59 protein-coding genes and 2 pseudogenes (2 of these 61 cut by a window edge) are annotated in these 56717 nt (G+C 50.8%); 37 read left to right on the top strand and 24 right to left on the bottom strand.

Translation table 11 applies throughout. The annotated features are described in order from the left end of the window. The 8 genes from ACJY2G_RS17740 to ACJY2G_RS17705 form a co-directional block, all read left to right on the top strand. Positions 1-544, top strand: the 3' portion of a protein-coding gene (locus ACJY2G_RS17740) for an SDR family oxidoreductase (protein ID WP_430319344.1). The gene continues 197 nt to the left of window position 1, outside the view; 544 of the gene's 741 nt are visible here — the last part of the coding sequence; its start codon lies off the left edge, out of view; its stop codon occupies positions 542-544. Between the two features lie 38 nt (positions 545-582). Next, positions 583-1425 (top strand): ureidoglycolate lyase, encoded by an 843-nt coding sequence (locus ACJY2G_RS17735; RefSeq protein WP_112290369.1) that lies wholly within the window; start codon positions 583-585, stop codon positions 1423-1425. 27 nt (positions 1426-1452) lie between these two features. Next, positions 1453-2730 carry an L-fuconate dehydratase gene (locus ACJY2G_RS17730; protein WP_439291968.1) on the top strand — a complete coding sequence of 426 codons (1278 nt, stop codon included), beginning with the start codon at positions 1453-1455 and terminating at the stop codon, positions 2728-2730. Between the two features lie 34 nt (positions 2731-2764). After that, positions 2765-3616, top strand: a complete 852-nt coding sequence (locus tag ACJY2G_RS17725) for an amidohydrolase family protein (RefSeq protein WP_430319645.1) — start codon at positions 2765-2767, stop codon at positions 3614-3616. Beyond that, the gene (locus tag ACJY2G_RS17720; RefSeq protein ID WP_430319346.1) at positions 3616-4392 is read left to right on the top strand and encodes an SDR family oxidoreductase; all 777 of its coding nucleotides are present in this window, start codon (positions 3616-3618) and stop codon (positions 4390-4392) included. The genes ACJY2G_RS17725 and ACJY2G_RS17720 overlap by 1 nt, the downstream gene beginning before the upstream one ends. After that, positions 4389-4757: an L-rhamnose mutarotase gene (locus tag ACJY2G_RS17715; RefSeq protein WP_430319347.1), complete on the top strand. Its 369-nt coding sequence runs from the start codon at positions 4389-4391 to the stop codon at positions 4755-4757. The genes ACJY2G_RS17720 and ACJY2G_RS17715 overlap by 4 nt, the downstream gene beginning before the upstream one ends. Before the next feature lie 355 nt (positions 4758-5112). Next, a complete protein-coding gene (gene fucP, locus ACJY2G_RS17710) occupies positions 5113-6351 on the top strand; it encodes an L-fucose:H+ symporter permease (RefSeq protein ID WP_430319348.1) in 1239 nt (412 codons plus the stop codon). 193 nt (positions 6352-6544) lie between these two features. Beyond that, a complete protein-coding gene (locus ACJY2G_RS17705) occupies positions 6545-7750 on the top strand; it encodes an MFS transporter (RefSeq protein ID WP_430319349.1) in 1206 nt (401 codons plus the stop codon). Between the two features lie 47 nt (positions 7751-7797). Here ACJY2G_RS17705 and ACJY2G_RS17700 read toward each other — a convergent pair whose 3' ends face one another. From ACJY2G_RS17700 to ACJY2G_RS17690, 3 genes are read right to left on the bottom strand one after another with little or no spacing between them, the layout of a single operon-like run. Continuing rightward, complete coding sequence (locus ACJY2G_RS17700; protein ID WP_430319646.1) at positions 7798-8505, bottom strand: ArsR/SmtB family transcription factor; 708 nt, start codon at positions 8503-8505, stop codon at positions 7798-7800. Continuing rightward, on the bottom strand, positions 8502-8894 hold the full coding sequence (locus ACJY2G_RS17695) for an amino acid-binding protein (protein ID WP_112289725.1): 393 nt from the start codon (positions 8892-8894) through the stop codon (positions 8502-8504). The genes ACJY2G_RS17700 and ACJY2G_RS17695 overlap by 4 nt, the downstream gene beginning before the upstream one ends. Continuing rightward, positions 8887-9234, bottom strand: coding sequence for an antibiotic biosynthesis monooxygenase family protein (locus tag ACJY2G_RS17690; protein ID WP_430319350.1), 348 nt, complete (start codon positions 9232-9234; stop codon positions 8887-8889). The genes ACJY2G_RS17695 and ACJY2G_RS17690 overlap by 8 nt, the downstream gene beginning before the upstream one ends. 242 nt (positions 9235-9476) lie before the next feature. Here ACJY2G_RS17690 and ACJY2G_RS17685 point away from each other — a divergent pair, with 242 nt between their 5' ends. The 6 genes from ACJY2G_RS17685 to ACJY2G_RS17660 all read left to right on the top strand — a co-directional run bounded on the left by ACJY2G_RS17685 (position 9477) and on the right by ACJY2G_RS17660 (position 16540). After that, positions 9477-10460: a DUF1852 domain-containing protein gene (locus ACJY2G_RS17685; protein ID WP_159281752.1), complete on the top strand. Its 984-nt coding sequence runs from the start codon at positions 9477-9479 to the stop codon at positions 10458-10460. Positions 10461-10489: 29 nt separating this feature from the next. Beyond that, positions 10490-11521, top strand: coding sequence for a methionine synthase (locus tag ACJY2G_RS17680; protein WP_113876461.1), 1032 nt, complete (start codon positions 10490-10492; stop codon positions 11519-11521). A 248-nt stretch (positions 11522-11769) separates the two neighbouring features. Beyond that, positions 11770-12465, top strand: coding sequence for a fimbrial biogenesis chaperone (locus ACJY2G_RS17675; protein ID WP_120163382.1), 696 nt, complete (start codon positions 11770-11772; stop codon positions 12463-12465). Positions 12466-12565: 100 nt separating this feature from the next. After that, on the top strand, positions 12566-13138 hold the full coding sequence (locus ACJY2G_RS17670; protein ID WP_157961000.1) for a fimbrial protein: 573 nt from the start codon (positions 12566-12568) through the stop codon (positions 13136-13138). A gap of 103 nt (positions 13139-13241) precedes the next feature. Then, entirely contained in the window at positions 13242-15674 is a 2433-nt protein-coding gene (locus ACJY2G_RS17665; RefSeq protein WP_439291967.1) for a fimbria/pilus outer membrane usher protein, read from the top strand. Beyond that, positions 15665-16540 carry a hypothetical protein gene (locus ACJY2G_RS17660; RefSeq protein ID WP_430319352.1) on the top strand — a complete coding sequence of 292 codons (876 nt, stop codon included), beginning with the start codon at positions 15665-15667 and terminating at the stop codon, positions 16538-16540. Before ACJY2G_RS17665 ends, ACJY2G_RS17660 begins: the two co-directional genes overlap by 10 nt. Here the strand turns inward: ACJY2G_RS17660 and ACJY2G_RS17655 are convergent. Beyond that, positions 16515-17645 carry an HD-GYP domain-containing protein gene (locus ACJY2G_RS17655; protein ID WP_430319353.1) on the bottom strand — a complete coding sequence of 377 codons (1131 nt, stop codon included), beginning with the start codon at positions 17643-17645 and terminating at the stop codon, positions 16515-16517. The genes ACJY2G_RS17660 and ACJY2G_RS17655 overlap by 26 nt on opposite strands. A 274-nt stretch (positions 17646-17919) precedes the next feature. On the opposite strand from ACJY2G_RS17655, the gene ACJY2G_RS17650 reads away from it, so the two are divergent. The 4 genes from ACJY2G_RS17650 (at position 17920) to ACJY2G_RS17635 (ending at position 20199) form a co-directional block, all read left to right on the top strand. Continuing rightward, complete coding sequence (locus ACJY2G_RS17650) at positions 17920-18702, top strand: winged helix-turn-helix domain-containing protein (protein ID WP_430319354.1); 783 nt, start codon at positions 17920-17922, stop codon at positions 18700-18702. Further along, entirely contained in the window at positions 18699-19190 is a 492-nt protein-coding gene (locus ACJY2G_RS17645) for a FidL-like protein (RefSeq protein WP_112289708.1), read from the top strand. The genes ACJY2G_RS17650 and ACJY2G_RS17645 overlap by 4 nt, the downstream gene beginning before the upstream one ends. 199 nt (positions 19191-19389) lie before the next feature. After that, complete coding sequence (locus tag ACJY2G_RS17640) at positions 19390-19956, top strand: YfaZ family outer membrane protein (RefSeq protein WP_430319355.1); 567 nt, start codon at positions 19390-19392, stop codon at positions 19954-19956. Between the two features lie 81 nt (positions 19957-20037). Next, entirely contained in the window at positions 20038-20199 is a 162-nt protein-coding gene (locus ACJY2G_RS17635; RefSeq protein WP_430319356.1) for a hypothetical protein, read from the top strand. Positions 20200-20219: 20 nt separating this feature from the next. On the opposite strand, the gene msrA is transcribed toward ACJY2G_RS17635, so the two are convergent. From msrA to ACJY2G_RS17595, 8 genes and pseudogenes are all read right to left on the bottom strand, one after another. Beyond that, entirely contained in the window at positions 20220-20948 is a 729-nt protein-coding gene (gene msrA / locus ACJY2G_RS17630; protein ID WP_430319357.1) for a peptide-methionine (S)-S-oxide reductase MsrA, read from the bottom strand. 18 nt (positions 20949-20966) lie between these two features. Beyond that, positions 20967-21473 (bottom strand): peptide-methionine (R)-S-oxide reductase MsrB, encoded by a 507-nt coding sequence (gene msrB / locus ACJY2G_RS17625; protein ID WP_113876469.1) that lies wholly within the window; start codon positions 21471-21473, stop codon positions 20967-20969. Between the two features lie 242 nt (positions 21474-21715). Next, on the bottom strand, positions 21716-23755 hold the full coding sequence (locus tag ACJY2G_RS17620) for a glycoside hydrolase family 31 protein (RefSeq protein ID WP_430319358.1): 2040 nt from the start codon (positions 23753-23755) through the stop codon (positions 21716-21718). Next, positions 23752-25130, bottom strand: a pseudogene (locus tag ACJY2G_RS17615) (glycoside-pentoside-hexuronide (GPH):cation symporter). Before ACJY2G_RS17615 ends, ACJY2G_RS17620 begins: the two are co-directional and overlap by 4 nt. 242 nt (positions 25131-25372) lie before the next feature. Then, the gene (locus ACJY2G_RS17610; RefSeq protein ID WP_430319359.1) at positions 25373-26926 is read right to left on the bottom strand and encodes a peptide MFS transporter; all 1554 of its coding nucleotides are present in this window, start codon (positions 26924-26926) and stop codon (positions 25373-25375) included. Positions 26927-27303: 377 nt separating this feature from the next. Further along, positions 27304-27531: a non-oxidative hydroxyarylic acid decarboxylases subunit D gene (locus tag ACJY2G_RS17605; protein WP_112289696.1), complete on the bottom strand. Its 228-nt coding sequence runs from the start codon at positions 27529-27531 to the stop codon at positions 27304-27306. A gap of 29 nt (positions 27532-27560) precedes the next feature. Next, positions 27561-28991: a non-oxidative hydroxyarylic acid decarboxylases subunit C gene (locus ACJY2G_RS17600; RefSeq protein WP_120163392.1), complete on the bottom strand. Its 1431-nt coding sequence runs from the start codon at positions 28989-28991 to the stop codon at positions 27561-27563. 49 nt (positions 28992-29040) lie between these two features. Then, a complete protein-coding gene (locus tag ACJY2G_RS17595; RefSeq protein WP_120163393.1) occupies positions 29041-29628 on the bottom strand; it encodes a non-oxidative hydroxyarylic acid decarboxylases subunit B in 588 nt (195 codons plus the stop codon). Between the two features lie 156 nt (positions 29629-29784). Between ACJY2G_RS17595 and ACJY2G_RS17590 the strand changes: the two genes are divergently transcribed. Together ACJY2G_RS17590 and idi are read left to right on the top strand one after the other, a co-directional pair. Beyond that, complete coding sequence (locus ACJY2G_RS17590; protein WP_112289692.1) at positions 29785-30204, top strand: MarR family winged helix-turn-helix transcriptional regulator; 420 nt, start codon at positions 29785-29787, stop codon at positions 30202-30204. Between the two features lie 25 nt (positions 30205-30229). Further along, positions 30230-30763: an isopentenyl-diphosphate Delta-isomerase gene (idi, locus tag ACJY2G_RS17585; protein ID WP_120163394.1), complete on the top strand. Its 534-nt coding sequence runs from the start codon at positions 30230-30232 to the stop codon at positions 30761-30763. On the opposite strand, the gene ACJY2G_RS17580 is transcribed toward idi, so the two are convergent. Both ACJY2G_RS17580 and ACJY2G_RS17575 read right to left on the bottom strand, forming a co-directional pair. Then, positions 30716-31252 carry an AAA family ATPase gene (locus ACJY2G_RS17580; protein ID WP_120163395.1) on the bottom strand — a complete coding sequence of 179 codons (537 nt, stop codon included), beginning with the start codon at positions 31250-31252 and terminating at the stop codon, positions 30716-30718. The two genes, idi and ACJY2G_RS17580, sit on opposite strands and share 48 nt — an antisense overlap. 216 nt (positions 31253-31468) lie before the next feature. Then, positions 31469-31717 carry a hypothetical protein gene (locus ACJY2G_RS17575; RefSeq protein WP_112289687.1) on the bottom strand — a complete coding sequence of 83 codons (249 nt, stop codon included), beginning with the start codon at positions 31715-31717 and terminating at the stop codon, positions 31469-31471. 51 nt (positions 31718-31768) lie between these two features. Between ACJY2G_RS17575 and ACJY2G_RS17570 the strand changes: the two genes are divergently transcribed. After that, positions 31769-32026 carry a biofilm/acid-resistance regulator YmgB/AriR gene (locus ACJY2G_RS17570; RefSeq protein ID WP_112289685.1) on the top strand — a complete coding sequence of 86 codons (258 nt, stop codon included), beginning with the start codon at positions 31769-31771 and terminating at the stop codon, positions 32024-32026. Between the two features lie 70 nt (positions 32027-32096). On the opposite strand, the gene ACJY2G_RS17565 is transcribed toward ACJY2G_RS17570, so the two are convergent. Then, positions 32097-32954, bottom strand: coding sequence for an SDR family oxidoreductase (locus ACJY2G_RS17565; protein WP_430319360.1), 858 nt, complete (start codon positions 32952-32954; stop codon positions 32097-32099). A 132-nt stretch (positions 32955-33086) separates the two neighbouring features. On the opposite strand from ACJY2G_RS17565, the gene ACJY2G_RS17560 reads away from it, so the two are divergent. The 5 genes from ACJY2G_RS17560 to ACJY2G_RS17540 all read left to right on the top strand — a co-directional run bounded on the left by ACJY2G_RS17560 (position 33087) and on the right by ACJY2G_RS17540 (position 39419). Beyond that, the gene (locus ACJY2G_RS17560; protein WP_120163397.1) at positions 33087-33503 is read left to right on the top strand and encodes a winged helix-turn-helix transcriptional regulator; all 417 of its coding nucleotides are present in this window, start codon (positions 33087-33089) and stop codon (positions 33501-33503) included. A 118-nt stretch (positions 33504-33621) separates the two neighbouring features. Then, positions 33622-34182, top strand: coding sequence for an antibiotic biosynthesis monooxygenase (locus ACJY2G_RS17555; protein ID WP_112289680.1), 561 nt, complete (start codon positions 33622-33624; stop codon positions 34180-34182). Positions 34183-34196: 14 nt separating this feature from the next. Beyond that, positions 34197-36068, top strand: coding sequence for an amidohydrolase (locus ACJY2G_RS17550; RefSeq protein WP_439291966.1), 1872 nt, complete (start codon positions 34197-34199; stop codon positions 36066-36068). A gap of 805 nt (positions 36069-36873) precedes the next feature. Then, positions 36874-38592, top strand: a complete 1719-nt coding sequence (locus ACJY2G_RS17545; RefSeq protein ID WP_430319362.1) for an ABC transporter permease — start codon at positions 36874-36876, stop codon at positions 38590-38592. Positions 38593-38627: 35 nt separating this feature from the next. Then, positions 38628-39419 (top strand): ABC transporter ATP-binding protein, encoded by a 792-nt coding sequence (locus tag ACJY2G_RS17540; RefSeq protein ID WP_113876484.1) that lies wholly within the window; start codon positions 38628-38630, stop codon positions 39417-39419. Positions 39420-39541: 122 nt separating this feature from the next. On the opposite strand, the gene ACJY2G_RS17535 is transcribed toward ACJY2G_RS17540, so the two are convergent. After that, complete coding sequence (locus tag ACJY2G_RS17535) at positions 39542-40555, bottom strand: zinc-dependent alcohol dehydrogenase family protein (protein WP_430319363.1); 1014 nt, start codon at positions 40553-40555, stop codon at positions 39542-39544. Positions 40556-40729: 174 nt separating this feature from the next. On the opposite strand from ACJY2G_RS17535, the gene ACJY2G_RS17530 reads away from it, so the two are divergent. Beyond that, entirely contained in the window at positions 40730-41635 is a 906-nt protein-coding gene (locus tag ACJY2G_RS17530) for a LysR family transcriptional regulator (RefSeq protein WP_430319364.1), read from the top strand. An 89-nt stretch (positions 41636-41724) separates the two neighbouring features. On the opposite strand, the gene ACJY2G_RS17525 is transcribed toward ACJY2G_RS17530, so the two are convergent. Further along, positions 41725-42618, bottom strand: coding sequence for a LysR substrate-binding domain-containing protein (locus ACJY2G_RS17525; protein ID WP_430319365.1), 894 nt, complete (start codon positions 42616-42618; stop codon positions 41725-41727). 143 nt (positions 42619-42761) lie between these two features. On the opposite strand from ACJY2G_RS17525, the gene ACJY2G_RS17520 reads away from it, so the two are divergent. From ACJY2G_RS17520 to ACJY2G_RS17500, 5 genes are all read left to right on the top strand, one after another. Beyond that, positions 42762-43628, top strand: a complete 867-nt coding sequence (locus ACJY2G_RS17520) for an SDR family NAD(P)-dependent oxidoreductase (protein WP_430319366.1) — start codon at positions 42762-42764, stop codon at positions 43626-43628. After that, positions 43625-44500: an SMP-30/gluconolactonase/LRE family protein gene (locus ACJY2G_RS17515; RefSeq protein ID WP_439291965.1), complete on the top strand. Its 876-nt coding sequence runs from the start codon at positions 43625-43627 to the stop codon at positions 44498-44500. Before ACJY2G_RS17520 ends, ACJY2G_RS17515 begins: the two co-directional genes overlap by 4 nt. Positions 44501-44617: 117 nt before the next feature. Next, positions 44618-45103 (top strand): Hcp family type VI secretion system effector, encoded by a 486-nt coding sequence (locus ACJY2G_RS17510; RefSeq protein ID WP_430319368.1) that lies wholly within the window; start codon positions 44618-44620, stop codon positions 45101-45103. A 6-nt stretch (positions 45104-45109) separates the two neighbouring features. Continuing rightward, positions 45110-45550 (top strand): STM2901 family protein, encoded by a 441-nt coding sequence (locus ACJY2G_RS17505; RefSeq protein WP_113876487.1) that lies wholly within the window; start codon positions 45110-45112, stop codon positions 45548-45550. Then, positions 45544-45870 (top strand): DUF1493 family protein, encoded by a 327-nt coding sequence (locus tag ACJY2G_RS17500; RefSeq protein WP_120163407.1) that lies wholly within the window; start codon positions 45544-45546, stop codon positions 45868-45870. Before ACJY2G_RS17505 ends, ACJY2G_RS17500 begins: the two co-directional genes overlap by 7 nt. Before the next feature lie 128 nt (positions 45871-45998). Here the strand turns inward: ACJY2G_RS17500 and ACJY2G_RS17495 are convergent, their stop codons facing one another. The 4 genes from ACJY2G_RS17495 to ACJY2G_RS17480 all read right to left on the bottom strand — a co-directional run bounded on the left by ACJY2G_RS17495 (position 45999) and on the right by ACJY2G_RS17480 (position 48468). Next, positions 45999-46634 carry a DUF421 domain-containing protein gene (locus tag ACJY2G_RS17495; protein WP_112289659.1) on the bottom strand — a complete coding sequence of 212 codons (636 nt, stop codon included), beginning with the start codon at positions 46632-46634 and terminating at the stop codon, positions 45999-46001. An 11-nt stretch (positions 46635-46645) separates the two neighbouring features. Beyond that, entirely contained in the window at positions 46646-47089 is a 444-nt protein-coding gene (locus ACJY2G_RS17490) for a DUF3290 domain-containing protein (RefSeq protein ID WP_430319369.1), read from the bottom strand. Positions 47090-47320: 231 nt separating this feature from the next. Then, positions 47321-47686 (bottom strand): GNAT family N-acetyltransferase, encoded by a 366-nt coding sequence (locus tag ACJY2G_RS17485; RefSeq protein ID WP_430319370.1) that lies wholly within the window; start codon positions 47684-47686, stop codon positions 47321-47323. 236 nt (positions 47687-47922) lie between these two features. After that, positions 47923-48468 carry a cysteine hydrolase family protein gene (locus ACJY2G_RS17480; protein ID WP_430319371.1) on the bottom strand — a complete coding sequence of 182 codons (546 nt, stop codon included), beginning with the start codon at positions 48466-48468 and terminating at the stop codon, positions 47923-47925. A 484-nt stretch (positions 48469-48952) separates the two neighbouring features. Here ACJY2G_RS17480 and ACJY2G_RS17475 point away from each other — a divergent pair, with 484 nt between their 5' ends. The 3 genes and pseudogenes from ACJY2G_RS17475 to ACJY2G_RS17465 all read left to right on the top strand — a co-directional run bounded on the left by ACJY2G_RS17475 (position 48953) and on the right by ACJY2G_RS17465 (position 52201). Continuing rightward, entirely contained in the window at positions 48953-49390 is a 438-nt protein-coding gene (locus ACJY2G_RS17475; RefSeq protein ID WP_430319372.1) for a GNAT family N-acetyltransferase, read from the top strand. 179 nt (positions 49391-49569) lie between these two features. Then, complete coding sequence (locus ACJY2G_RS17470) at positions 49570-50838, top strand: MASE1 domain-containing protein (RefSeq protein ID WP_430319373.1); 1269 nt, start codon at positions 49570-49572, stop codon at positions 50836-50838. Positions 50839-50875: 37 nt separating this feature from the next. Next, positions 50876-52201 (top strand): annotated as a pseudogene (locus tag ACJY2G_RS17465) (MFS transporter). A gap of 28 nt (positions 52202-52229) precedes the next feature. Here the strand turns inward: ACJY2G_RS17465 and ACJY2G_RS17460 are convergent. Both ACJY2G_RS17460 and ACJY2G_RS17455 read right to left on the bottom strand, forming a co-directional pair. Beyond that, the gene (locus tag ACJY2G_RS17460) at positions 52230-52565 is read right to left on the bottom strand and encodes a DMT family transporter (RefSeq protein WP_113876495.1); all 336 of its coding nucleotides are present in this window, start codon (positions 52563-52565) and stop codon (positions 52230-52232) included. Between the two features lie 427 nt (positions 52566-52992). Next, complete coding sequence (locus tag ACJY2G_RS17455; RefSeq protein WP_120163414.1) at positions 52993-53928, bottom strand: LysR family transcriptional regulator; 936 nt, start codon at positions 53926-53928, stop codon at positions 52993-52995. Between the two features lie 452 nt (positions 53929-54380). Between ACJY2G_RS17455 and ACJY2G_RS17450 the strand changes: the two genes are divergently transcribed. Both ACJY2G_RS17450 and ACJY2G_RS17445 read left to right on the top strand, forming a co-directional pair. Beyond that, positions 54381-55280: a hypothetical protein gene (locus ACJY2G_RS17450; protein ID WP_430319375.1), complete on the top strand. Its 900-nt coding sequence runs from the start codon at positions 54381-54383 to the stop codon at positions 55278-55280. Between the two features lie 376 nt (positions 55281-55656). Next, positions 55657-56277, top strand: a complete 621-nt coding sequence (locus ACJY2G_RS17445) for an acyl-homoserine-lactone synthase (protein ID WP_430319377.1) — start codon at positions 55657-55659, stop codon at positions 56275-56277. Here ACJY2G_RS17445 and ACJY2G_RS17440 read toward each other — a convergent pair. After that, on the bottom strand, positions 56249-56717 hold the 3' portion of the coding sequence (locus ACJY2G_RS17440) for a LuxR family transcriptional regulator (protein ID WP_430319378.1). It continues 281 nt past the right edge of the window; 469 of the gene's 750 nt are visible here — the last part of the coding sequence; the start codon falls outside the window, past its right edge; its stop codon occupies positions 56249-56251. The two genes, ACJY2G_RS17445 and ACJY2G_RS17440, sit on opposite strands and share 29 nt — an antisense overlap.

Here is a 56717-nt window from a genome sequence, read left to right as displayed (position 1 = left end):
AGAAACCGGTGCGCTCGACGTGCTGTTCAACTGCGCGGGTGTGGTACACAGCGGCGATATTCTGACCTGCACACAACGCGAATGGCAGTTTGCGTTAGATCTCAACGTGACGGCGATGTTCCACATGATCCGCGCGTTTCTGCCCGCCATGCTCGAACGCAACAGCGGCTCGGTGATCAACATGTCGTCGGTCGCTTCCAGCATCAAAGGCGTGCCGAACCGCTTTGCTTACAGTGCCTCGAAAGCGGCGGTGATTGGCCTGACCCGCTCAGTTGCGGCGGATTACGTCACCCGCGGGATCCGCTGTAACGCTATTTGCCCGGGCACGGTGGAATCACCTTCCCTGCGCCAGCGCATTGCTGCTCAGGCACAGGCTGAAGGCCGCAGCGAAGAAGAAGTGTATGCGGCGTTTGTTTCGCGTCAGCCAATCGGGCGCATCGGTAAAACAGAAGAAATCGCCCAGCTTGCGCTTTATCTGGCCTCAGATGCCAGTTCATATACCACCGGCACGGTTCAGATTATTGACGGCGGCTGGAGCAACTGATTTTCACAGATCTGACTTTCACAGAAGGACACTGACTCATGAAATTATTACGTTACGGCAATGCAGGTTCTGAACGCCCAGGTCTGCTCGACAGCAACGGCAAATTGCGCGACCTCAGCGCCCATGTCGCTGACATCAGCGGCGAATTTTTACAGCCGGAAACGCTGGATAAACTGCGCCAGCTTGATCCGCAAAGTCTGCCGCTGGTCAGCGGCGAACCGCGTCTCGGCGCCTGTGTTGGCAAGGTGGGGAAATTTATCTGCATCGGCCTGAATTACGCCGATCATGCCGCTGAAACCGGCGCGGAGATCCCGAAAGAACCGGTCGTTTTCAGTAAATGGACCAGCGCGATTGTCGGGCCAAACGACGATGTGGAGATTCCGCGTGACTCGGTTAAAACCGACTGGGAAGTCGAGCTTGGTGTGGTGATCGGCACCGGCGGGCGCTATATCAGCGAGGCAGATGCGCTGTCGCACGTTGCCGGTTACTGCGTGATCAACGATGTGTCCGAGCGCGAATTCCAGATTGAACGCGGCGGCACCTGGGACAAAGGCAAAGGCTGCGACACCTTTGGTCCGACCGGCCCGTGGCTGGTTACGGCCGACGAAATCCCTGATCCGCACCAGCTGAATCTGTGGCTGGAAGTGGACGGCAAACGCTGGCAGAACGGCAACACGCGCACCATGATTTTCCAGATCCCCGAAATTATCAGTTATCTCAGCCGTTTTATGAGCCTGCAACCGGGCGACATTATTTCCACCGGAACCCCACCGGGCGTCGGGCTGGGGCAGAAACCGCCGGTATATCTGAAAGCCGGTCAGGTGATGCGTCTTGGGATTGAAGGTTTGGGTGAGCAACGTCAGAAGACGGTGCAGGCATAACCTCTTGCAGCTGAAGGATTTTTTGCGATGACAACCATTACCGCTTTACGTGTTGAAGATGTGCGTTTCCCGACCTCGCTGGCGCTGGACGGATCGGATGCAATGAACCCGGATCCGGATTATTCCGCCGCATACGTGATCCTCGAAACTGACAATCCTGCGCTCAAAGGCCACGGCCTGACGTTCACTATTGGCCGCGGCAATGAAATCTGTTGTGCGGCCATTAAAGCGCTGGAACATCTGATCGTCGGACGGGATCTGACGGCCATCACCGCCGATATGGGTCAGTTTTGGCGCGATTTTACCAGTGACAGCCAGCTGCGCTGGATTGGTCCTGACAAAGGCGCAATCCACCTAGCGACCGGTGCAGTAGTCAATGGCGTGTGGGATTTATGGAGCAAAGCCGCCGGTAAACCCTTGTGGAAACTGGTGGCGGATATGTCGCCGGAAGAGCTGGTGCGTTGCATCGATTTCCGCTACATCACCGACTGCATCACGCCGCTGGAAGCGCTGACATTATTACAGCGCCGCGCTGACAACAAGGAGCAACGCACAGAGAAACTGATGGCGGAAGGTTATCCGTGTTACACGACGTCTGCGGGCTGGCTGGGTTATCCCGACGATAAATTGCGCCGCTTGTGTCAGGAAGCCGTCGATGCCGGTTTCGATTATCTGAAACTGAAAGTCGGGCGCGACCTGGAAGATGACATCCGCCGTGTGCGCATTGCGCGTGAAGTTATCGGCCCGGATCGCAAACTGATGATTGACGCCAATCAGGTCTGGGAAACCAACGACGCCATCCCGTGGGTGAACGCCCTCGCCTTCGCCAGTCCGTGGTTTATCGAAGAACCCACCAGCCCGGACGATATCGAAGGCCACCGCAAAATCCGTCAGGCTGTAGCGCCGGTCAAAGTTGCCACCGGCGAAATGTGCCAGAACCGCATCATGTTTAAACAGTTCATCATGCGCGAAGCCATTGACGTGGTGCAGATTGATGCCTGCCGCATGGGCGGCGTGAATGAAGTGCTGGCCGTCATGCTGATGGCCGCCAAATACAATCTGCCGGTGTGTCCGCACGCAGGCGGCGTCGGGTTATGTGAGTACGTTCAGCATCTTTCGATGATTGATTATCTGTGTATCGCGGGAACGCACGAAGGTCGCGTTATCGAATACGTTGACCATCTTCACGAGCATTTTGTGCATCCGTGCGACATCCGTGGCGCGGCGTATATGCCGCCGGAAGCGCCGGGATTCTCCATCGAAATGCATCAGGCGTCGATTGAAAAATATCGCCATCACGCCTGAAACCCATGCTAAAGAAAGCTCGAGGAGAACGCCGATGCGCATCGACAGCCACCAGCATTTCTGGCGCTACACACCGCAGGATTACCGCTGGATAAGCGATGACATGGCGGTGCTGAAGCAGGACTTATTGCCGGAAACGTTACGAGATACGTTACAACGTCACGATGTTCAGGGCTCGATTCTGGTTCAGGCCTGTTCCTCAGTGCAGGAAACGCGCTGGCTGCTGGAGCTTGCAGAGAAAACCGACTTCGTGCGCGCCGTAACAGGCTGGGTGGATTTGTCATCACCCGCACTGAAACAGGAACTGGAGGCAATTTCGCATCCGCTGTTACGCGCTGTCCGCCATCAGGTTCAGGACGAGTCTTCGCCTGCGCAGTGGCTGGAAAATCCGGCGATCAATGCCGGACTCCGTGAGTTGCAGCAGCAGAAAACTGTCTACGAAATTCTGGTGACGCACCGCCATCTGACAGAAGCCGTGAAATTTGCCGAACGTCATGACGACTATTTTCTGGTGCTCGACCATTTCGGCAAGCCCGATCTGAGCAAGGGTGCGGCGCACTGGAAGCAGCAGGTTGCGCCGCTGGCGGGGTTAAAACACGTCAGCTGCAAACTTTCCGGGCTGCTGACCGAACCGCGTCCGGCAGGTATGTCAGCCCGCGATCTGTTGCCATATTTTGAGGCCGCGCTGGAGATTTTTGGCGCTGAGCGGCTGATGTTTGGCTCCGACTGGCCGGTGTGCCTGCTGGCTGATGCGGATGAAAATCCGTGGGATTTATGCGAACAAGCCACCGCGACATTAAGCAGTGACGAGCAGGCAGCCATTTATGGCGGCAACGCCTGCGCGATTTACCAATTACAGCCTTTACCGATTACAGGAAATAACTGATGAATCTGCATCTGCAAAATAAAGTGGTGATGGTCACCGGCGGCGGATCTGGTATCGGCGCGGCGATTTCGCTGACGCTGGCGGAAGAAGGCGCGATCCCGGTGATCATCAGCAATACCGAACCGGCCAATGACCTGATGCATAAACTGCAACAGCTTTCGCCACAGGCCAGTTTTGTGCTGACTGAACTGCGTGACGAGGCCAGTTGCAAAGCCGCCGTGGACGACGTTCTCAGCCGTTACGACAGCATCGACGGGCTGGTGAATAACGCCGGTGCCAACGACAGCGTGGGACTGGATGCCGGTCGCGAAGCCTTTGTGAAATCACTCGAACAGAATCTCATCCACTATTACCTGATGGCGCATCTGAGCCTTGACGCCCTTCGCGCCAGCCGGGGAGCCATCGTCAATATCAGTTCGAAAACCGCAATAACAGGACAGGGCAATACCAGCGGTTATGCCTCAGCAAAAGGCGGCATTCTTGCGCTGACCCGCGAATGGGCGGCGGCGCTGCTCGGCGACGGTATCCGCGTGAATGCGGTGATCCCGGCAGAAGTGATGACGCCGCTGTACGAAAGCTGGATCAAAAGCTTCGATCATCCTGAAGAAAAGCTGCAACAAATTACCTCGCATATTCCGCTGGGACAGCGCATGACCACGCCGCAGGAAATCGCCAATACCGTGGTGTTTTTGCTTTCTTCCCGCGCCTCGCACACCACCGGCCAGTGGCTGACCGTGGACGGCGGCTATATGCATCTCGACCGGGCGCTGACATGACGCGCCGCTATTGTCAGGCGCTGGATCTGGCGGATGATCCGGCACTTATCGAAGAATATCAGCGTTATCACCGCGAAATCTGGCCGGAAATTACCGCACATCTGCGCCGTTATGGCATCGCAGACATGGAAATTTACCAGCTTGGCAACCGGCTGATGATGGTGATGGAAACCACGGAAGATTTTGACAGCGGGCTGTTCGAACGCCGCAGTCTGGAGGATCCCAAAGTCTGCGAATGGGAAGCCCTGATGTGGAAATATCAGCGCCCCACGCCGTGGACGCCCGCAGGTGCAAAGTGGGTGGAAATGGAGAGGATTTTTTCTCTGGCCGGTCAGGCTCCCTCGCATACGGAAGGCGTTGAGTAAAACCCGGTCGGCTCCCTCCCCTGCGGAAGGACCTGAGTAAAACTCGACCGGCTCCCTCCCCTGCGAAGGGGAGGGTTGGGGTGGGGTATTAATGGCAACTCCGGATCTGGCGTTGCCTGCTAAACCCCCTCCCAGCCCCCCCCTTCGCAGGGGGAGGTGCAAAGCGAAATCCGCTCAACCCTGTGAATGTGGGGGGAGCAAAGCGAAACCTGCCTCACCCCTGAGAATGGGAATGAGCAAAAGTAAAACTCCCTGCTATGAGGGAGTTAATCACGTTTTTCACGATATCTGACATAAAAAATCAGCCACCTGAGCTGAACCCCTACATGCGTTACCAGATACTGAGGAATACACTATGCTCGCCGATAAAACTGCCGCGCCTGCTTATGCGCAGCGCAAAACGACGTCCGGTTTCAGACTGGCGTTCATTCTGGTCACCACGCTGTTTTTCCTGTGGGGTTTATCCTACGGGCTGCTGGATGTCCTGAATAAACATTTCCAGGAAGTGTTGCACGTCAATAAAGCCCAGTCCGGCCTGTTACAGGCCGCGTATTTCGGGGCGTATTTCATCATCGCCCTGCCCGCCGGTTTCTTCATGGACAGGTTCGGCTATAAAGCCGGGATCCTCGTCGGGTTATGCCTGTATGCACTGGGCGCGCTGTTGTTTGTCCCCGCCGCCTCTGCAGGCAGTTTTGGCATGTTCCTGTTTGCGCTGTTCGTAATTGCCCTGGGTCTGGGTTGTCTGGAAACCGCCGCTAACCCGTTTGCTACCGTACTGGGCGACCCTGCCGGAGCAGAGCGCCGCCTGAATCTTTCTCAGTCGTTTAACGGGTTAGGTCAGTTTATCGGCCCGATTATCGGCGGTTCCCTGTTCTTCTCCGCCACGCAAGGCACCACGGCGGATGGCCTGTCCTCGGTCAAAACCACTTACGTCGCTATCGCGGTGTTAGTGCTGCTGATCGCTTTCCTGTTCGGGCGCACCAAATTGCCGGACATCCGCGAGCAAAGTACGTCGGAAGATCACGGCATCGCGAAAGGATTGTGGCAGCACGGTCATTTTACCGGCGGCGTAATCGCACAATTTTTCTATGTGGCGGCGCAGGTTGGCGTCGGCGCGTTCTTCATCAACTACACCACCGAACACTGGCACACGCTGTCGAACCAGAATGCGTCGTACCTGCTTTCGGTCGGCATGATCAGCTTCATGGTCGGGCGTTTCTTCAGCACCTGGCTGATGGGCTTCGTCCGCCCTGCCACATTGCTGGTGATCTACGCCATCATCAATATTGTGCTGTGCGGCGTGGTGGTGGCGGGGATTGATAACGTCTCGGTGATTGCGCTGGTGGCGATTTTCTTCTTTATGTCGATCATGTTCCCGACCATTTTCGCCATGGGTGTCAAAAACATGGGCAAACAAACCAAACGCGCCAGTTCGGTGATGATCATGGCGATTGTCGGCGGCGCGGTGATGCCGTATCTGATGGGCGCGATTGCTGACCATTACAACACCGCCGTTTCGTACGCCCTGCCGATGGTGTGTTTCGGCGTGGTACTGATTTATGCCGTGAAACAACGAGCGAAAGTGACAGTCTGAGGAGAGTGGTAATACAAACACTCTGAATGCCATACCTCACCAAATTCCCTCCTTAATGCCTTTCGGCGTTAAGGAGGGACTGCAACGCTGAAATCCACGCACTGAGCTTTAACATTTCTGTCATCCCGGAGTGGAAAATCCTGCTTATACTTCATCGCGTATGAAACTGGTTAATAACGCTGAAGGGTAAAATATGTCGATTCGTTCATTGCAGGCACTGTGTTTAACCAGTTTTTTTATTGCGGATGTCCGTGACGGGCTGGGGCCTTTTTTGGGAATATTTCTGACGCAACGTCACTGGCAGCCCGATGATATCGGATTGCTGATGACTGCCGGCGGTGTGGCAGGTTTGCTGGCGACGCTGCCTGCGGGGTTCATTACTGACGCATCGAAAAACAAGCGTCTGATTCTGGCACTGCTGTGCGTGCTGATCACCGGCACGACACTCCTGCTGTGGCTCAGTCAGGCAAATGCCGTGGTGGCGTTTTCGCAGATCGTGAGCGGAATATGTGCTGCTTTTGTCGGTCCGCTGATAACCGGCATCACGCTGGGCCTGACCGGGCAAAAAGGCTTTAGCGCGCAGATGGGCAAAAATGAGGCGTTTAACCATGGCGGGAATTTTATCACCGCGCTGATTGCCGGAGGGATCGCCTGGTACTGGGGCATCGGTGGTATTTTCATCCTGATGACCTGCACCATGCTGTTAACGCTCATCGCGCTGACGGGCATTCGCAGCAGCGATATAGATGATAATGCGGCGCGTGGTCTGGAGTCCAGCGCATCTGCGCAAGTTCCCGACTTCTCGGTGCTGGTTAAAAATAAACCGCTTCTGATAACGGGTCTGACACTGCTGCTGTTTCATCTGGCGAATGCGGCACTGTTGCCAATGCTCAGCATGAGAGTGGCTGCGGCACCCGGCGCTGTCAATCCCGGACTTTATGCCGCCGCAACTGTGATTATTTCTCAGCTGGTGATGATCCCGGTGGCAATCTGGACCGCAGGGCGCATCGACAGAGTCGGCTACTGGCGGCTTATTATGTTGGCTTTATTGGTCATGCCCGTCAGGGCTGCGCTGGCGGCGAGTTCTGCCGCGCCCTTAATGATGGTGCCGGTGCAAATACTTGATGGCGTCGCCGCTGGCGTACTGGGAGTGGTAGTGCCCAGCTTTATCGTGGTGCTGCTGCGCGGAAATGGTCACGTGAATGCGGGACAAAGCGTGGTGATGCTGATGCAAGGCGTCGGTGCGGCCATGAGCCCGGCCCTGACCGGTATGATTGCGGGTCATTACTCTTTTGCTACGGCGTTTAGCGTTTTGAGCGTGATCGCACTGACGGCGCTGCTGATCTGGTGGCGGTACGCCCCGTTACTTTCACCACCATCTTGTATGGAGACCCGCTGAATCTTCCGTCCTGCCGGGCAAATAAAACGGAATCATAACCGGCGGGATCAGGTCAGATTCACACCAAACAGGCGGCTCAGAGCCACTCTGCCGCCTGTCACAGTCACTTCGCGATAGCCCGGCGTGCGTGTTATCCACTCTTTTTGCAGTAACAGCGTCATCAATGCCTGCCCTGCATCCCCGCCCAGATGAAAACGTCTTTCACTCCAGTCCAGACAAGGACAGCAAGCCTTACGACGCGGACGCGGATCAAGCACTGCGCCAATCCGTTGAAAATGCGCTTTTCCCTCGGATGTCAGCGCATTGCCGTCAGGCTCAAGCCATCGCTCACGCAGCATAAAATCATAGATTTTTACCGCCAGTTCTCCTGCCAGATGGTCATAACAGGTGCGTGCATAACGCAAAACGACCGGCGTGCTCGGCGTAAAAGAGCGTTGACTGCGCATAGAAACGCCCATCAGGTTTTCCAGCAGTCCGGCGATATGATGTCCCGCCAGACTGTAATACCGGTGGCGTCCCTGCGTCAGGCAAATCACCAGCCCGTTACTGAGCAGCCGGGTAAGATGCCCGCTGGTCGTGGAGGCAGCGATCCCCGCTACCGCACTGAGTTCGGTCGCAGTCCATGCACGCCCGTCCATCAGCGCGCACAAAATACTGACCCTGGAAGGGTCAGATATTGCAGAAGCGACCAGCGACATGGACTTTTCAAGAGAATCATCCGGCTCACTGTCGTATTCGGTATGAAGAAAATTCATGCAGAGTGTATTGCCCATTGTTGGGTGACTTCTGCCGCCCGGATATCGTCATCCGTCAGCAAGATAAGCCGGTTGTCGTGATCGCTATACTGTACCAGAATGTTAATGCCAGCCTGGGCCAGAGTCTGGGCGATTTCGCCCAGTTCGCCCGGCTGTTTCTGGGGTAATTTCCTGATCAGCGGACGTGACAGGTTTCTCACGTTAAAACCTGCGTCAGTCAGCACCTGACGGGCTTTCTCGCCATCTTCTATCAGGAAATGCGCGTGCGTGGCTTCCGGCGTGGTAAATACTCCGCCGCCTTCCAGACCCACGCCGTTGAGACCGAGAACGCGTCCGAATGAAGCCAGCGAACCTGAAGTATTATCGAGAATAACGTGAATGTCATACATGCTGATGCGCTCCTTTACCAGACGGCTGATGGGAAGATTTGTCGGAAGAATAGTCACGAAAGACACGGGCAACGCGAATTCTGTAGTATGAAAAAATCGACTGTTTGCCCTCTTTCTGGGCGGCCAGATGCATCAGATTTTGTTTCCATCCGGCGACCGACTCTTCATCTTCCCACCACGACAAAGAAAGAATTTTCCCGGACGTGCTCAGGCTCTGGAAGCGTTCAATTGAGATAAATCCCGGCGTGTCCGACAACAACGGCTTCAGCTCTGCCGCCAGCTCAAGGTAGCGCTCACGCGCTTCGGGTACTGTGTCTGCCTCAAAAAGTACTGCGATCATCTTTCTGCTCCCTCATGAATTTCACTCAGCTTATTACCGGCAAAAAGGGGATGCTTCGGTCAGCGCCGAAGTATGTCGGTGACGCGCAGGCAGGATCATGAACTTTGCTCATGTTCAGTGAATTTAAATCACTTTTTTTCACTCAATGACTCAGGCATAAAAGAGTCATCGCGATTCACCCTTAAAATATGAAGACTACTGAAATAATGTAGGTTTTTCAGCAGCCGGGACACCTGATAAAAATGAAAAAAGAAATTACATTCACTATTAAGAGCATTCGTTTCGACGAAGATTATAACCCCTCGGAAAATACGCGTATTACGACTAACTTTGCCAATCTGGCGAGGGGCGAAAAACGTCAGGAAAACCTGCGCAACACTTTAGTGATGATCAATAATCGCTTTAATTCTCTGGCGCACTGGGACAACCCAACCAGTGACCGCTACGCCGTTGAACTGGACATCATCACCGCTCAGTTGAATATCAGCAGTGAAGGAAAATCCGACGCCTTCCCGGTGATTGAAATATTAAAAACCAATATCGTCGATAAAAAAACCAACGAACGTTATGCAGGCATTCTGGGAAATAACTTTTCTTCTTATGTCCGTGATTATGATTTCAGTGTTGTACTGCCTGAGCATAATAAGGACAAAGCCGGATTCAGCCTGCCGGAGAATTTTGGCGTATTACACGGTGATATCTTTAAGCGCTTCATTACTTCAGATACCTACAAACAGTATTTTAATAAGACACCGGTTATCTGCCTGAGCGTTTCAAGTAAAAACACCTATTACCGTACCGGCAATCAACATCCTGTATTAGGCATCGAATATCAGCAGGATGAGCCTTCCCTGACGGATGAATATTTCGCCAAAATGGGACTGCGCGCCCGCTACTTCATGCCTGAAAACAGCGTTGCGCCGCTGGCGTTCTACTTCAGTGGCGATTTGCTAAGTGATTACACCAATCTTGAGCTGATCAGCACCATCAGCACGATGGAGACTTTCCAGAAGATTTATCGCCCTGAGATCTACAACGCGAATTCCCCGGCGGGTAAACAGTATCAGCCGAGTTTGAATTTCCAGGATTATTCATTAACCCGGATTGTTTATGACCGGGAAGAACGTAGCCAGCTGGCTGTTGAACAGGGGAAGTTTACTGAAGAGCAATTTATTAAACCTTACCAAACTGTTCTTAAACAATGGTCTGCTGAACCCGTTCTCTGATTTACCAAAAAAATATAAGGTCACCTGTGATGAAAAAATTATTACCGACATCGACTGCGGGCAGTTTACCGAAGCCCTCCTGGATTGCGCAGCCAGAAACACTCTGGTCGCCATGGAAACTGGAAGGTCAGGAATTAGTTGACGGCAAACTCGATGCGCTGCGTTTATGTCTGGAAGATCAACAACAGGCCGGTATTGATATCGTCAGCGATGGCGAGCAAACGCGTCAGCATTTTGTCACCACGTTTATCGAGCATCTTGAGGGCGTGGATTTCGAGAAGCGTGAAATCGTTAAGATCCGCAACCGCTATGAAGCGAGTGTGCCGACCGTCGTGGGGCCGGTGAGTCGTAAGAAGTCTGTGTTTGTTGAAGATGCGAAGTTCTTGCGCAAGCAGACCACGCAGCCGATCAAATGGGCCCTGCCGGGACCGATGACCATGATCGACACGCTCTATGACAATCACTATAAAAGCCGCGAAAAACTCGCCTGGGAATTCGCTAAAATTCTCAATGAAGAAGCCAAAGAATTAGAGGCTGCGGGCGTCGATATCATCCAGTTCGATGAACCAGCCTTTAACGTGTTCTTCGATGAAGTCAATGACTGGGGTATCGCCACGCTGGAACGAGCCATCGAAGGACTGAAGTGCGAAACGGCTGTCCATATCTGCTACGGCTACGGCATCAAAGCCAACACCGACTGGAAAAAAACGCTGGGCACAGAGTGGAGACAGTACGAAGAGATCTTCCCGAAACTGCAAAAATCTAATATCGATATTATCTCGCTGGAATGCCATCACTCGCATGTTCCGATGGAGCTGATGGAGCTGATCCGCGGTAAAAAAGTGATGGTTGGTGCCATTGACGTGGCCACCAATACTATCGAAACCCCGGAAGAAGTTGCCGCGACGCTGCGTAAAGCGCTGCAATTTGTCGATGCCGACAAACTTTATCCGTGCACCAACTGCGGCATGATCCCGTTACCGCGCGGCGTTGCGCGTGGCAAGCTGGATGCGTTAAGCGCCGGTGCAGAAATCGTGCGTAAGGAATTGCTGGCGAAATAACGTCGCCGGATGGAAGAAAAAGTCCAGGCTGGCGATCGGTTCGATCGCCAGCCGCCCCGATATTTTTATTTACATCCCAATTCCTGATTACCCCCCCTGCGCTTTACATTGCATTCCGTTTATTTTCATCTCTGTAACACCGCTGAATATCACCTCCCTCCGTTTATATTTCGTTGAACATTCAAACCTATAATCATCACAACAGTGTGTAAAACACCTTAAGTAAATTTTATAATTTCGGAAATATAATGAACGTTAAAATGGCCGTCAGACTTTCAGCCGCTGCCCTGATTTATTTGATGCCTTTTTATTGCCTGGCATCTTTGGTTTTGGATGAAACCCGTGTGATATACCCGGAAGCCGATCCGCAGGAATCGGTGAAAGTCGATAATCCCACTTCCCTCAATTTTCTGGCACAGGCGTGGATTGAAGATGAGCACGGACGTGAGGAACAACATTTTACGGTCTATCCGCCCTTATCAAGGATTAACGCCAACAGTACCAGCTCGGTGCGCATTGAGAAGATAGACAGCGAGAAACTTCCGGCGGATCGTGAAACACTGATGTGGCTGAATATCAAGGAAATTCCCCAGCGACAGAAGGCTGATGGTCCGCAACTGGTGGTGGCTTTCAAAAGCCGCATCAAGATTTTATACCGCCCGAAAAGCATTGATCCCGAACTGCATGAAAGCTTTACCAAAATGACCTGGCAGACGTTACCCGGAAAACTGATTGTCTCTAACCCGACGCCTTACCATATTACTTTCGATAAAGTCTGGGATGGTGCGATGAATAATCCGGCCAATGAATTGCCCGCAAATATGGTAGCTCCTTTCTCCTCATTGACTATTTCTGTGCCTGCCGGGAAAACAGTTCATACCGTTTATTACGACATTATCAATGACTTTGGCGGGCTGTCAGAAATTCAACACGTCTCTTTATAACAGGCGTTACTCTCGTAAGTAATAACTATTATCAGAGTGAATACTTCCCATCGGGAAGTGGATATTTATGTTCTCAGTAAATAACAAAGGCAAGGAAAAAATGTTTACCCGAAATAAAATGGCATGTGCTCTGGCATTCTCGTTATTACCTTTTATCAACACGGCAATGGCGGATGATACAGCCGCTAACTCGGTTGAAATCCAGTTCAATGGTCAGGTCAAAGCCCCGACCTGCACTATTAACGACAACACGTCTCACTCTGTGGTGTTACCGGAAATCAATTTGCAAAAGGTTGAGGCACTCACCACCGGTCAGGCAACAGCCGATCAGCAAAAGCGCTTCCAGATTAATGTCAGTTGCGCCACTAAAGCCACCGAGAACGACATTCAACTGACCATCGAAGGTAACAGCGCCAGCGCGACGCCTGAGGTGCTTTCCAACAGCAGCAATGATGCGGAAAGTGCGCACGGTGTCGGTTTCGAGTTGTTCAGTGAACAGGATCAGAACACGCCATTGCAGGTGAACAGCGTGGTTCCGGCCAGTGATTACATTGACCGCCTCAATCAGGGCGATGACAACATCAATTTTATCGTGGAATACGCGAAACAGGACGCCACGGTCACGGCCGGAAATGTCACCTCCAGCGCGACGTTTGCGTTCACTTATAAATAGTCTTCAAGGATATAAAATCTATTAACGGAAATAGCGTCTGGCGCACCTCACTACTTCACCGTCAGACGCTACCGGGCCGCAAGGCCCGGATCCCGCCATCGTTATGAAAATCGTCCCGTGTTGTCTCATCCTTTTTCCGATATCCGCAGCCCATTGTTCGCGGGCTTACGGTGACGACTTTGATCTGTCACTGATGGAGAAAATGGACAACTTACGCGGCGTTGACACGTCAGTACTGCTCAAAGGCAGCCAGATGCTGGCCGGTGATTATCCGGTTGCCTTGCTGATCAATAGCGAAGAATTTGGACAGATTACGCAACCTTTTCGTTTAACGCAGGGTTCTGTCCAGCCGGTATTTACCGCCGTGCAGCTAAAAGCACGCGGAATTGCCACCGACCATGCCCCTGCGGGGCTGCATCCGCTGGCCGCATTTGTTGATAACGCCAGTGTCACTTACGACGCAGGCAGTGAAAAACTTTCCCTGACGGTGCCCCAGGCCAGGCTGACGCCACCTTCCGGCGATATCGCCCCGCAGCAGGAGTGGAACGCCGGGCTCAATGCCGCCCGGATCAATTACAACCTCAATCTGCAACGCGACACGGGCGGTCAGAGTCAGAATACCCACAGCGTCAGTTCAACCTTTAATAATGGCCTCAATCTGGGCAACTGGCGCCTGCGCAACGACGGTTATTTCCGCTATCAGCGTGGTCAGAGCGGCCATTATCAGAGCAGTTCCAGTTATCTCACCCGCGATATCGCCGCGCTGAAAAGCACCTTTCGCGGCGGGGATTTTTTTACCAACGGCAAGATTTTTTCATCGGTTTCCCTGCGCGGTATAACCCTGTATTCCAGCGAAGAAATGCGTCCCGATAACCAGCGTTTTTTCATGCCTGCGATCAGCGGCACTGCCCGCACTAATGCCACGGTAGTGATCCGCCAGAACGGCTTTGTTATCGATCAGCGTCGCGTCACGCCCGGCGCGTTTGCTATCCGTGATGTGCACAGCGCCAGCAGCTCCGGCGATCTGGAAATCAGCGTGAATGAAACCGACGGCAGCGTTCAGCATTTTACGCAGGCTTTTAATGCTATCGCCGCCCTTCTGCCGCCGGGAGTGTTCAGTTACGAGCTCTCCGCCGGACGCTATCGCAGCAGCGGCGCGGGTGCGCTGACGCCCTCGCTGTATCAGGCCAGCGCATTTTATGGCCTGAATAACACCTTCACTTTGCTGGCCGGGCAGCAAATGGCCAGCCGTGACGCGTTCCGCTATCAGAACAGCGGCGGCGGATTAGGCGCCAATCTGCCGCTGCTCGGCGGGATGTCGGTATTGCTTAAGCGCAGCGAAACAAGTGCTACCACGGCGAATGATGCAGCGCGACAGGGAAAGCAACTGGAAACGCTGTTCGTGCGCACGCTTAATCAGACGCAAAGCACCCTGAGCCTGAGCTGGAAACATAAGTACAGCGCAGATTATCAGGAAGTCAGCGACGCAATCGGCACTGCGCAGCACAGCGGGGGCAGCCTGGCGTATCACGATCAATACAACGTGCAGCTCGACCAGAGTATTGAGTCACTGACCCTGCTGCTGCGTTATACGCAAGACCGTACATGGAACGGTGAAAAGCAGCACAGCTCGCGCATCTGTCTCACCATGAGCCGCTGGCAATCTCAGTTTCAGATTTACTACACGCATCAGCGCGACCTTCACGGCAGCATCGATAACAGCCTGACGTTTAATGTCCAGACCCCGCTCGGCGAATCGCAAAACCATCGCGCTGGCTTTAACTCCCTGACCGGCTCGCACGGCAGCAGCCAGCAAACCGCGTCACTGAACGGCTCGTTTCTTGACGATAATCAGTTGAGTTACGACGCCAGTATCTCCACCCAGGGCGCGGACGTTTCCTCCAATTTATCGGGTACGTACAGTGGTTCATCCGGGCTGGTGAGCGCCGGGTTGTCTCAGGGCAAAGGGTATCAGCAAACCCTGATCGGGCTTCAGGGCGGCGTACTGGTTCATCATCACGGCATCACGCTCAGCCAGCCGCTGGGCGATACCGTGGTGCTGGTGCATACGCCGCAAACACGCGATTTAAAAATTGAGAACAATCAGAATGTGTATACCGATCGCTGGGGCAATGCCGTCGTGCCTTACGCGGTGCCATACCGGGTGAACGATGTCGGGCTCGATCCCAGTTCGTTGAATAAACAGATTGATGTGCCCTCTGCTGTGGAAAGAGTCGTACCCACGCAGGGCGCCATCGTCGAAGCGGACTTTAATGCACGCCGTCATGACCGGCGCTTCGCCAGAATATCCGACAGCCACCGTCATCCGCTGCCTTTTGGCGTTAGCGTTCAGGATGCCAGTCAGTCCCCCATGGGCACCGGCGGCGCCGCCGGCGTGCTGCTGGCCGATTTCACTCACCGCCGCTGGCCGCTGACGGTGAGCCGTAACGGCCATGTGCTGTGCCACATTGCGCAACCCTCCGCTTCCTCCGCGCCCTCTGACACATCAACATTATGGAAATTATCATGCCTGTAACTCATCGTACTGCCCTGCTGCTGCTCTCTCTTTGTGCTGCGCTGTCGGGGATTTCGCCCGTCTATGCCGGATCCGGCGGCCTGATGTTATTCAAAGGCGGCACCCTGGCGGTGAAACAAATGCAGACAAACGGCAGCCTGCTGGCAACACTGCCCGCCAGCACATTCAGCGGTACAAATCTTTCCGGGGAAAACCTTCAGGTTGCGATCACGCAGGCCTCATGGGATGAAAATCGGGGGATTTATCAGAGCGGCATTCCGGGCATTGGTTTTAGTTTTTGCACGGAAGATGGCGGAGAGTGCCTGCTGAATGGCAAGTCTTTTTCAGGCGACATATTGAGTCAGCGGATGCGTAATTTCGCCGTCAGGCTGTACAAAACAGGCGACGTCACGGCGGGTGATTACACCTTACCGGCGCTGCTGACGCTCAGTTATCAGGGAACCCCGCGGATGACAGTCGGGCTGAGTGCGCTGCGCGTTAATGTCAGCCAGTGCAGCGTCACCCGCGACAATCTGCGGGTCAGATTCCCGGATACCATACTCAGTAATCGCACCCTGCTGTCGGCGGTGAGTTTCCATCTGCCGGTCGTCTGCAAAAATGCAGCAGATTATGACAACATCGCCATCCATTTCAGTTTCAGCGGCGCACGCCATGACGCACAGCACATTGAAACCGGTTTGCCGGGCATCGCCCTGAGTGTGAAAAATGAGGCGGGAAGGTATGTCGATTTCAGCGCCGCCGCCAGCGATCCGCATACCCTGTTTCATGAAACAAGTTACGTAGCCGAACTGACCCGCAACGCCCGCGAAAAGGCGCAGGCGGGGGAATTCAATGTCAGCATTACAGCAGAAGTGGAGATGCGCTGAGCATTGTCTCTCCGGCAGCCAAAACATCGGCATGCAACGCACCGACCACTTCAGCATCCAGCCCGCCGCGTTCTGCGGTTTGCTGCATGATGCTGAAGCATTTTTCCGGTGAGCAGGCTGTTTTGTATGAGCGGGCTTCGCGCAGTGCGGCATAGCAATCGGCGACTGAAATAATGCGTGGCCCGAGATCGAGCTGAACACCGCGCAGGTGGAAGGGGTAGCCCTTTCCGTCCGGTCGTTCATGATGAAAACTGGCCATGCGGGCAATGTCATGCATACCGGCAATGCGCGAAAGAATTTTCCAGGTGAACTGCGGGTGAATGTGGATCTGACGGCGTTCGAGGTCTGTCAGCGCCGATGTTTTGGTGAGCAACGCGGCGGGAACGACCAGTTTGCCCAGGTCATGCAGTAAACCCGCGACGCGGATGCGCTGCACGCCTTTTTTGGAAAACCCGTACATTTGCGCAAGCCGGCCAGCAATGTCCGCTACCACTACGGAATGTTGTGCGGCTGAACGACAATGCTGATCAATGACCGCTGCCAGCAGGGAAGACAAGGCGGTGAGTTCGTCATGAGTCAGCACGGTTCCCGCAAACGGTGAAAAGGACGCGGCAGTATTGATCAACGTGGCGGAGGCAAGCTCTGCCCAGAATTCTTTTTCCAGACCCAGCTCACGTAAAGCGAGAATGTCGTCGAGCTGATAACGGGAACCGATGGAATCGCACAATGTTTCAATCGCGTGTGACGGGTAGTGGCCGCGGGGGTATTCATGAAGCGCCAGTAAATCCAGATTATCGGCCAGATCAAGCAGGCGACTTTCCGGATGCCGCTGCCCTCTTGCGGCGATGAGGCCTGCGCTGCCAGCCAGCAAAGGAATGTTTGCGATTCGCCTGACACAATCTTGCGGAGTATGCGCGCCGTGGCTGATACCTCGCAAAAGTGCAGCAATGAAAAGGCGCTTTTGCACCAGCGGACTGAACCGCCGCTGACGGGCAATATTCATCACGATATAGGCACGCCGCACGCCGCGGTGTCCGTTTTCAGGACTTAACAAATCCAGCGCAGAGGAAAATCCAATAAGAAAGTCTGTAAAGGTAATATCCACGTCACCACTCCGCTCAGTTAACGATGCGAGCAGGAAAACGCATTTCGACGTGGCAGACAATTTAATTACATAAAGCGGGTATATATAGATTTTTATTCCTGCACACAGCCTTCAGGCAACATAATAATTTACTTTCTGCATCAGAAGGCTGAGAGTTTTACATATCCCCGGTTCAGATCCGGCAGGCAAAATTTAGCTTGTATACTATTAATCTGAAGCGTTTTTTAATTCCGACAGAGTGTTGAGTAGTTTTACTCATCTCAATCAGGGCAAGATGAAATATCTCATTGATAAAGCAATTGAATTCAACTCAGATGATGGCACGCTGTATTATGCCGCCAGTCAGGATGTCATTAAACTTCCACTTCCGGCGGCACGTCTGCTGGAAGAGTTTCTTTCATCAGAAGGACGGGATCTGACGCGGGAATATCTGCTCGAAACCGTCTGGGACAACCACGGTCTGCATGCTTCCGGCAATAATCTAAATCAGTACGTGAGTATTGTCCGCCGCAATCTGGCGATATTAGATTGCCAAGAACTGATCGTTACCCTGCCGAAAGTCGGTTTTAAACTCAACCCGGCAGTCAGTGTGCGTCGCCTTGAAACAGTGCCGCCTGTGGAACCGGCCTCTGTCACCCCGCTTGCGGTACTGGCGCCAATACCTGCTGCTTTACCTGCACCTGTCAAACCTGCCCGGCGCGTTCTTTTTATCCTGCTCTGCCTGTTGGTTCTGGCTGGCGTGTCAATGAGTGCATGGAAATACGAGGATGCCACCAACGGCATCACTGAAATAAAACAACCTGACACTGGTTGCGATATTATTTTCCTGAAAGATATTTCGGATGATGAGAAACCTGCGGTGCTTGAGCGGGTTAGCCACACGCTGAAAGTCAATAATCTGACGTGCAATAAAGGCAATGTCATCATCTATAACAGCGAGTTACCTTATTCGTATCAAAACAATGCCAGAACGCTGCTGTCTTTATGCACCCTTGGCAATAATAAAGAAATTATTTCGTGTGATAACTTCTATCACTATAAGTGGGTCGGCCAATGATCATGATTAAGAAGAAGTGGTTCTATACATCCGTTATCGCGGTTTGTATTATCGCGGGGGGCATGTTGTATTTATGGCCATCTAAAGATATTCCGACTTTAAAATGTAAAGCCTTCGGCAAAGTGAATATGGATATTGAGCAGGGACAACTGGTTTTTTCCGTTGTGGAAAGCCTGCAATTTTACGATAAGAACAAGGGCATTATTCAGTACGAGGGAGATGTGAAATCGGCTAAAGGCAGTACATATCTTGAACGTACTGTTTATCTCAGCCATGGCGTTAAAGTTGATAATAAGACCTATCATTTCACCATTGATAAAGTGACACCGTCACCTTTAGATACCACACCAGATGCTGATTTCGACCAGATGTGGCTGGAAAATACCGGTGATAACGCCTCTCTGAACATCGGCGTCAGGCGGATCCGTGACCAGGCATACGTGGTCAGCAGCACGTATTCGCCACAATTCGTCTGTGTCGCGTACTGAGGCCAGCCTTCTGCGCCAGGTTAATTATCTAATCAATTAAAATATCAAAGAATAAAAACCTATTTATCACATCATCTGACATATAAATTGATGTTGGCTGTGCCTGAGTGTGTGATAGCTCCTCACGGACGGGACATCCGTCTGACGGCAGAACGGCAAAGACCGCTCGGAGCCGAACACTTAATCAACAGGTAAACAAATGCGTAAGAACACAATCAAACTGACTGTCGCTGGCAGTGTAATGGCCGTATTTTTGGCTTTCTCAGGCCAGACTCAGGCTGTTGAACTCGGTGCAAAAGCGGGCACAGATTTCACTGAACTGAACGCCGGAATGGGCCGTCAGACATCGGGCCTGTATATCGACGGTAACTGGGCGAAGAACACCAAAAATGGTCGTCAGATCGGCGGTGCGGCCGCAGGCTTTAATATTCCTGTTGGCCCGGCAATGATTAATCTGGGTGCAAAAGCCCTTTATATGCAGGGTTCAACGTCTGATAACGAAGGTGTTGCATTTCCCGTCGGCGGCGGCATTACCGTCCCCTTCACCGATAGCCTGGCATTTTATGCCGAGGGTTACAGTGCACCTGATGCATTAAGCAATCGTGTGAAATCTTATACCGAAGCGGATGCCGGATTCAGCTGGGTACCGTTTGCACCTGTAAAAGTCAAAGCTGGCTACCGTTATATCGGCCTTGATGGAACAGCAGGGAATCCTAACGAACGCATCATTGATGGCGCATATTTAGGCGCAGAGATGGATTTCTGATTTAACATTTAATTTCCTGCGAAGAGTGCATATTCCATTTTTACGGAAGGTGCTCTCTTCTCTATTTTTCAGGGTGTAAGAATGAAAGCCTTATTACGTCTGGTAATGTACGCCACATTATTATTTTCACTGACCGGTTGTGTGATGGCGGGTCCTCACGGCCACCACCACGATCCTCATCATGATCATGCGCATCATCATCAGCCGATGCCGTCAAAAAACGATCATCATCACGGCCGTTGATGCCGTTGATAACGGGCATGCTATTGCTTAACCAGCGCCGGTTGTTCACGATAATCGGCCGGGAAATGCTGTTTCAAATCTTTTATTTTCGGCAGGTCGTTCACCACGATGTACGGATAATCCGGGTTATCGTTTAAGAAGTTCTGGTGATAAGCCTCTGCCGGATAAAAGTGTGCATTGTTTTCCACTTTCGTCACCAGCGGTTCGCTGTAACTGTGGCTGGCATCGAGCTGGGCAATGTACGCTTTCGCCACGTCGGCCTGCGCCTGATTAAGTGGGAAAACTGCCGAGCGATACTGACTGCCGGTATCCGGGCCCTGACGATTTAACTCCGTCGGGTTATGCCCTACCGAGAAGAAAATATGCAGCAGTTCACCGTAACTCACCTGCGTCGGGTCAAACGTGACTTTGACGGATTCTGCGTGGCCGGTATCGCCGTTGCTCACCTGCTCATAGCTGGCCGTTTGTGCCTCGCCTCCGGCATAACCCGACACCGCGCTGGTCACGCCTTTCACATGCTGGAACACGCCCTGAATCCCCCAGAAACAGCCACCGGCAAACAGCGCCGTTTCGCTGTGCGACGTTCCCGCAGGCTCATCTTTTGCCGGTGCCGGGATCACCACCGCCGGTTCTGCGCCACCGCCCCACGACCAGGCGTTATTTTGAAAGGCAAAGGCTGAAGCCAGCACCAGTCCGGCGATCAGGCTGTAATTACGTAAGCTGCGCACTTTATTGGCTGCATTTTTCATTATGAATGTCCTGACTTATTAAGCTTTCGGAGTGAACGTCATCGCCAGCCCGTTCATGCAATAACGCAGGCCGGTTGGCTGCGGGCCGTCATCAAATACGTGTCCCAGATGCCCGCCGCAGCGGCGGCAATGCACTTCATCGCGCACCATGCCAAACGAGGTATCCCGGCTGGTCAGCGCGGCATTGGATAACGGCTTCCAGAAACTCGGCCAGCCGGTATGGCTGTCGAATTTGGTCGCAGAGGAAAAGAGAGGAAGATTGCAACCCGCACAGGCAAACTCGCCCGCCCGATGTTCGTTATTCAGCGGGCTGGAATAAGGCCGTTCGGTGCCCGCCTCGCGCAAAATGTGGTACTGATCATCGTTGAGCTTCTGATGCCACTGCTCATCGGTCAGGGTAAATTCAAACTTTTCGGCTTTCGCCTGGGCATCCGCTTTACGCGGGAAAAAAGACGGGATCAGCCCCATGACAGCGACCGCAGAAACCGCACTGCTGCCCAGCAGGAAATTGCGTCTGTTAATCATTTTTTGCCACCGTGCCGGTTGTTGTCGATGGCATCAGACTACAAGGGGAGGGATTACGGAATCCTCGCGGAGAGTTAACAGTTTTGTGATAAATGGGGGATTGGGTTAACTCCCTCCCCTGCGAAGGGGAGGGTTGGGGTGGGGTGGGGTGGGGTATTAAGGTCAAAAACTAAGGTCAGAGTGTATACGAAGATGGGTGTTGTCTGCTAAACCGCCTCCCCCTTCGCAGGGGGAGGAGCAGGTCAAATACCAAGTTCTGCTTTCACCTTCGTACCCTCCCGCACAAAAACCGGGATTTCACTCATCGGCGCGGCGACCGTAATCGCCCTTCCGCCTTCATACCGTTCCCCATTAAGTGCCACCCACGTCTCTCCCGCCGGTAACCACACTTCCCTCTCCCGCTGCCCCGCGTACAGCACCGGCGCAACCAGAATATCGGCACCGAGCATGTACTGGTCTTCCACTTTCCAGCTTTCAGCCTGATCCGGATACTGGTAGAACATGGTGCGCATCGCCGGATCGCCGTTCTCGTGGGCTTGCTGCATCACGCGGCTGATGTAAGGACGCAGTTTTTCGCGCAGGAAAAGGCCGCTTTTCATCAGCTGGTAATTCTCTTCGCCGTAGCTCCACACTTCATTCGGCGCCCCGCTGTTGCATTGGGCGATGCCGTCGCGCCACGGTTCTGATGGCTGGATTTGGGGTTCGCGGTAACCGTGCAGACGCATCACGGGGCAGAATACGCCCCACTGGAACCAGCGGATCAGCAGTTCCTGAAACGCAGGGTCATTGACGTTACCACCCTGGAAACCGCCGATATCTGTCGTCCACCACGGGATACCCGCCAGTCCCATGTTCAGTCCGGCGGCTATCTGATTGCGCAGCGCGTGGAAGGAGGAATGGATATCGCCCGACCACGCCAGTACGCCGTAACGCTGACTGCCAGCCCAGGCGCAGCGCACCAGATTGACGATTTCGTGCTCGCCTTCCTGTTGCAGGCCGTCGTAAAAACCTTGTGCAAATTTCTGCGGGTAGATGTTCCCCACCTCCAGCACCGGTCCTAAATGATAGCGATAGTTATCAAAATCATAGGCGCGGTATTCCGGCTCGGCTTCGTCCAGCCAGAAGGTGCGGATCCCCAGTTCATAATAGTTCTGCTTCACTTTTTCCCAGACAAACTGACGGGCGTCGGGATGGGTAGCATCAAAGAACGTGCAATTGCCGAGGAAGTCCAGATTCACCGACACGCCACGGTCGGTATTCACCAGATAACCTTTTGATTTCATCTCCTTGTAGTTGTCCGTGCGGCTGTCTACCGTCGGCCACACCGACACCATTGTTTCGATGCCGAGTGATTTGAGCTCCGCGACCATCGCTTTCGGATCCGGCCAGTCCACCGGGTCAAAACACCAGGTGCCCTGATTCGGCCAGTGGAAGAAGTCGATCACAATCACTGAAATCGGCAGGTGACGGCGCTTGTATTCACGTGCCACTTCCAGCACTTCCTGCTGCGTGCGGTAACGCAATTTGCACTGCCAGAAACCGGTGGCGTATTCCGGCATTAACGGTGCAGTACCCGTCGCGCGGCCATACTGATGCATGATGTCTGCGGGCGTATCACCGGCGGTTATCCAGTAATCCATCTGCTCCGTGACCTGCGCTTCCCAGCGGGTGATGTTCTTGCCGAACGTCGCCTCGCCAATTGCCGGATTGTTCCACAGCATGCCGTAACCGAGGCTCGAAAGCATAAAGGGTACGCTGGCCTGCGAGTTACGCTGCGCCAGTTCCAGCGTGCAGCCTTTCAGATCCAGACAGCTTTGCTGATATTGCCCCATGCCGTAGATTTTCTCGTCGGGGCGCGACTCAAAACGCACGGTGAGCTGATGCTTGCCGCCGGGAATAGCCTTAAATTCGCGCGCATCCATTTTCAGCGCACTGATGTATTTGTCCTGACTCTTCTCCGTCGCGCCGATGCCGACGGTGGAACGCTGACGCCAGAACTCCTCAAGGATCAGTTCACCGCGCTGGTTATAAAACGCCAGCTGCCCTTTGATATTGACCGTCGCCGTTATGTTGCCGTTGCGGATGCTCAGCGTTTCCATGCCACGGCTGATGTCAGTTTGCGGCTGTTCGGTTTGCGGCAGCAGCGCCCAAAGATGTTCATTCAGTTCCGGCCGGCAGGTAGCACGCACGCGCAGGCTGTTTTCACCCCAGGGTTCAATCACCAGCGTTTGCTGATCGAAATGCCAGAGGATGCGGTTCTTTTCGGCGATTAATTCGCTCATGCGGACTCCTGTGTATGCAAGGTGGCCTGAGGGACAGGCTCGTGTTCCCGTGAAATTTTGGACTGGTTAATCTGTTTCATGGTCGCGTCGTTAAGCTTGTACCAGCGCATCGACAGCGCGCTGAACATCGACAACACGCCCGGCACCAGTGAGAACAGCGCGATAATTGACAGCATCGCGGCAGTATTTTGCTGCGCGGCGTGCGGCACGTAACCGCTCAGCCGAGGGTCCAGCCAACGACTGCCCCGCTCACCGCCATCCCCATTTTGAGGATCGCCAGCAAGGTCGAGAACACCGTGCCGTCCATTCGTTTGCCTTGTTTGTATTCGCCGTAATCCACCACGTCCGACATCATCACCCACATCAGCGTGGTCGTGACCTGATAGAACGTGGACACCAGCAACGTCATGCCGACCAGCAGGGAAATCCACGCAGGAACGAAGAATATCGCCATGCTCAGCAAGCCGGTCAGAATGGCGCACAGCGTAAACGCCGCCAGTTTGCTGCGGTTGCGGGTCAGCGGTTTGACCAGCAAACTGCCGAGACTTTTACCGATAATGTGCGCCGCCAGCAGCCACATAAAGTAGCTGGCATTGCCAAGATAATAAGTGACGTAATACATCATCGCGCCAAGGCGGACGACGCCGAATGAGATGTTGAAGAAGATCAGCGCCGCGACCACACGCCACTGATCGTTACGCACTAAATCGCGCAAATCAGAGAGGAAATTTTCGTGCGTTGGCGGTGCGCTGATACGTTCTTTGGTGTTGAGAAAACACAGCAGGAACATCACCACGGCAATCGACGCCATGATGGCCATCGCGCCGAAATAGCCGTCGAGCTTATTACCGCCGCCGATCATTTCTGCCAGCGGCATCATCAGGAACGTGGACATCGCGCCGCCGAGCGTGGCGAGGAAAAACCGGTAAGATTGCAGAGAAATACGCTGGGTGTTATCCGGCGTGATGATCGCCCCCATCGAGCAGTAAGGAATGTTGATGGCGGTATACATCAGCATCATCACGCAATACGTGACGCTGGCATAAACCATTTTGCCGCCCAAAGACAGCGATTCAGGCACCGCGTAAACCAGTAAACAACTGGCACCAAACGGCAGCGCGAGCCAGAGAATATAAGGACGGAACTTACCAAAACGGGTTTGCGTGCGATCGGCGATCAGCCCCATTGCAGGGTCAACAATCGCATCCGCCACGCGGGCGACCAGAAACATTGTCCCGACGAAAACCGCCGGTAATCCCACGACATCGGTGTAATAAAACGTCAAAAATATAATCACGTTATCCAGACCAATATGGCTCGCCATATCCCCCAGACCGTAGCTGATTTTTTCTTTTACGGATAACTTCGCCGTCATTTTTCGTCCTGCCTTTTGTAGGGTTAAACACAAAAAAGTCCGTCCGTCCGTGGCCCGAGGACTTGTTATAGAATGGTTAAAAGGCAGTCACAATTGCGAGATGTTATAAATTTCTTATGTTTTTTGATTAATGTGATACCGGTAACATGGATAGGATAAAAAAAAATGAGGCAGTCCGAAGACCACCTCATTTCTGTTTACTGTACCAACCGGTTACGGGTCGATAATCACATCACTGTCCGTCAGGCGTGAGTGACAGGTTTCTGTTCTGAACTGGCCTGTGCGTTTTCCAGCATTCTGCGTACCGGAATAATCAGCACGAACAATACTGCGGCACAGATAAGCAACGCGATGGAACAACGCGCAAAGAGATCAGGCAGCATATCCAGCTGATCGGCTTTCACGTGACCACCAATAAGGCCCGCTGCCAGGTTACCCAGCGCACTGGCACAGAACCACAGCCCCATCATCTGACCGCGCATTCTTTCCGGTGCCAGTAATGTCATGGTCGCAAGCCCTATCGGGCTCAGGCAGAGTTCGCCGAGCGTCAGCATCAGAATACTGCCCACCAGCCAGAATGGTGAAACACCTGCGCCGCCGCTGTTCAGCACGTTCTGCGCTGCCAGCATCATCAGGCCAAAGCCTGCCGCTGCGCACAAAATACCGATGATGAACTTGGTGATGCTGCTCGGACGGATGTTTCTACGCGCCATCATCGGCCACGCCCAGCTAAATACCGGTGCCAGCAGGATGATAAACAATGCATTGACAGACTGGAACCAGACCGCCGGGATTTCGAAATCGCCGATCATGCGGTTGGTGTAGTCATTTGCAAACAGGTTGAAAGAGGTCGGTTTTTGCTCGAACGCAGACCAGAAGAACGCAGCGGAAACCAGCAGGATAAAGCAGACCAGCAGTCTGGCGCGCTCTTTGCGGTTAAGTCCGGCGAACAGGAACAGGTAGATAAAGTACAGGGCAACGGATGCCGCAATCACATACACCAGCACGCTGGCGACAGCAACCGGATTGATGACGATCACGCCCTGCGCAATCAGCGTTACAACGACAGCCACACCGACGGCCAGCGCCAGCAACCAGGCACCGACACCGTTTTTCTTCGCGACAGGATTGTTCCAGGTGGAATCCAGACCGACTTCGCTGTCATAGCGTTTCATTGCCGGTACGGCATAAACGCGGAAGATAATCAGCGCCACCAGCATACCGATACCACCGATACCAAAGCCCCAGTGCCAGCCATGCGATTTTATCAGCCAGCCGGAAATCAGCGGTGCAATAAACGACCCCATGTTGATGCCCATATAGAACAGCGAGAAACCGCCGTCACGGCGTGCATCTCCCTTCTTATACAGCGTGCCTACCATGACCGAGATACAGGTCTTGAACAGGCCGGAACCCAGTACGATAAACATCAGGCCGATGAAGAACAGGTTGTCGCCCATAAAAGCAGATAAGGCAATCGACAGGTGACCCAGTGCAATCAGGATTGAGCCGTACCAGACTGCTCTTTGCTGTCCCAGCCAGTTATCTGCCAGCCATCCGCCCGGCAACGCCGCCAGATACATACAGCCCGCAAAGATACCGACGATGGCCGATGCATTTTCACGCGCCAGTCCCATGCCGCCGTCATACACCGTCGCTGCCATAAACAGGATCAGTAAAGGACGGATACCGTAAAACGAGAACCGCTCCCACATTTCTGTGAAGAACAGAGAACCCAGCGGATAAGGATGACCGAAGAACGTCCGGCTCTCGTTTTTGTGATCAGAGGAATGCATAAACTCTCCAAAAGGTGTGTCGTAGTGTTTGTAAAATCTCAATGCCTGGCGGTTATCATTTCGCCGCTCTTTAACATTCAGAAATTATTATTTGCCATTCGAAACTAGTTTTGTCTGGCGAGAACTGCAGAACTTTTAGAGGAAAAGTCGACAACTGTCTACCTTTACAGAGTTTATGTTGGCAAAATGCGGGACTATTGAGGAGAAAAAAGAAGGGAGTTTTCAGGGAAATAGAATTTTAACTGCTTGATTTCAGGAATTTTCTTAGAGCTTACCTAAACTGTTTTTATGCGGAAAATTTATGTTCAGATGAGTTTCCGTAAAAACGGCTTCTGAAGCTTCTCACTCCCTCTTTTCAGAGGGAGGAGAAAGTCACATTACTCCGCCAGAAGTGGCGGGATCGACGGCACCATCGGCGCATTGTCGATATCTGCCTGCGTCATCTTAAACGCCTCGGGATAATGTTCGCGGCTGGTGCGACGCAGAGGTTCAGTAGAACGCCAGGTGTATAAACAACGCTGGCACTGATGCACGGTCCAGACACCTTTCACCGGGGACACGGCCATCAGTTCGATATGCTCATCGGCACAACGTGGACAAATCATAATCACTCCTTACTATCTTTAATGAATGTTCAGGCTTTGCGCCCGTCCAGCATGGAATTGAGTTTGGCGACCCAGTCTTTGGTTTCTGGTAAATCGCGTACCGGCTGGCTGTAATGACCGCGGTTATCCGGCGCGACCGGCGTTGTGGCATCAATAATCAGTTTGTCAGTGATCCCCGCCGGCGATGACCCCGGATCCAGTTCCAGCACGGACATATTCGGCAGCTGAACCAGGTCGCCCGCCGGATTGACCTTGGCGGAAAGCGCCCACATCACCTGCGGCAGGTTGAACGGATCCACATCCTCATCGACCATAATCACCATTTTCACGTACCCCAGACCGTGCGGCGTGGTCATTGCGCGCAGCCCCACGGCACGAGCAAAACCGCCGTAACGTTTTTTAGTGGAGATAATCGCCAGCAGACCGTGGGTGTACATGGCGTTGACTGCCTGCACTTCCGGGAATTCGGCTTTGAGTTGCTGATACAGCGGCACGCAGGTGGCTGGTCCCATCAGGTAGTCGATTTCGGTCCATGGCATGCCGAGATAGAGGGATTCAAAAATGGGATTATTGCGGTAAGAGACTTTATCGATACGTACCACGGTCATATTGCGGCCACCAGAATAGTGTCCGGTGAATTCGCCGAACGGCCCTTCGATTTCGCGTTTACGCCCTTCAATCACCCCTTCGAGGATCACTTCTGAACCCCATGGCACGTCAAAACCAGTCAGCGGTGCCGTCGCGATCGGATACGGCGCCTGACGCAATGCGCCCGCCATTTCATATTCCGACTGGTCATATTTCAGCGGTGTTGCGCCCATCAGCGTAATGATCGGGTCATTACCCAGTGTGATGACTATCGGTAAATCTTCGCCGCGTTCTTCCGCTTTATGTAAGTGCAGCGCAATGTCATGCATCGGCACCGGTTGCAGCCCGAGCTTACGTTTGCCCTTCACTTCCATACGATAAATGCCGACATTCTGTTTATCGAAGCTGTCCGGGTCGGTCGGGTCGCGGGACACCACGCAGGCTTTATCGAGATAGAAACCACCGTCGCCGTCGTTCAGGCGGAACAGCGGCAGAATGTCGAACAGGTTAATGTCTTCCCCGTCGACGGTATTTTCTGCCCACGCCGGATTTTTACGACGTTCAGGTGTGATCGGAAACGTATCCCAGCGGCGGATATATTCGGCAATCTGCTCGTTGGTCGACGTGGAAGGCGGCAACCCCATGGCAATGGCATGATTGGGCCATGACCCCAGCGTATTTAAGGCGATACGCGCGTCCGTAAACCCTTCCACATTGTCAAAATACAGCGCAGGTGCGCCCTCGCCGATACGGCCTGTGGCATTCGCCGCCGCGGCCAGATCCGGCTCCGCTTTCACCTGTTCGGTGATTTTCAGCAGTTGTCCGTTCTCATCCAGTGCGCGCATAAAACTGCGCAGATCATCAAAAGCCATCTCGATTCTCCTGTACTTGGTACGTAGTAGATTTAACACGTTTTAGAAACTAATTAGTGACACCGTCACTCTTGGGCGTTAACCCGGCCCAGCGCTTAGCCCGATGATATTCAAGGCCAAACTGGTCGAGCACGCGGGTCACAATGTGGTCTGTCACGTCCTGAATGGTTTCAGGGTGGTTGTAGTAAGCCGGCATCGGCGGCACGATTGCGGCCCCCATGCGGGAAAGTGCGAGCAGGTTTTCAAGGTGAATGGTGCTGAGAGGGGTTTCACGCGGAACCAGCACCAGTTTGCGGTTTTCTTTGAGCACCACATCTGCCGCGCGCCCGACCAGCCCTTCGGCATATCCGGCGCGGATCCCCGCCAGCGTTTTCATGCTGCACGGGATGATGATCATGCCGTCCGTTTTGAATGAGCCGGAAGAAATTGTGGCTCCCTGATCGGCGCAGTTGTGCGTGAAGTCCGCCATGGCACTCACCTCACGTGCGGTATACGGCGTTTCAAGTTCAATCGTGGTTTTCGCCCATTTCGACATCACCAGATGTGTTTCCACATCGTCCATATCCCGCAACGCCTGCAACAGTGTCACCGCCAGCGGCGCACCCGTCGCGCCCGTCATCCCTACAATCAGTCTCATTTCAGCCTCACACAGATCATGACCTTGAACATTTCGTTCGTATACGAATGATTTTTACCTTATACTCCTTTTCAAATCACCGCAATGGTCTGTCGCATTCATTCCTCATAGGTTGCTAAAATAGCCGGAGACCTATAAGAACAGCGGAAACCGATGATGAGCACACAATTGAGACAGGAAGCCTTTCACATAATGCGTAAGGTATTCCAGCAGCACACTGCGCGCTGGCAGCAATGCATCCCGGAACTGACCAAACCGCAGTACGCCGTGTTGCGCTCGATTGCTGAAAATCCGGGAATTGAACAGGTACAACTGACCGGTGTGGCGATCAGCAGTAAGGCCACCCTGGCAGAAATGTTGTCGCGGCTGGAATCACGCGGGCTGTTAGTGCGTCAGGCCGATCCGGCAGATAAGCGCCGGCGTTTTATCACGCTGACCGCAGAGGGAAAAGCCGTTCTGGCGAATACTCAGCCTGTCGGTGAGCAGGTGGATACTGAGTTTTTGGCAAGATTATCTCCTGACGATCAGCGGCATCTGGTGCGTTTACTTAAGCAAATGCTGGAAACAGAAGACTGAAGGTTGAGGAGTCACGGGAGTTTTTATGATTGAAGAAGTCGTGTTGCTGGATGGACAACATCAGCCATCGGGAACCATGGACAAAGCGCTGGTGCATTCCGGACATACTCCGCTGCATCTGGCGTTTTCCTGTTACATCCGCAATGACCGTGGCGAGATTTTGCTGACGCGCCGTGCGCTAGGCAAAGTCGCGTGGCCGGGAGTCTGGACGAATTCGGTGTGCGGGCATCCGTTGCCCGGCGAGTCCCTGCAGGCGGCGGTTCTGCGCCGTTGTCAGTATGAAATCGGATTATCCGTGGAAAACATCGCCTCGCTGGTGGATGAATTTCAGTATTGCGCCACCGATGCTTCCGGCATTGTCGAAAATGAATTCTGCCCGATTTTTACCGCTTTCACCGGCCAGACACCGGCACCGCGCGAGTCTGAAGTGATGGATTATCAGTGGGTGAAACCGGAAGATTTGCTGAGCAGCGTGCGCACGACGCCGTGGGCCTTCAGCCCGTGGATGGTGTTACAACTGGGTCAGATCACTGAGAAAAACCTCAGTCTGCTGGGGTGAGCGTAAACGCACGAAGCGAACATGCTGCCATGCGGGGTCACGAATTAACGCCTCATACTGGCGGCGGTTTTTCCTGTAAGTTTTCAGCGTCCACAGAATTATCGACTCCCGGCTGAAAAAGCTTTTGCGAAACGTCTCGTAGTTTCCCGTTCCCGCCCAGATTTCCTGCCCGCCCCACGCACGCGTAGCCGCCCGTTTCACTGCCTGAAACAACGTGCGCCCGAACGAATAATCCACCCAAACGATCAGATCAATATTGCGCCATTTAACCGGTTGCGAGCGTTTGTAATTTCCATCGATCACCCAGCTATCGCTGGCTGCCATTTTTTCTTCAAGGCGGGCAAAGAATTGTTCGTCAGGCGTACCCTGCCAGTCAGCCCGCCAGAACAACGCATCCAGTTCAATATAGGGAATATTCAGTTTCTGAGAAATGCCGCGTGCCAGCGTTGATTTGCCACTGCCGCTGGTGCCTATGACGTTAACTTTCACCGCAAGACTCCTGATCTGCTGTTGCAGAATTCGCCGGATGGCGAAAAAAAGGGCAGTTATTCTGCCGCACAGGCGGACTGTTGTACAGACGCAATAGACAACCGCAGAAGTCACCTTATTTACCATTACATATGAAACTAACGCGTCCTGTGAATGTAACAGCTTTAAATGAAATTGAGCATTTCGTGCTTTTTTAAACATTGCTAGCAACACTATTTAAGATTTTTCGCATCCATACCTGTACAAAATTGCAATCATTGTATAACTTTCTTGTACCCCTGCTTCATCATTAGTCCGTCTTTTACGGGCAGTTTCAGCCTGGCCTTTGGAAGAAAAAATTGGATTTCCCTTCTTCCAAAGGTTTTTTTCATGGCTGATTTTATTTTTGTACAAAATAATCACGGGATGAACAGGGAAGGCAATTGTGAAGAAACGCTTCACAATATTCTCTTTTCTGACTGGCAATAGGCACTTTTCCGGCGATGATAATTCGCAGAAAAGTTTGAGGAGGTCTACATGCAACTCGAAGCAGAACAAACAGTTACAGAAATCAGTGATTATTTCAAAACCCGTGAAACGCCAACATTAAGCGAAGTCGAGATCCTCGGCACCATCGTTTCAGGGCTGTTAAACAACGGCTATCCGGTAAGCAATAAAGCGATTATTGAAGGGCTGCTGCGCCAGCTGGAGCAGGAGTCTAACGTCAGCAACCAGCAGGGTTGCCGTAATTTGCTGGAGCTGGTTTTGCTCTCCACGCAAGATGACATAATTTAACAAATACACCGGCCTGTTAAGTAACAGTGCTAGCAGGCCGGTGTTCACTTCTTTCTGAAGCTTTAGCGTATTACAGCGATTTCAGTGTCGCAGCGATCACGTCTTTCACCGGCGTCGTTGGACGACCAATCAGTTTGCTCAATGTATGAGAATCATCAAACAGACCGCCCTTCTCTGCGCCCGCGTCAGAATCTGCCAGCATATTCGCCAGACCTTCCGGTAAACCGGCGCCCAGTAACGCTTTAGCAAATTCTGCTTCCGGCAGATTCACGTAATCCACTTTTTTGCCGGACTGATGTGCGATTTCCGCCGAGAATTCAGCCAGCGTGTAGGATTCATCGCCCGCCAGTTCGTAGATTTTCCCGCCCTGATCCTCGAGCACCAGAACGGCAGCCGCCGCTTCGGCATAATCCTGACGGGCAGCAGAAGAAATCCGCCCCTCTCCGACAGAACCTATAAAGGCGTTATGCGCCAAAGCCGGTGCAATGCTCGCGGCATAGTTTTCCGTATACCAGCCGTTACGCAGCAGGACAAAAGGAATGCCGGATTCACTTAACGCTTTTTCGGTCGCGCGGTGTTCCACGCCCAGACCGAGCGGAGATTTATCCGCGTGCAGCAGGCTGGTATAAGCCAGAAGTTTCACGCCCGCACGTTTCGCCGCCGCGATCACCGCGTTGTGCTGCGCTTCGCGCTGACCGACTTCGCTTGAGGAAATCAGCAGCAATTTCTCTGCGCCTTTAAACGCTGAATCCAGCGTCTCCGGCTTGCTGTAATCCGCCTGGCGAACCTGAACGCCTAAATCTGTCAGATCTTTGGCTTTTTCAGGGCTGCGCACTGCGGCAATAATCTGATTAGCGGGCACTTTTTTCAGAAGCGCGGCAATAACAAGGCGGCCTAACTGGCCGGTAGCACCGGTAACTGCGATCATATTTATTCTCCTGAAGGTTTCGACACAAAATTCATATTGTGGGTTTATGTTCTGCAAGACGCGAAATTCGTCGCCGTGAAGACATCCTATGCGATACACTTACTTTTCGTAAGTACGCACCAAAAGGTAAGTATGAAAATAATTCCATCAGACCCGGCTGAGGCACGCCTGCCGCTGTCAGAACAAATCCGTCAGGGGAAAGTCCTCGATCCGAATTGTCCATCACGCGAAATTCTGCGCCACGTCACCAGCCGCTGGGGCTTGCTGATCCTTATCGCCCTGTGCGACGAAACGCTGCGCTTTAGTGAACTGCGCCGCAAAGTCGGGGGCATCAGCGAAAAGATGCTGGCGCAAACGCTGCAGGCGTTAGAAGAAGATGGCTTTGTTGACCGGCATTCGTTTCCGGTGGTGCCGCCGCACGTTGAGTATAGTCTCTCGCCTCTCGGACTTGAGATGAAAGACCAGGTTGCCGGGCTGGCCGACTGGCTGGAATTCAATCTGCACCGCATTCTCAGGCAGCGCGAACTGCGCGTGGTCGGGGAAGAATAACCCTCAAAAAATCTTAACAAGAACGCAAAAATTCTCACCTATCATTGTTTCAACCCGCCGACTAACATCATTTCATTGATTCGATAAATGCTTTTATTTAAATCAGCTGAGGTGATGTATGTCCCAGTCCCACAAGCAACACGTTACGCTCGTCATTACGCACAAAATTGCCCCCGCCAGCGAGGCGCAATACGAAGCCTGGCTGAACAAAATCATGCCGCAGGCGAGCACGTTCCCGGGACATCTGGGCGTCAACGTCATCCGTCCAAGCCGCAGCGGGGATCCGTACACCATTCTGGTGCGCTTTGACACGCTGGAAAATCTCAACGCCTGGCACAACTCTGAGCTGCGTAAACAACTGGTGGCGGAAGTCAGCCCGCTGCTGTTGCAGGACGACAGCACCGAAGTGCGTCCCGGCGCGGAATTCTGGTTTACCCCGCCGAGTGCGACAGTTCGTCCCCCTGCCCGCTGGAAACAATACCTGCTTACCTTGCTGGTGATTTACCCTTCAACCCACATTGTGCCCTGGTTTTGGGGGCAATTTTTGCCGCAGCTCAAAGGCACAGAAGGCGGTCATTTACTCAATGATGCCTCTGTGGTTGCGCTGGTGGTTTTCCTCTGGATGCCAGTGATTACCCGAGTTTTCCATTCATGGCTGACGCGCACTTCCGCGCAATGACAGGAGCTTTTCCAATGACAAGTTTTGCTTCCCTGATCCTGATTAATGGCAAATTTCATACCGTTGACCGGGAGAAACCCCTGGCGAACGCCGTGGCGATTAAAGACGGCAAATTTCTTGCTGTCGGCACTGAAAATGAAGTGATGCAGTTCGCGGATGCGTCTACTCAGGTGGTGGATCTGCACGGTCACACGGCGATCCCCGGTCTGAACGATTCCCACCTGCATCTCATCCGTGGCGGGCTGAACTACAATCTGGAACTGCGCTGGGAAGGCGTGCCTTCTCTGGCCGATGCGCTGCGGATGCTGAAAGAACAGGCACTGCGCACGCCATCACCGCAATGGGTCCGCGTGGTCGGTGGCTGGACGGAATTTCAGTTCGCCGAACGCCGAATGCCGACGCTGGAAGAGATCAATCAGGCAGCAACCGACACGCCGGTATTTATCCTGCATTTATACGACCGTGCCCTGCTCAACCGCGCCGCGCTGAAGGTCGTCGGTTACACCAAAGACACGCCAAATCCGCCGGGCGGAGAAATTCAGCGCGACAGCAACGGCAATCCGACCGGTATGTTAATCGCCAAACCGAATGCGATGATCCTCTATTCGACGCTGGCTAAGGGCCCGAAACTGCCGCTGGAACAGCAGGTCAATTCCACCCGCCAGTTTATGCGCGAACTAAACCGTCTCGGCCTGACCAGCGCGATTGATGCGGGTGGCGGCTTCCAGAATTATCCTGAGGATTATCAGATCATTGATGAGCTTCATCAGAAAAATCAGCTGACCGTGCGTATCGCTTACAACCTGTTTACCCAGCGGCCACAGCATGAACTGGAAGATTTTGAGCTGTGGACCGATATGCTGAAACCGGGACAAGGCACCGATTTCTATCGTCACAACGGCGCGGGCGAAATGCTGGTGTTTTCCGCCGCTGACTTTGAAGACTTCCTGCAACCGCGTCCGGATTTACCGCCGGGTACCGAAGTTGAGCTGGAACGCGTGGTGCGTCATCTGGTGGAACACCGCTGGCCGTTCCGTCTGCACGCCACTTACGATGAGTCGATCAGCCGTATGCTCGATGTCTTCGAGAAGGTGAATAAAGACATTCCGTTCAATGGATTGCACTGGTTCTTTGACCATGCGGAAACCATCACTGAGCGCAATATCGAACGCGTGAAAGCGCTGGGCGGTGGCATTGCCGTTCAGCATCGCATGGCGTTTCAGGGGGAATATTTCGCTGACCGTTACGGCATCGAAGCCACTAAACATACGCCGCCGGTGGCGAAAATGCTTTCCGCCGGTTTACCAGTCGGGCTGGGCACCGACGCCACGCGCGTTGCCAGTTACAACCCGTGGACAGCACTGTACTGGCTGGTTTCCGGCCGCACCGTTGGCGGCATGGCGATGTACGACGACGATGCGCGCATCGACCGCGAAACCGCGCTGATGCTGTGGACGCAGGGCAGCTCATGGTTCTCCAGCGAACAGGGCAAAAAGGGGCAGATCAAAGCCGGACAGCTGGCGGATCTGGCGGTGCTTTCAGAGGATTTCTTCAGTGTGCAGGAAGAACGCATCAAGGGCATTGAATCGGTGATGACCGTCGTGGACGGCAAAGTGGTGTACGCGGCAGGCAGTTTCTCACCGCTCGCCCCGCCAGCAATCCCGGTCTTACCGGACTGGTCGCCGGTCACCAAAGTGCCTGGCCATTACCGCTCTGCCCCGCCAGAAGGTGCCGCGCGCGTCGGGCTGGTTAGTCAGGCACATCAGTGCGCCGGTCCGTGTGGCGTGCATAAACACAGCCATGACATCGCCCGCGGATCGGATGTCCCGGTGTCCAACGACAACGCCTTCTGGGGCGCGCTGGGATGTTCGTGTTTCTCGTTCTGATCATGCGTGACTGAGTGACTAAAATCAGCGCCCGATATGATGTCGGGCGCTGTAACTGCGCTTCAGTAACACTGCACATAATATTGATAATGCCATTCAATAACCAATCAGGCTGTGTTGCGTTTTTCTCACGAAACGGCGTTATTTCTTTCCAAAGATCCTGCCCAATTAACACCCCGGAGAAAGTCTTCTCAATTGTGTGTATATATACGTTCTGTTTAATATTAACCTGATAGTATCCGCTTGCATTTAATAATAAATCTAAAGAGGACGTGTATGTTAAACGATGAACCCCCGTCGGGTATTCCGACCAACACCTGATTATCCCCGGCACCTGTCAGTGTCTGTAAGGATAATCAGAACCACAAGCCCGATAAATTAAGGGCGAAGATTATCTTTATTTCGATGCTGTTATATCGAGGTGCTCTATGCTGTTACAAAAATTTGTTTTTCCATTGATGTTGAAGACTACACATTCTTCATCTTTCAGCGATACGCTTGCCAATAAAAGCATTACGGTCCCAACTGCCAGGGCGCCGCGGTCCTTTCCTTTCGTTCAGACCCTGAAGCAATACTTCTCAACACATTACCAGCGTGCGATTAAATCGCAAATAGACAGTCTTCTCCCCTGACAGGGCGAGGTTCGTTACGGTATCGACGTCTTACACTGTTACCGTGATGAACATTATTCTAAATTGAATGCGGCGTATAAATAACTCCATTTATCCGGAGGGATTAATTACGCCCTATTCTCTCTGCTTATCGGTTTTAATCGATATAAAAATTCCCACTGAGAATTAACGTTATGCAGAAGAACACCCCAGTGATGAGCCGGAATAAATTCGGCCTGAATGATCTGATTATCATCTCAATATTGTGTCTGTTAGCAGGATTACTGATTTATGGCTGGCAAGGTATGCACACGCCTTTTGACGGGAGCACGCTGCCGCCAGTCACACAAGACTATAAAGACTTACCTTATTACGCATTACGTACCACCATGCGCCTGCTGTTTGGGTTAGCGTTCTCACTCATTTTCACCATCGTATTTGGTGTGCTGGCAGCAAAATATGCTGCGATGCGTCGCATTATTTTGCCCTTTGTGAACTTTATGGAGTCCGTTCCTCTCCTGGGATTCCTGACCTTTACCACTGCTTTCTTCCTGGGGCTGTATCCGCACAGTGTTATGGGGCTTGAGGGGCTCGCCATCTTTGCCGTATTTACCGGGCAGGCGTGGAATATGATGCTGACGATGTATCAGACTTTACGCGTGGTGCCGAACGAACTCACCGAAGTCTCCTGCGCGTTTCAATGCAACCCGTGGCAACGGTTCTGGCGGCTGGGATTTCTCTACTCATTCCCCGGTTTGCTGTGGAATACCATGGTGTCTCAGTCGGCGGCATGGTTTGCGCTGATTGCCTCCGAGATGCTGACTATCGGCAACAATAACGTCAATCTGCCCGGTGTCGGATCGTTTCTGGGTCAGGCCATTGATGCCGGAAGCATCCACGGTGTGCTCTGGGGCGTGCTGGCTCTCGTCATCACCATCGTGCTGTTTGACCAGTTACTTTTCCGCCCGTTAGTGCGCTTTGCCAGCCAGTTTAAATATGAAGATACCTCTTATGCTGAACGGCCAACCTCCTGGTTTTACAGCTGTTTGCAGCGGTCATTCACCGGGCAGCTGCTGGGAAAACTGGGCAGCCGCTTCTGCCAGTTCTGGCTGTTCACATTGCCTAAGGCGTGGTACCTGCTGGGGCTGAGTCGTCTGTTTAATTTCCTCGGATTACTCAACTGGCTATGGGCGAGTCTGTGGTATCTGGCGATTGCCGTCGCCTGCTTGTACTACGGCAATATTTTATGGGGTTATCTGCCCTTCCAGTATCTGTCAAAGCTTCCTGAATGGATGGGACTGACGGCGGCGCGGGTAATCATCGCCATGCTGCTAAGCATTGTTATCTTTACGCCGCTGGGCGTATGGATCGGCCTGCGTCCGCGACTGGTGCGTATTTTCCAGCCCGTGATTCAGATCATGGCAGCCATTCCGTCTAACGTTTTCTATCCGATTGTCACCGTCATTTTGATCACCTGGCATCAAAGTCTGAATGCCTGGACAATCCCGATGATCATGCTGGGTACGCAGTGGTACGTGTTGTTTAACGTGATTGCCGGGGCGTCTGTTATCCCTAGTCAGATGGTGGATGTGAGCCGGGTCTTTGGCGTGAAAGGCTGGATGTGGTGGAGCAAGTATATTTTGCCCGCCATTTTCCCCTACATCGTGACAGGCATTATTTCTGCCGCCGGCGGAGCCTGGAACGCTGCCATTGCTGCCGAAGTACTGAACTGGGGCGACGTCACTCTCAAAACCAACGGACTGGGCGCATTCATTTCCACCACCACCGAGGCCGGGCAAAACCCTGAGGCTGCTCTGGGCTGCATTGCCATGTGCTTTATGGTTGCCCTTTGCGTGATATTCATCTGGCAGCCACTTTATCGTTTTGCAGAAACCCGGTTTAAATTTGACTAACTCGCTTATAAATAAAGTTAAAAAGAGATAATGACATGAAAAATACCCGTACTGTTTTAGAAATTAAAAATGTGTCGAAGTCCTTTCAGAAGGACCAAAAACATACGCAATGCGTTCTGGATAACATCAATCTGGAGGTCAGCGAAAATGAAATTGTTGCCTTGCTCGGACGATCTGGCTCAGGGAAATCCACCTTACTGCGCATGATTGCCGGGCTGGTTGACAGCAGCTTCGGTTCCATCGTGTGTAATGATCAACCCGTCACCGGCCCTTGCCCGGATACCAGTATGGTCTTTCAGACATTTGCGCTTTTCCCATGGTTAACCGTGTTTGGCAATGTCTCCTTTGGCCTGCAGGCGCTAGGTTTACCCGCCAGTGAGGTGAACCGCAGGACGGTAGATATGATCGACCTGATCGGTCTTTCAGGTTATGCGGACGCCTATCCAAAAGAGTTATCCGGCGGGATGCGGCAGAGGATTGGTTTTGCACGAGCTCTGGCGGTTGAACCTCAGCTGTTGTTGCTCGATGAACCTTTCTCCGCGCTCGACATTTATACCGGCCATAAGCTGCGTCAGGATCTGCTGGAGCTGTGGGAGAAGCACTACATTAAAACCAAGTCGATGATTCTGGTGACGCATGATATTGAAGAGGCCGTGATGCTGTGCGATCGCGTTCTCTTATTGACGGGTTCACCCGGTACCATCACGGATGAATTTAAAATCGATATTCCGCGCAAGACCCGTACACAGGAAAATACCAAACTCTGGGTCGATACAATCAGTGATACCTTGAATCATAAGATTGCGCTGACGGCGACGCAGCTTTGAAGCGGCTGTTGATCCTCTAGTTTTTTCACCTTCAGACTCATCATGCTGATATGACCCCTGTTCCTTAATATCAAGGGACAGAGGGTCATACCACGTTGTGTGCAAAGCGTAATTCCTGGCGATCAGTCACCGATCTTAATAACAATTTTACCAAATGCGCCACGGGAGAGGTGTCTGAACGCTTCGATCGCGTCACTAAAGCTGTACACCTGTTCAATGACCGGCCTGATATTATGTTCAGTGAGGAAAGGATTCATGCGATCAAAGGATGAACGCGGTGCAACAGCAATACCGCGTATCGTCGTCTGCCGGAAAATCAAAGGCATCAGATCAAGCTGTGAGGTCTGTCCGGTGAGAAAACCGACCTGAGCAATCGTCCCGGCCACTTTAGTGGCGGCAACCGACTGATTAACCCCGTTACCCCCGGCAACTTCCACCGTAATATCGGCGCCTTTACCCCCGGTCAGCTCAAGCACTTTGTTCTCCCAGTCAGGCGTGTTTTTATAGTTGATTCCCTCATCTGCGCCCAGCGCCTTAATCCGCTCAAGATTGGCGTCATTGCTTGACGTGGCGATGACTTTCGCACCGTACGCATGTGCAATCTGCGCAGCAAAAACAGATACCCCACCGGTACCTTGCACCAAAACCGTCTGGCCGGGCTGAAGATGACCGATGTCCATCAGCGAATACCAGGCGGTCAGCGCGGCGATAGGCAATGTTGACGCTTCTTCATCAGTCATGTTGTCCGGAGCTCTGACGGCGCTGTCTTCGTGAATAATCATATATTCAGCCAGTCCTCCCGGCAGCGGCATACCCATACACCAGGCGGGTTCATCTGCTGCGGGTTCGCCATCCAGCCAGCGCGAATAGAGATGTGAATTGACACGATCGCCGGTGCGAAAACGTGTTACCCCCTCGCCCACGGCAACAATGGTTCCCGCCGCGTCAGAGACAGGTATAAGCGGTTTTGGAACCAGATGAGGCTCATAAAAGCCTTCAACAATCGCTTTATCACGAAAATTCAGGGAGACCGCACCTACTTTAACCAGAAGTTCACCTGGCCCCGGCGTCGGTGTTTCGACCTCTTCGAGGTGCAAATTTTCGAGACCAAAATCTTTCAATAACCATGCTTTCATTTCGTTGCGTCCACTTTGTCTGCATAAGATAAAGCCATGTTAGAGCGCAAAAGAAAGGGGAAAAAGTCACTGCAAAGGATTTCAGTGTTATTGCAGGGGAAACAATTCGGGTAAGGTACATCCCGCATTCCTGGTCATTGATGGGTAGTATTTGCCGGAAGAGGAGAAAAAACGATGCGTACTAATATGCTTGAGTTAATGAGTATTTTTGTTCAGGTTGTCGAACTGGGCAGTTTCACCAAAGCCGCAGATGCCTTGCAATTACATCGTCCTGCTGTCAGTAAATCCATTCAACACCTGGAAGACGATTTAGGGATAAAACTTCTCCACCGCACCACGCGCAGCCTGAGTATGACGGCGGAAGGAGAAGAAATTTATCAGCGCGCTAAAGGTCTTTTAAGCGACGTCAACGACATGATGGCGGTTTTTTCTCCCAGCCAGCCGCCGCGCGGGCGCTTGCGCATCGATGCTCCGCTTGCCCTGACACACGCAATCCTTATTCCTTCTTTAAGTGAGTTTCAAAGCCTTTATCCGCAAATTGACATTGTACTCACCGCATCCGATCGCCTGACTGATCTGATTTCAGAAGGTGTTGACTGCGTTATTCGTCTGGGAGAGTTGGTCGATTCCGGTTTTAGCGCGCGCCGTGTGGGCAGCGTCAGTATGGGCACCTGTGCTGCGCCGTCATATCTGGATAAATACGGTGTTCCGCTGACGCCGGATGAGCTTGTGCATCATAAAGCGATCAATTTTTTCAGTGAACACAGCCGTGAAGTGATGGACTGGAAATATGTGATGAACGGAGAAATTATGTCACGGCGACCGGGGAGTAATATGTTGGTTAACAATTCCGATGTACTTCTTTCCTGCGGGCTGGAAGGGCTGGGTTTAGTGCATGCGTTACGGACAGCGCTGGAACCTCACATTCAGTCTGGCAAACTGACGGAAGTTCTCACGGATTACGCGGCTGTCACAAAACCAGTGTCTGTTCTGTATCCCGATCGCCGCTACCTGCCTTCGAAAGTCCGTGTTTTTATCGACTGGTTCTGCGAGGTCTTCGCAAGAAAGTATCAGGAATAACAGTGACACTGTCACAAAAAATTCATTTTGTGGTATTCAGATCCCTTTTCCTGCATCTCGCAGACTGCTGGTTTCGCAACCCTCTCCTGCTACGCTTGCGCGCAATTCAGAAAAGCCCTCGCGCAAGCAGACAGGTGACGATGGCCGAGAACCAGCTCAAATTCGGGCTCAGTACCCGATAAGTGATGATAGCTGATTTGATCCTGGCGAAAGCCACTCATACTTTGTGGCACGACGGACACCCCGCCCCCGACAGACACCAGTGACAGCACAGCGTGCATCCCGTGCGCTTCCTGAGTAATCGTCGGCACAAAACCTGCATTGGCACACAGGCGGATCACCTGCAGATGAAAGCTTCGCCCTTCTGCCATTGGCCACAAAATTAAAGGCTCAGCGGCCAGATCGGCAAGCGTAAGATTTGTCCGCTGGCTCAGGGGATGATCTACAGGCATCGCTATACAGAGACGGTCCTGGTCAAAGCGGGTCTTCACGACGTCTTCCGCGTTTTCAAGTGGAGGGATCAGTATTCCGATATCCAGCATTTCATCGCGTAAAGCAGCAATCTGAGAAGCCGTTGTCGCTTCACGCAGTTCAAGACGCACCTGCGGATGGCTTGCCCTGAATTCACGGATCACATCAGGCAGGCGACCATACAGCGCGCTTCCGACATAGCCCAGCCTTAAAACTCCTGTTCGTCCCTCAGCCACATCAACCGTTGAAATAAGGGTTTTTTCGGCCTGTCGGAGTGTTTCACGTGCCTCACGTACAAACGTCGCTCCTGCTGGCGTCAGGCCAAGTACGCGGTTACCGCGCTCAATCAGCATAACGCCCATATCCTCTTCCAGTTTTCTTATCGCATGGGTCAGCGGCGGCTGAGACATATTCAGGCGCAGTGCAGCACGATGAAAATGCAATTCCTCCGCGACGGCGATGAATTGCTCCATCATCCTTAAAGTGACGCGTGCCTGCTTTTCTGTCGCCATGTCCGGCTCTCCCTGTGTTCAATGCGTTTGCTGACTGCCGATACAATTAAAGTATCACAGAGCCTCATAGTCAGTATTTTATCTATCGAAAGCGTGACTTTATGCTCTTTTCCCAATGAAAGCGTGTTAACGGGAGAAATGAGATGGTGACGTTTAAAGATCAGGTTGTACTAATCACCGGCGCAGCTCGCGGGCTGGGTCTGGCATATGCCCGGTGTATCGGTCAGCTTGGCGCAACGGTTCTGATACAGGATATCGGAGCCAACCCAGAGGGTGAAGGCACCGATCCGCTGGTCGCAGAGCGCGCGGCAGATACGTTGCGCTCAGAAGGTCTGGACGTACGGGTTATCACGGGAGACCTTGGCACACGTGAGGGCTGCCATACACTGTGCGCAGACGCACTGCGTGTTGCCGCGCGGCTGGATGCCGTGATCCATAATGCGGGCTGGGTGGCTTACGAAAAAATCGTGATGATAGAAGAGCGTTCTTTTGACCGCATGATGACTGTCACGGCTAAGGCGCCTCTCTGGCTTGCCCAGGCGGTCTGGCCCGCGATGAAAGCGGCGGGCTATGGGCGCATCGTAATGACCACTTCTTGCCGCGCGCTTTATCCGCAATATGTGCATCAGGGACTCGCCTCGTACGCGGCAGCCAAAATGGCGGTGGCTGGCCTCGTGAATGTTCTGGCGGAAGAAGGCAAACGTGACGGCATTATCGTGAATGCTGTTTCCCCCGTCGCCAAAACACGTATGTGGGGTGCAGAAGAAGAACCTGATGAACTTCTGCCATCGGCGGTGGCTCCGGGCGTGGCATATCTTGCCAGCGCACAATGTACCGAGGGCGGGTGGATCCTTCGTGCTGCGAACGGGCAATTCCATGCGACCAAAGCGGCAGAGGCCGCGGGTGTAGATTATCCCCGAAATCTTCGGGCGGTTCAGGCATCCACCGCTCTGGAGGTTGCACAAAACTGGGCGTCGATCGCGATTACCGCCGTGGAGCCACGCTCGTGAATGGCGTATCCGTGATATTTGCAGGCCAGGCAATACTGGGGGAATCTCCTATCTGGAGCCGTTCAAGAGCCAGACTCTTATGGGTCGATACCTTGGGGGCCTCTCTGAACTTTTTCGATCCCGCCACGGGCAGAAATTTCAGCCACCCGATGCCCGCTCCGCTCGGTTTTGTCGCAGAAAAAAGCTCGGGTGAGTTACTCCTCGGTATAGGTTGTCATGTTGAACAAATTGACGCAGCAGGAAACCGACGGCGAATCGCCACCGCGCCACACGCACAAGAAGGCTTTCGGCTTAATGATGCGTGTATGGACAGTGCAGACCGCCTGTGGGTCGGGCTGATAGATGAAGACCTGAAGGACGGAACAGGTTATCTGTATCGCCTGGATCCTGATGATCGCTGGCACACCCTGGATTCGGGTTTCACACTTATCAATGGCATGCGATTCAGCCGCGACGGCGAAATACTCTATGTGACGGATTCCCGGCGTGGAGAAATTTATCGCTATGAGTGCGACCCGACATCAGGCAACCTCAGCCATCGGCGCGTCGTTATCAGTATTGATCCCGGCAAAGGTAAGCCAGACGGACTGATCGTCGATCAGAATGGATTTCTGCTCAGTACGCTCTTCGATGGCGCGGCCGTCGCGCGGGTATCTCCGGAAGGAGAAATAGCCCAGCTGATCCCCCTTCCCGTTCAGCGGCCGACAAGCTGTGCGTTTGGTCATAATGAACAATCACTGTATGTCACCTCGGCACGGCTTGGGCTGTCGAAAAGGCAGTTAGAACACATGCCATTTTCAGGGGCACTTCTGAAAATTGACTACAAACGCGCAATACAACAACAGGCGATACAGGGGAAGAGCCTGCGGTAAATCCCTTAAAAACTCATAATAAACTTCTGAAACTTTTATTTTTACGTGATTCGCTAATTGTTTCCTGCTCTGCGAAGGAATAGCTTAAAGCCTCACATTTAAAAGGAATTTATAAAAATGGCAATCCCAGCTTATCTATGGCTTAAAGACGATGGCGGCGCACTGATCAAAGGTTCTGTAGATGTTAAAGATCGTGAGCATTCAATAGAAGTTACTTCTTTCGGACATTCCCTTAGCATCCCCACAGATAACGGTACGGGTAAGCTGACAGGAACACGTATCCATGGCGCTATGCAGATTGAGAAGGATTTTGATTCATCAAGCCCATATCTATATAAGGCTGTGGCCACTGGCCAAACGCTGGAATCAGCAGAATTTAAGTGGTATCGAATTAATGACGCGGGGCAAGAGGTTGAGTATTTCAATATGTACCTCGAGGGCGTGAAAATTGTCTCAGTTGTTCCGATGATGCACGACACAAAAACAGTTATAAATGTTGGTCATAAAGAAGCGGTTCACTTGCGCTATCAGAAGATCACCTGGAAGTATTTGGATGGGAACATTCAGTTTTCAGACGCATGGAATGAACGCGTAACCGGATAAAAGTTAATGGATACCACCGAACAGACCAGCGGATACTACTTTGATGGCTTATCGAATATCTCTGCTGGTGAGTTATATTTTTGGGTATTTCTGGATGAAGCGGGTAAACAACTTGGTGTTACTGACTTAGCTGGGCTTGCAATGTTTATCCTTGGTCAGCCCATTATGAGCACACGCGCCAAGCCGATGGGAACAACGAAGGGAACTTCACCATTAAGCTACTATTTGCGGCAATGGTTAACTACCGAGGTCAAGCAATGGCGCACACTAACGACTGGAAGTATCAGGCGTCTCAAATTCTCCTATGTCGATAATCTTGGAGCATTTGTGGCACGCTGGATTCCTTTCCTTGGTATTGTAATCCTTGCAAGTGACATATCTCAAATTGTCTGGAAAAGCACAAGTCGTTACAACACTATTGCAAAAGAGAGTGACCGCCTATGGTAACTAATGAGGATGTCATAGACTGGTATAATGCAGGATGGAACAAGTCGGGGAAATGGCCTGTCACGATTGACACCAGCCTCACCACGGGGCGTTATGTCTGGGTGTGGGAGACTGGAGAAGAAATCATGGAAAGCTATTTCAAGGCCTTTGAGGTAGACACGCAGGGGTTTAGTTTTCTGAAATACTGGCCCAATGAAAAAAGCATGATTCCAAATTTCCTGCTGCCTAAATCACTCCGAGTTAAGGAATTCGAACCAGCTCCGCTTACGCTAAAAATGCTTGCTGATTCGGCACGAGCAGGTAAATGGCTCTATGACTGACTCAAACTGGGTATCGGTTATTGGTCCTAATTCTAACCCGGCTAAAGGCCGGGTTTTTACATGTACGGACTGCCTGTCGACCACCCGCTACATCATCGATACCGTGAGAACTGATTTAAGCCCGGCAGTTATCGCGTATATCCGTACAAATTAATCCTGCCCGAAAGGTACTCGCCCAAGTAGACTTCACTGATTTTTTTGAAACCTTGCTCGGCGATCCTTGCTTCTAACCATTCAGCGTCTTTATTAATTATCTCAAGCAGATCGAAGTTTGCTGATCCATCCACGATGATGGGATAACGAATATTCTCGTCACCGCTTTGGATAATTGTTAACTGACCATTTTGCTCGAGGACCACGCGCTTAAGCTGTTCAACTTCATAAATGCCATTAGATCTTAACTTAAACATCAGGTCATTAGCTGAAACGCCATTTCTCAAACATTCTTTAACATCCACATTGCCGTTATGTACCAGCGTAATGGGTTTACCATCAATAATCCGCTTCACAAACCGGTTATTTTCTTTCAGGAATTTAAGAATGAAGACCAGCAACGTCCAGATAATTAAGACCAACACAAATTGCAGCACTGTAATTGATTCATTGTAGATGACGCCACCGATGATACCGCCCAGAACGTAGTTCTGAACCTGATCCATTGCAGATGTCGGGGCAAGATTGCCTTTACCCATAAGGTTGATTTGGACAATCAGGCACAGTATCCCCAGTCCCAATTTGATGATGATAGGTGTGTATATAGGCATTTGATTTCTCGTTATTTTATGATGTTAACTTCCGGGTTTGTTAACCAGACGTCCGTTAAGTTATAGGTGTTTTGATCTGAACTTAAGTTAACACGGTAATAGCCGTCGTTAACTTTAACGATCACGCCATCGGATAACTGCACTGAGCTGGAATAAATATCATTTATGCTGACATCCTTTTCTTTTGATAATAACGTGACAAAATTAACCATTTGCGACGACTGGGAGTGAATATTTTCACTGTTTGCATAATCTGCATACTGAACACCTGAAACGAACAGCAAAAACAAAAAAGCAATAATCGTCAAATCCCGATATCGGGTCTGCAGGCGATGACGCATATACAAGCTGAAAACGACAATCAAAACAAACAATGTACTGAAAATAATTACATACTTAAGGTAATCATTTATATTTGACTGCGTTTGCAGATAATTTATCCCATAAAAATTCATACTAAAATCATTCCTTGTTGATTAAGGCTCTCTGCTTTTTATAATTATAGCAACGTATTGTCAATTATCTTGATGGTGATGAGTGTTTTTGTTAAAATAAAAGAGTAAGTGTCAAATTCTTTGAGTATTGCACGGACGTCATTTATACATTATTTTCACAAATTCAAGTGATACTACGACATTCTCTTCTCACTGCCCGCCTGACAGGATTCTATAAAGGGGCATAACGCATTAACTCTCTTTGCGTACAATTGAATTACAGAATGCTCTTCTCTTTTTCTCTAATCTGATATCAACATCATTAATAGCCGCGTCATTACCCCAACCGAGATGTCTGTAAAATTTCGCAGCACGGCTGTTCTTATCAGTTTCCAGCCAGACTAGATCATGGTGTTTAAATAACTCTTGTTCAGCAGCCATAACAAGCTTACGCCCTGCCCCTTTATTTTCATATTCCGGGCGAACAAATGCCGCAAAGAGGCAGCCTTCATCCTGTAAAATCATTGAAAAACCGATAATATTTTCATTATCAACTGCTACCCAGGCACAAGGGTTTTTCAGGATCATATCTGCCACAACGCTTTCAGTGATCCCCATCAGCCGCATTTCCTCACGACTGAGATGATTTTCTATCACCGACGTTCTCACATCGAAAATACTCCCGACATCAGAAACAAGTGCTGGTCTTATGTTTATACCCATCAGATAAGGTCTCAGGCATGATTTAAAATGTGATGATACCAAATATATCAACCAGATACTCACCCGACAGGTTCGTGGCAGAAACGACAATGGATTATTCAGCCGCCCTGCGGACGGCTCTCCGCTCAAACTCATTTGTCAGGAGCAAATCTCAAGTTATCGGCAGTTGCCAGAGTCACAAACGGCCCGGCCAGCGTGACATTGTGATGAGCAATAATTTCATTTGCTGATAAAAATTCGTTATCCATTGTTGTATGCGCATCTGAAATCAGCACGGTTTTGAATCCCAGTTCCGAGGCAACCCTGCAGGTTGTGTCGACACAAAATTCTGTTTTCATCCCGGCGATAAACACCCGCTTCACGCCTCGCTGGATGAGCTGAAGCTGCAGGCCGGTATCGCGGAAACAGCTGGGGTGCTTTTTAATAAATACGATATCCCGCTCAACGTTCACGTCCATTTCAGGTATCAGTTGTGTTAACGGACTTTGTTCAGATAAGGGAGAGTCATTGGGTCCGGTGTGGCGGGCGAAAAAGACGGGCACCTGAGCCTGTCTTGCTTTTGCAATCAGCAGACAAATATTCGTCAGAACCGCTCCGGCTGAATGCGGAGATGTCGGGCAACGGAAAAGTCCTTGCTGCATATCGATAACGATAAGTGCATTTTCAGATGAAATCATAATGTTTCTCCATTCAGAATATTATGAACGGAGAGATTTTCTTCCCCGTCCGGATTGGCGGGGAGTGAGGATCTGTTTTGTCAGGAGTCAGTCACAGATACGCCCACACCACCGCAGGTTCCGGTAGTGGTGGTGACTGTGGTTGTTGGCCGAACTGACTTAATCATTTTCTGACCTTAACTTATTTGATGAAAATCAGGCACTGGAAACAACAGAAATCGTAAATACTGCTCATTTCTTATAACACTGAGCAAATACCGGATTCAATACATTTAACCTGAATGAAGTACAGCCCTTGTTGCCCCGAAAAAGAGCCTATACCGGCTTTTGCTCAAAGCTGGCGGTAAGATATTTCATCTCACCAGATGGACGGCCGAAGCATGCTTTAGTGCAAGTGGCAGAGCAAAACAGAAAAAAAGCTGGGATTTTGGATTTACGACTGTATATTTAAACAGTTATTTATACAACGAATAGGCCATTTGAAATGAATAGCACTGTTGAAGAGATAAGTTTTGAGATTTGTGAAAATGCTGATGCGGAACAATTATTACCCATTGAAGAAGGGCTTAATGATTTCAACGATTTAATGACGGGGATCAGTGATCGTAAGCCATTATCGGTATTACTAAAATCAACGAAAACGGGTGAAGTTCTTGGAGGAATGCAAGGACGTTCCTCACTGGGCCTCCTTTTTATAGATCTTTTCTATCTACCACCAGAGCTGCGGAGAATGGGGCTTGGCACAGAGATCCTAAATCGCTTCGAGGATGAAGGGCGAAGAAGGGGCTGCACTGCAGCATTTTTGTATACGATAAGCTTTCAGGCTCCTGATTTTTACAAAAAACACGGTTGGGAAGAGTTTGGGCGTATTGACTGCGCGCCGGAAGGAACAAGCCGGATATTTATGAAGAAATTCTTATAAAATCCAATTTTCTCTTTCAGCCGGGACGTCCGCTTTTCGCACTTCGAAATATGCAGCTCCTGAAATATCCTGTGAGGAGCTGATTTTGTAATTTCAGCAAAGGGTTGTTAAAATTTATGTTAATTAACGATCCACAGCAGCGATGCTGCGTCCTTTACCTGACCCAAAGTTGACCAGAAATGAAAACGAATATCCCCTCCTGGCTGCAGCAAACTGCGATCCTGCTCTTATGGGGGCTGGTTTATTATTTATCGGGATTGATGTCTCTCAAATTTGACGACACAAATTCTGCGATTGCTATCGTGTGGTTTCCTCCTGGCGTGGCGGTAGCAGCCTTTTTATCTGCTCGCTGGCGCCATTATCCCGCGCTTATCCTTATCTTTGTTCTGGCGAGCGTACTACAGGACCGGGCCTGGCAGAATCTCCCCACTTTTCTTATCTCAGTGGGTTATTCACTACTCGAAATGCCAGCCAACGTTCTCATTGCCTGGATCGTCCGGCGTTTCGCGCGGCCAAGTGATGATCTGCACGTCATTATTTTGTGGATATGCTCCACTTTTGTGATCAGCATGTTGGATGCGCTAATCGTGGCGGGAGGTTACGCTTTCTTCAGCGGACAGCCGATAATGACAACTATCTGGAACGGTTTCGTTGCTGACGTGACCGGGATTTTCTTTGCTACAACTGTGGTGATGGGTTTCGTGAACAAGCGTGGCTATCAGGCTTTCCTCCCCTGGACGAAGCTGCTGGGAGGCCTTGCCTTGTTGCTATCGATCTGTGCCCTGACCGTATTTATTTTCGGCTATAGTGACACATGGCTTAAAACCGAAGCTCCCGCGCTCTATTTCGCCCTTTCCTGCTTGCCTATTGTCCTGAGTTTGATGCTCGCCCTGGTATGGGGCAACCGTGGAGGATCCATCGGCCTGCTGGTATTGGGGCTGATTGTCATCCATTTTACCGACATGCATCAGGGTCCGTTCTTTCTGCGCAACCTTAGCCTCGTCGAGTCACTGCTACTGGCGCTAAGCTATCTTTCTGCGACAGCATTGCTCATCGTATTTGTACGCGTATTAAGACGCTCGACAACCCGTTTCAATCCAGATACAGGCAGGCTTTCAGGTAACGGCGTACTTTACAGACTTGAGCCTGAAACTGGCAAGTTTACCTGGGAAAATGATCTCTCTTCGCTGCTGGATTCTGCTTCTCTGACAGAGTTCGATACGGTTGAGAAAGTGCTAAGTCATGTACATCCTTCAGACAGAGAAAAACTCAATCAACACTGGTTTAATTCGATGTCGAGCCAGCACGATACCGTCATTTTTCGTATTAAGTCGAATAATGCTGAGTGGCTAACGCTGGTAGACAGCGGCGGTATCACCATGGCAAATGCTGACTCGTTGATTATTGTCGGGAACTGGCAGTCCAGCCATTACGATTTGGCTATTTAAACTCAGACGTCATGATTTAATAAAGAGAGACCGACTTGTGATACAGATTGCATTATTATTGTTCGGCGTTGATTTTATGCGTTACTGGGGCAAATATCTGATCCTGTTTGGGAGCCTGTGGAGCCTGTTCGGATTGGCCATCTTCCTCGACGGTCTGGACGGGGTGACGTACTTCCCTCTGCGATTTTTTGGTTTGCTTTTGCTCACGTAAAGTTTAGTGACGCTAAGCATAGCGTCAGGAGGCATCGGTGCGCAAAAAGCGCTCCTCTACTTTAAGGGGGGCATCTTTTGCTTCGTCTCGCTTCTTATCTTATCAAACCAGTCTTATAGCAATTTGCTCCTGGCGATTGTATTCGGATTTGCCTATTTCGTGATTGGTCTGTTTGTGGTTTTCTCGGCGTGGATTGTGCGTTTCCCTAACTGGAAGAGCTCTTTTTTGAACGGCCTGGCACAAATCTTTTTTGCCATTTTCATATTCAGTCCCTACCCAACACATTACAAGGCTACGGTCTCTTTCTTCCTGGGAACACTGATGGTTTTCAGCGGTATTCATACCGTTCGCCTTGCTCTTCGGGTTATGCGACTGCAGGAAGGGACTTCTGTATTCGAACTTTTAGCGCCTGAAGGTATAGGTGCTGAGTTGAAAAAAAGTGGCACGCAAAAGTCAGAAGTTGCTACGCAAGTTATTACTGATTTTCGCGAACCCCTCACCGTTCATATATGGACGCCCGAAGGGACAGCCAGCGCATCGACTATTCCACGCCCGGTGATCAACCGTTACATAGCCGCAGTAGACTCGGAAGGTGTGATATCAACCGGCCATGCTGCGCTGGAAGTCCCTGACAGTATTTACATCAGCCTGTACCCAGCGGAAGATATCGACCGGTCGCCCTCGGAGTTCCTGAATACACTTAAAGCAACACGCGATAATGATGTTTTGGGTAAGTTTCAGCCTGACTATGCCACCGAGGCAGCAGAATGGTGCCATTCAGATCGTAAAATTTGTTTCACCAAATACAACGGAACAGCTTTACACCGTTTTTGGAGTGACTACAAGTTAACAAAGACCTATAACCTGACCTACCGCAACTGTTCAAGTAGTGTTGCCTACGCGTTGGAAAACGCCCTGGATGGTGTGCTCTCCGGACGTACTGAAAGCTGGTTATCCATAATCAGAACGCTCACTATGCCTGAGCTTTGGGTTGCCGCTCAGTTACGCAAACGCGCTATCTCAATGGCCTGGACGCCAGGTCTGGTGATGGATTATTCCAGGGCGCTGCGCAGCATCATCCATCCGGTACCAAAGCCCTGGTATCAACGCGTTCGCTTCAAACGGCATGACAACAGAGAGGCCGATGAATAGCGCACTGACGGGATATCTTGGGAGTCAGTCAGTGGGAAACGGATTTAGAGAACAGCTGGATAATCAAAATTCCCACAGCAATAAAAACCATGCCCATGATGGCAGGAAGATCGAGTTTCTGCTTATAAAACAGGAATGACATTATAGAAACCAAAAAGATCCCCATCCCTGCCCAAATCGCGTAAGCGATACCAATATTCATGGTCTTGACCACCTGGGAAAGACCATAAAACGAAATAGCATATCCCACCACCACAACCATGCTTGGGATTATCCGGGTAAAGCCATCTGAAGCTTTCATCATGGTTGTGGCCAGCGTTTCAGCGCAGATAGAAATGGCGAGAATAATGTAGGTGTTGAGCATCTTATTTCCTCTTGTATAAAATATTTGGAAGAGTATATAACCCGACTCAATCTAAAGTTTAAACAACCGGGAAATCATCCGCTATTAAACACGTCGCGGCGGCAACCGAAGCTCAGGGCTTATATCCACGCCACGTCTGGGCATGGATTTTGTTTCTGATGCTTTGGTTGACGGGCGACGACTGCGCCTTTAGAGAGAGATCGACCTTTTCGCCCGCAAATGTCTGGGGATATGCGGGGGCAGAATTGGCGCTCATCAGAGGTGGCTGGGATGCTGAACAGTATAGCGCTCAGGCTTCCTTTACCGCAGTTGCTGAAGTCCGCCAATGGTTGTGCCGGGTATTCCTGATTATGGCTGGATCACATACGGGGAACGGGGCAAGATCCTGCATGACTCACTGAGCGTTATAGCACATCCTGAGTGCAGGTCATTTTAAATAAACCTGGTTAAAATTGTTCCATTTTTTTTCCACATAATTAATAAAATCTAAAAACAGAGGGGAATAGTAGGGTCTGTGCATCCAGACAAGATAGACGGGTATATTAGCCAGTTTCCAGTCAGGAATGATCTGCACAAGCTCTCCGTTGCGGATATGTGTTAATGCTAGCCATTTGGGTGTACCCAGAAGCAGCCCTTTTCCTTCAAGGAGTAAGTTGAAAAGAGCCAGGAAATCGTTAGATTTAATAGAAGGTTTGTGATTTTTGTCTAAGGAAATTGTTTCATCCCCTTTTGTAAAAATCATATTATCTTTTAAATTACAATTATCCACCATCAACAAGGTATGCCCTTCGAAACTGTCGGGTCTGTCTAACATATTAAATTTTTTAATGTATTCAGGAGAGGCACAGCTAATAAGCTCAACAGAGTTTAGTTCTCGATGTACCAGTTCTGGCCTTTGAATATTTCCGTATTGAAGTGCTACATGATCGAAGTTTTTTACATCATGATTGAATTCAAAAAGTTCCTGTGATTTTATCTCAACCCTGGCCATAGGGTTTTTGATTATATATTCACTTGTCCAATGATTAGCGAGCAACTGACATACTACAGAGGGTACGGAAAATTTTATGTCACCCTGAATTAAAAGTTCAGGATTCTGTAATTCAGACAGCAGGGACTGAAAGGATTCAGTAATATTCTTCGCTTTACTATACGCAATATGACCCGCAGAAGTGATTTCAAAATTACGAGCATCCCTCTTAATCAGCATCGTTTGGACATAATCCTCTAACCTGGATATAGCCTTGCTCACGGTGCTGACACTGACACCGAGCTCACGAGCAGCAAGAGAAAGGTTCGCCTTCTCAATTGTCTTTATAAAAATCACCCAATCACGAAGCTCGCGAGTGTTATTATATTTCAAGTTTCACCTGCAAAGAAATAAAAACAAAATTTACTATAGCATGAAATTTTAAATAAGGGATAAACATGATGCTCTGGTAACTATATAGCATATAGTTCTATTGTGTTATTTTATTATGTAGCTAACTACATAATTCCAATTTTTCCAAATTGGAAAAGTTAATTTTCCCACTTGTTCATTCACTTGTTTGAAATGTAAATGTATTATAAACGAATTGATTTTTTAGGCTTAACATTTGAATAGAATGAGAACTAATCATGAAAAAAAAGCATTTAATACCGTTAGGTTTACTCATTGTTTTTTCTCTTTCTCAGGGTTTAAGTTATTTCAAAGTTTGCATTCCTCATGCTATCAAAAGAACTGCAAGAGCAGTAGCCAACGGGTACTTCATTAAAATATTTGTGTTGATAGTGTTAAATTGAAAATTTAATTTATTTTAAAAGATTGAAATTATGAATAAAATGTTTAAGAAAATATTTGGCTGGGAATGTTCTTCATTCGACATATATCAACAGAGTTATTACAAGTTTGGAGGAAGTGTAAATACACACCCTAAAATATTGCAGTATCTTTTAGATAAGAAAATATGCGAAATAGATTTTTATCATTATAAAGAGAAAGATATCATTCAAGGTTGTTTTTTTGAAATCAGTAATAAGATTGGCGTTAACCTGTGGAGAACATATCCCATAACGAGTGATGAAATCATATTACCTGTAAATGTAGATAAGAAAGTATTCCTTCCGGGGCGTTCAAATAAGATATCTTCTGCCCATTCCAACCATTTTTACAACACAATTTTTACCAAGTTCAGACCAAAGAAGAAGTTTATATGTTTGGCTAAGGATGATTTTTCTAAAAAGAGCCATAAAAACAGAAGGAATGAATTCAATAAATTCATTAAAGAGGGAGGGGTCGTTAAAAATGTAAACGAACTCCAACCAGAGCAACTTGCCAATATATATGTACTTCTTTTCAAAAAAAGATTCCAGGACAATGTGAAATGCTACAGCAAAGAAATTTTGATAGATTTCTTCACATATTTCAAAGATATGATTTTTGGTTATGTTCTTTTTATCGATGGTTCGTTACCCTGCGCATATGATTTTATACTTAAGGCAGAGTCAGATAAATGGATATATTTTGATGTGCCTAATGGAGGTGTAGATCCGGATTACTCACATCTGAGTGTCGGAAGTATACTTATGTGGTTGAATATAAATGAAGCTGACAAGTTATGTAATGATAAAAACAAAAAGAGGCTATTTTCAATTGGATTGTATGACCCAAAATGGGATTATAAAACGCGTTGGTGCAATAAGGTGCCTGTCGGTAAAACAATCTTCATGTAAGCAGGACCTCAGTTGTCACTGTTTGTATTTTATAATGCAACTGCAAACAGACCCGTTTTAGTTCCACGTACTTTTTGAGATCACGGCCAGATTGATCCTTTCCCAATATCGTTGCCAGGATAAATCAGAGATCCGGGCGAGATATACCTGCTGATTAAAGCCTTGCTCAGATTTGAGTCAAATCAATAAACGCGCAGGTATTGTTGCGGATATCGGATCGGAACTGTAATTTCCTATTGAGCGGGATTTGACGAGATATTTATTACTTTACTAACATCCTGTTATTCGGTGCATTTTCGGGTCTGCGATTGCCCAGTTTTGTAGGATAATGATGTACGGTTTACGGGATACAACGCTTTATTAACAGGATAATGGGATGCTTGAACTGTTTGACGTGAGCTATGAAGAGCTCAGAATGACCAGAGTAGATGAACTTTACCGGCTTAGAAAAACGACCTTCAGTGACCGTCTGGGATGGGAAGTTGTTTGCAACCAAGATATGGAGTTCGATGAATTCGACAATGACTCAACACGCTATATTCTCGGATTGTGTAAGGGGAAACTCGTTTGCAGCGTGCGCTTTACCGCTCTCGACCAGCCAAACATGATAACCCATACGTTTCGTGCGTGTTTTGATTCGGTTCCGCTTCCTTCTGAGGGAGTTGAGTCGAGCCGTTTCTTTGTCGATAAATTGCGGGCCCGGGAGCTTCTCGGCGAACGATATCCTGTTAGTCAGGCACTTTTTCTTGCCATGATAAACTGGGCTCAGGATAACGGACATGCTGGTATTTATACCATCGTAAGTCGCGCCATGTTGACGATATTGAAACGCTCGGGCTGGAAAATACAGACACTTAAAGAGGCATTTCTTAGTGAGCGGGAACGCATCTATCTGATCTATCTTCCTGCCGGGCAAGACGATCAGATGAACATGGCCACAGGACTCAACAGCCAAACAGACTCTTTGTTTACCTGGCCGCTGACGCTGCCGGTATAATCAGCTCCAGTTCAACGCCCAGCCTGATTGCCTGGCGGGCGTTACTGACACCCAGCTTAGCAACGACATTTCCCATATGAAACTTTATCGTACTGACTGAAACGCCGATAATCGTCGCAATCTCTGCATAGGTCTTCCCCATACTGGCCCAGTAAAGCACCTCATTTTCACGAAGAGTGAAAATGTTATTTTCCTTTTTCGCCGTAATTTGACGTCCGCGGGCAGATATACCGCCAACAAGCCGATACATCTGTTCATTTATATCGATGAGAAGCATCTGCAAGTTGCCACGTTCAGAAGTCAGTCGCTCTTCCAACTCTTGCTGGCTATTGTCGGCAATGATAAAAGACAGCAATGCCAGATTTCCCATCTGATCATGCAGCACAAATGTATAGCCATTCAGAATGTTGTACTGCCTGGAAAGGGAAAAGATTTTTGTA

The sequence above is a fragment of the Rahnella sp. ATs2 genome (assembly GCF_051851855.1).
Classification (GTDB): Bacteria; Pseudomonadota; Gammaproteobacteria; order Enterobacterales; family Enterobacteriaceae; genus Rahnella; species Rahnella variigena.
Note: the sequence above shows the minus strand (reverse complement) of the source record. Positions and strands in the feature narration are given on the sequence as shown.

Bases quoted from the DNA above. Each gene is read 5' to 3' on its own strand.
- ACJY2G_RS17735 (WP_112290369.1), top strand. From the start codon at position 583: ATGAAATTATTACGTTACGGCAATGCAGGTTCTGAACGCCCAGGTCTG.
- ACJY2G_RS17730 (WP_439291968.1), top strand. From the start codon at position 1,453: ATGACAACCATTACCGCTTTACGTGTTGAAGATGTGCGTTTCCCGACC.
- ACJY2G_RS17725 (WP_430319645.1), top strand. From the start codon at position 2,765: ATGCGCATCGACAGCCACCAGCATTTCTGGCGCTACACACCGCAGGAT.
- ACJY2G_RS17720 (WP_430319346.1), top strand. From the start codon at position 3,616: ATGAATCTGCATCTGCAAAATAAAGTGGTGATGGTCACCGGCGGCGGA.
- ACJY2G_RS17715 (WP_430319347.1), top strand. From the start codon at position 4,389: ATGACGCGCCGCTATTGTCAGGCGCTGGATCTGGCGGATGATCCGGCA.
- fucP (WP_430319348.1), top strand. From the start codon at position 5,113: ATGCTCGCCGATAAAACTGCCGCGCCTGCTTATGCGCAGCGCAAAACG.
- ACJY2G_RS17705 (WP_430319349.1), top strand. From the start codon at position 6,545: ATGTCGATTCGTTCATTGCAGGCACTGTGTTTAACCAGTTTTTTTATT.
- ACJY2G_RS17700 (WP_430319646.1), bottom strand. From the start codon at position 8,505: ATGAATTTTCTTCATACCGAATACGACAGTGAGCCGGATGATTCTCTT.
- ACJY2G_RS17695 (WP_112289725.1), bottom strand. From the start codon at position 8,894: ATGTATGACATTCACGTTATTCTCGATAATACTTCAGGTTCGCTGGCT.
- ACJY2G_RS17690 (WP_430319350.1), bottom strand. From the start codon at position 9,234: ATGATCGCAGTACTTTTTGAGGCAGACACAGTACCCGAAGCGCGTGAG.
- ACJY2G_RS17685 (WP_159281752.1), top strand. From the start codon at position 9,477: ATGAAAAAAGAAATTACATTCACTATTAAGAGCATTCGTTTCGACGAA.
- ACJY2G_RS17680 (WP_113876461.1), top strand. From the start codon at position 10,490: ATGAAAAAATTATTACCGACATCGACTGCGGGCAGTTTACCGAAGCCC.
- ACJY2G_RS17675 (WP_120163382.1), top strand. From the start codon at position 11,770: ATGAACGTTAAAATGGCCGTCAGACTTTCAGCCGCTGCCCTGATTTAT.
- ACJY2G_RS17670 (WP_157961000.1), top strand. From the start codon at position 12,566: ATGTTTACCCGAAATAAAATGGCATGTGCTCTGGCATTCTCGTTATTA.
- ACJY2G_RS17665 (WP_439291967.1), top strand. From the start codon at position 13,242: ATGAAAATCGTCCCGTGTTGTCTCATCCTTTTTCCGATATCCGCAGCC.
- ACJY2G_RS17660 (WP_430319352.1), top strand. From the start codon at position 15,665: ATGCCTGTAACTCATCGTACTGCCCTGCTGCTGCTCTCTCTTTGTGCT.
- ACJY2G_RS17650 (WP_430319354.1), top strand. From the start codon at position 17,920: ATGAAATATCTCATTGATAAAGCAATTGAATTCAACTCAGATGATGGC.
- ACJY2G_RS17645 (WP_112289708.1), top strand. From the start codon at position 18,699: ATGATCATGATTAAGAAGAAGTGGTTCTATACATCCGTTATCGCGGTT.
- ACJY2G_RS17640 (WP_430319355.1), top strand. From the start codon at position 19,390: ATGCGTAAGAACACAATCAAACTGACTGTCGCTGGCAGTGTAATGGCC.
- ACJY2G_RS17635 (WP_430319356.1), top strand. From the start codon at position 20,038: ATGAAAGCCTTATTACGTCTGGTAATGTACGCCACATTATTATTTTCA.
- msrA (WP_430319357.1), bottom strand. From the start codon at position 20,948: ATGAAAAATGCAGCCAATAAAGTGCGCAGCTTACGTAATTACAGCCTG.
- msrB (WP_113876469.1), bottom strand. From the start codon at position 21,473: ATGATTAACAGACGCAATTTCCTGCTGGGCAGCAGTGCGGTTTCTGCG.
- ACJY2G_RS17620 (WP_430319358.1), bottom strand. From the start codon at position 23,755: ATGAGCGAATTAATCGCCGAAAAGAACCGCATCCTCTGGCATTTCGAT.
- ACJY2G_RS17610 (WP_430319359.1), bottom strand. From the start codon at position 26,926: ATGCATTCCTCTGATCACAAAAACGAGAGCCGGACGTTCTTCGGTCAT.
- ACJY2G_RS17605 (WP_112289696.1), bottom strand. From the start codon at position 27,531: ATGATTTGTCCACGTTGTGCCGATGAGCATATCGAACTGATGGCCGTG.
- ACJY2G_RS17600 (WP_120163392.1), bottom strand. From the start codon at position 28,991: ATGGCTTTTGATGATCTGCGCAGTTTTATGCGCGCACTGGATGAGAAC.
- ACJY2G_RS17595 (WP_120163393.1), bottom strand. From the start codon at position 29,628: ATGAGACTGATTGTAGGGATGACGGGCGCGACGGGTGCGCCGCTGGCG.
- ACJY2G_RS17590 (WP_112289692.1), top strand. From the start codon at position 29,785: ATGAGCACACAATTGAGACAGGAAGCCTTTCACATAATGCGTAAGGTA.
- idi (WP_120163394.1), top strand. From the start codon at position 30,230: ATGATTGAAGAAGTCGTGTTGCTGGATGGACAACATCAGCCATCGGGA.
- ACJY2G_RS17570 (WP_112289685.1), top strand. From the start codon at position 31,769: ATGCAACTCGAAGCAGAACAAACAGTTACAGAAATCAGTGATTATTTC.
- ACJY2G_RS17565 (WP_430319360.1), bottom strand. From the start codon at position 32,954: ATGATCGCAGTTACCGGTGCTACCGGCCAGTTAGGCCGCCTTGTTATT.
- ACJY2G_RS17560 (WP_120163397.1), top strand. From the start codon at position 33,087: ATGAAAATAATTCCATCAGACCCGGCTGAGGCACGCCTGCCGCTGTCA.
- ACJY2G_RS17555 (WP_112289680.1), top strand. From the start codon at position 33,622: ATGTCCCAGTCCCACAAGCAACACGTTACGCTCGTCATTACGCACAAA.
- ACJY2G_RS17550 (WP_439291966.1), top strand. From the start codon at position 34,197: ATGACAAGTTTTGCTTCCCTGATCCTGATTAATGGCAAATTTCATACC.
- ACJY2G_RS17545 (WP_430319362.1), top strand. From the start codon at position 36,874: ATGCAGAAGAACACCCCAGTGATGAGCCGGAATAAATTCGGCCTGAAT.
- ACJY2G_RS17540 (WP_113876484.1), top strand. From the start codon at position 38,628: ATGAAAAATACCCGTACTGTTTTAGAAATTAAAAATGTGTCGAAGTCC.
- ACJY2G_RS17535 (WP_430319363.1), bottom strand. From the start codon at position 40,555: ATGAAAGCATGGTTATTGAAAGATTTTGGTCTCGAAAATTTGCACCTC.
- ACJY2G_RS17530 (WP_430319364.1), top strand. From the start codon at position 40,730: ATGCGTACTAATATGCTTGAGTTAATGAGTATTTTTGTTCAGGTTGTC.
- ACJY2G_RS17525 (WP_430319365.1), bottom strand. From the start codon at position 42,618: ATGGCGACAGAAAAGCAGGCACGCGTCACTTTAAGGATGATGGAGCAA.
- ACJY2G_RS17520 (WP_430319366.1), top strand. From the start codon at position 42,762: ATGGTGACGTTTAAAGATCAGGTTGTACTAATCACCGGCGCAGCTCGC.
- ACJY2G_RS17510 (WP_430319368.1), top strand. From the start codon at position 44,618: ATGGCAATCCCAGCTTATCTATGGCTTAAAGACGATGGCGGCGCACTG.
- ACJY2G_RS17505 (WP_113876487.1), top strand. From the start codon at position 45,110: ATGGATACCACCGAACAGACCAGCGGATACTACTTTGATGGCTTATCG.
- ACJY2G_RS17500 (WP_120163407.1), top strand. From the start codon at position 45,544: ATGGTAACTAATGAGGATGTCATAGACTGGTATAATGCAGGATGGAAC.
- ACJY2G_RS17495 (WP_112289659.1), bottom strand. From the start codon at position 46,634: ATGCCTATATACACACCTATCATCATCAAATTGGGACTGGGGATACTG.
- ACJY2G_RS17490 (WP_430319369.1), bottom strand. From the start codon at position 47,089: ATGAATTTTTATGGGATAAATTATCTGCAAACGCAGTCAAATATAAAT.
- ACJY2G_RS17485 (WP_430319370.1), bottom strand. From the start codon at position 47,686: ATGGGGATCACTGAAAGCGTTGTGGCAGATATGATCCTGAAAAACCCT.
- ACJY2G_RS17480 (WP_430319371.1), bottom strand. From the start codon at position 48,468: ATGATTTCATCTGAAAATGCACTTATCGTTATCGATATGCAGCAAGGA.
- ACJY2G_RS17475 (WP_430319372.1), top strand. From the start codon at position 48,953: ATGAATAGCACTGTTGAAGAGATAAGTTTTGAGATTTGTGAAAATGCT.
- ACJY2G_RS17470 (WP_430319373.1), top strand. From the start codon at position 49,570: ATGAAAACGAATATCCCCTCCTGGCTGCAGCAAACTGCGATCCTGCTC.
- ACJY2G_RS17460 (WP_113876495.1), bottom strand. From the start codon at position 52,565: ATGCTCAACACCTACATTATTCTCGCCATTTCTATCTGCGCTGAAACG.
- ACJY2G_RS17450 (WP_430319375.1), top strand. From the start codon at position 54,381: ATGAATAAAATGTTTAAGAAAATATTTGGCTGGGAATGTTCTTCATTC.
- ACJY2G_RS17445 (WP_430319377.1), top strand. From the start codon at position 55,657: ATGCTTGAACTGTTTGACGTGAGCTATGAAGAGCTCAGAATGACCAGA.